Origin of the sequence: Enterobacter sp. C6 (assembly GCF_008122455.1) — a bacterium.
GTDB lineage: Bacteria > Pseudomonadota > Gammaproteobacteria > Enterobacterales > Enterobacteriaceae > Enterobacter > Enterobacter pseudoroggenkampii.
In genome coordinates this window covers 1-56733 of record NZ_QPFW01000247.1, presented here as the reverse complement: position 1 = coordinate 56733, position 56733 = coordinate 1, and the positions used below count along the sequence as shown (strand labels likewise).

The following is a 56733-nucleotide window of genomic DNA, read 5'->3' as shown; positions in this document are numbered from 1 at the left end:
CAACAACATTCCGGTGATTGCCCAGCATACCGGCGCGGATTCCGCGTCCGTGATCTTCGACGCCATTCAGGCGGCGAAGGCGCGCAACGTGGACGTGCTGATTGCCGATACCGCAGGGCGTTTGCAGAACAAATCGCACCTGATGGAAGAGTTGAAGAAAATCGTTCGCGTCATGAAGAAGCTGGACGAAGACGCACCGCATGAAATTATGCTGACCATTGACGCCAGCACCGGACAGAACGCCATCAGTCAGGCGAAGCTGTTCACTGAAGCGGTAGGACTGACGGGGATCGCGCTGACCAAGCTGGACGGCACCGCGAAAGGCGGGGTGATCTTCTCCGTGGCCGACCAGTTCGGCATTCCTATCCGTTACATCGGTGTGGGCGAGCGTATTGAGGATTTGCGTCCGTTTAAGGCGGACGACTTTATTGAGGCATTATTTGCCCGAGAGGACTAACAATGATTCGCTTTGAACACGTCAGCAAGGCCTATCTCGGTGGGAGACAAGCGCTGCAGGGGGTGACATTCCACCTGCAGCCGGGCGAGATGGCATTCCTGACCGGCCATTCCGGCGCGGGGAAAAGTACCCTGCTCAAGCTTATCTGTGGGATCGAGCGGCCAAGCGCCGGGAAAATCTTTTTCGGCGGGCATGAGATCAGCCGCCTGAAAAACCGCGAAGTGCCGTTCCTGCGTCGTCAGATCGGCATGATTTTCCAGGATCACCACCTGCTGATGGATCGCACCGTTTTCGATAACGTGGCCATTCCGCTGATTATTGCCGGCGCCAGCTATGACGATATCCGCCGTCGCGTCTCTGCGGCGCTGGATAAGGTCGGGCTGCTGGACAAAGCGAAGAACTTCCCGATCCAGCTCTCCGGCGGTGAACAGCAGCGCGTGGGCATCGCCCGCGCGGTGGTGAACAAGCCTGCCGTGCTGCTGGCGGATGAACCGACCGGTAACCTGGACGATGCCCTGTCAGAAGGGATTTTGCGTCTGTTTGAGGAATTCAACCGCGTAGGGGTCACCGTATTGATGGCGACGCACGATATCGGGCTCATTTCCCGTCGTTCGTACCGCATGCTGACCCTGAGCGACGGGCATTTGCACGGAGGCCACGGTGAACAAGCGTGATGCAATAAACCAGATTCGGCAGTTCGGGAACCGGTTTGACCGTTTCCGTAAGCCGCAGGGCGGTGGTGACGGCAATCGTAATGCGCCGAAGCGCCAGAAGGCCGCGACAAAACCGGCCTCCCGTAAAACCAACGTGTTTAACGAACAGGTACGCTACGCTTTCCACGGCGCGCTGCAGGACCTGAAAAGCAAACCGCTGGCGACGTTCCTGACGGTGATGGTGATTGCCATCTCCCTGACGCTGCCAAGCGTCTGCTATATGGTCTATAAAAACGTCAACCAGGCGGCTTCACAGTATTATCCGTCCCCGCAGATCACGGTCTATCTGGATAAAGCGCTCGACGATAACGCCGCTGCGCAGGTGGTTGGGCAAATCCAGGCCGAGCAGGGCGTGGAGAAGGTCAACTATCTCTCACGTGAAGACGCGCTGGGCGAGTTCCGTAACTGGTCTGGCTTTGGCGGCGCGCTGGATATGCTCGAAGAGAACCCGCTGCCCGCCGTGGCGGTGGTGATCCCGAAGCTGGATTTCCAGGGGACCGATTCGCTTAACACCCTGCGCGATCGCATCACGCGCATTAAGGGCATTGATGAAGTGCGCATGGATGACAGCTGGTTTGCGCGCCTCTCAGCCCTGACCGGGCTGGTAGGACGCGTCGCGGCGATGATTGGCGTGCTGATGGTGGCGGCGGTCTTCCTCGTCATTGGTAACAGCGTTCGCCTGAGCATCTTTGCTCGTCGCGATACCATCAACGTGCAGAAACTGATTGGTGCGACGGATGGCTTCATCCTCCGACCGTTCCTTTACGGTGGTGCACTGCTCGGTTTTTCCGGCGCATTTCTTTCACTGATATTGTCAGAAATTTTGGTGATGCGGCTTTCGTCGGCCGTGACTGAAGTGGCGCAGGTTTTCGGAACGAAGTTTAATATCAGCGGCTTAGGTTTCGATGAGTGCCTGTTACTGCTGCTGGTGTGCTCGATGATTGGGTGGGTGGCAGCCTGGTTGGCAACCGTTCAACATTTACGTCACTTTACTCCCGACTAATAAAAGCGTGATATAATCTTTCCCTGCACCGAGATGTTCGCTCTGCAGGGAAAGCGTCCCTGTTGTCTCTTCCCCTGTTATCATCTCCATGTCACATTTTGTGCGTAATTTATTCACCGTTGCACCTGGAACTTGTGGATAAAATCACTGTCTGATAAAAGAGTGAATGCTAATCTCGTTGCTCAAACGCTTTGGCATGGTTGTTGCCTGACGGGGACGACCTGGACCAGAAGAAACATTGAGAGGAATGAATGACCAAAGAAATGCAAACTTTAGCTTTAGCCCCTGTTGGTAACCTGGAATCTTATATCCGGGCTGCGAACACCTGGCCGATGTTAACGGCCGAGGAAGAAAAGGAGCTTGCTGAAAAGCTGCATTACCAGGGCGATCTGGAAGCAGCTAAGACGCTGATCCTGTCTCACCTGCGCTTTGTTGTTCACGTTGCTCGTAATTATGCGGGCTACGGCCTGCCGCAGGCGGACTTGATTCAGGAAGGTAACATCGGTCTGATGAAGGCTGTACGTCGCTTTAACCCGGAAGTGGGTGTGCGACTGGTCTCCTTCGCCGTGCACTGGATCAAAGCAGAAATTCACGAATACGTGCTGCGCAACTGGCGTATCGTGAAAGTCGCCACGACAAAAGCGCAGCGCAAACTGTTCTTTAACCTGCGTAAAACCAAGCAGCGTCTGGGCTGGTTCAATCAGGATGAAGTGGAAATGGTGGCGCGCGAGCTGGGCGTAACCAGCAAAGACGTGCGTGAGATGGAATCCCGTATGGCCGCGCAGGACATGACCTTTGATATGTCCTCAGACGACGACGCATCTGACAGCCAGCCGATGGCACCGGTTCTGTATCTGCAGGATAAAACCTCTAACTTTGCTGATGGCATCGAAGAGGATAACTGGGAAGATCAGGCCGCGAACAAGCTGACCCATGCGATGGAAGGCCTCGACGAACGTAGCCAGGATATTATCCGCGCCCGCTGGCTGGACGAAGACAACAAGTCCACGCTGCAGGAGCTGGCCGACCGCTACGGCGTCTCTGCGGAACGTGTCCGTCAGCTTGAAAAGAACGCCATGAAAAAACTTCGCGCCGCTATCGAAGCGTAATTTCCGCGAAGTACACCGAGAACCCTCGAATGCAAATTCGGGGGTTTTGTTTTTTTAGCGCCCGCTCTGGCGAATTCCCTCCCCCTGGCAAACACTTACTGATGCGCTAAGCAGGCGACTTTCTCAGGGGGACAGGGTGAAAAACAACGAACTGAACGACCGGCGTTTACAGGCGACGCCGCGCGGCATCGGCGTGATGTGTAACTTCTATGCCGATAAAGCTGAAAACGCCACGGTGTGGGACGTGGAAGGCAACGAGTACATCGACTTCGCCGCCGGTATCGCGGTGCTGAATACCGGCCATCGCCATCCCAAAGTCATTTCCGCCATCGAAAAACAACTCCACGCCTTTACCCATACGGCGTATCAGATCGTGCCGTATGAAGGCTATGTGGCGCTTGCCGAACGTATCAACGAACGCGTGCCCGTTGAAGGCCCTGCCAAAACGGCGTTCTTTTCAACGGGAGCAGAGGCGGTCGAAAACGCGGTCAAAATTGCCCGGGCGTACACCAAACGTCCCGGCCTTATTACTTTCGGCGGCGCGTTCCACGGCCGCACCTTTATGACCATGGCGCTGACCGGCAAGGTTGCGCCGTACAAGCTCGGCTTTGGGCCCTTCCCCGGCTCGGTGTATCACGCGCAGTATCCGAATGAACTGCACGGCGTCAGCACCGCTGAGGCGTTGAAAAGCCTGGAACGTATCTTTAAAGCGGATATTGCTCCTGACCAGGTCGCGGCGATCATTCTCGAACCGGTTCAGGGGGAGGGCGGTTTCAACATCGCTCCTGCTGATTTTATGCAGGCGCTGCGCGCCCTGTGCGATACCCACGGCATTCTGCTGATTGCCGACGAGGTGCAAAGCGGCTTCGCCCGCACCGGCAAGCTGTTCTCGATGGAACACCACTGCGTGAAGCCCGATCTGATCACCATGGCGAAAAGCCTGGCGGGCGGGATGCCGCTCTCGGCGGTGTCGGGACGTGCTGAGGTGATGGATGCGCCCGCGCCGGGCGGGCTGGGTGGCACCTACGCAGGTAACCCGCTGGCGATTGCGGCGGCGCATGCCGTACTGGACGTGATTGATGAGGAAGATCTCTGCACGCGCTCGGCGCATCTGGGCCATCACCTGGTGGAAGTGCTGAACAAGGCGAAGGAACACTGCCCGTATATCGCGGATATTCGCGCCCAGGGCTCAATGGTGGCGGTTGAGTTTAACGACCCGCAAACGGGCCATCCTTCGCCGGAATTTACCCGCCAGGTGCAGGAGCGGGCGTTGCAGGAAGGGCTGCTTCTTCTGAGCTGCGGCGTCTACGGCAACGTCATTCGTTTCCTGTATCCGCTGACGATCCCCGAAGTGCAGTTCCGTAAAGCGCTGGACATTATCTCCGCCTCGCTGACACGTTAAAGCCATATGCCCGGCGAAAATCCCTGCCGGGCCTGGCATATATTCATTTCAAATTAGCTATTCCAAAATCATAAAAATCGGGTATGTTTTAGCAGAGTATGCTGAAAAAGCGCGAACAGCACACCTATAACTGACATAAAGCGCTGCACAACAACATCACAACAATCGTAATAACCATAATAATGGGGAATCTCAGGATGAACATGAAGGGTAAAGCGTTACTGGCAGGATGTATCGCGTTGGCATTCAGCACCATGGCGCAGGCAGACATTAAAGTGGCTGTGGTTGGCGCCATGTCCGGACCGGTAGCGCAGTACGGCGACCAGGAGTTTACTGGCGCAGAACAGGCGGTTGCAGACATTAATGCCAAAGGTGGTATTAAGGGCGAAAAACTGCAGATCGTAAAATATGATGATGCCTGCGACCCGAAACAAGCGGTCGCGGTCGCGAACAAAGTGGTGAACGACGGGATCAAATACGTTATCGGTCACCTGTGCTCTTCCTCTACTCAACCCGCGTCTGATATCTACGAAGACGAAGGTATCCTGATGATCACTCCGGCGGCGACCGCACCGGAGCTGACCGCGCGTGGCTACAAGCTGACCCTGCGCACCACCGGCCTGGACTCTGACCAGGGCCCAACCGCGGCGAAATACATCGTTGAAAAAGTGAAGCCGAAGCGTATTGCCATCGTTCATGACAAGCAGCAGTACGGTGAAGGTCTGGCGCGTTCAGTGCAGGACAACCTGAAGAAAGCCAATGCCGACGTGGTGTTCTTCGACGGGATCACCGCCGGTGAGAAAGACTTCTCCACCCTGGTGGCGCGTCTGAAGAAAGAGAATATTGATTTCGTTTACTACGGTGGCTACCACCCGGAAATGGGGCAGATCCTGCGCCAGGCGCGCGCTGCGGGCCTGAAAACCCAGTTTATGGGTCCGGAAGGCGTGGCGAACGTTTCCCTGTCCAACATTGCAGGTGAATCAGCCGAAGGCCTGCTGGTGACCAAACCGAAGAACTACGACCAGGTGCCAGCGAACAAACCTATCGTAGATGCCATCAAGGCGAAGAAACAGGATCCAAGCGGCGCGTTCGTCTGGACCACCTATGCGGCGCTGCAGTCTCTGCAGGCGGGCCTGAACCAGTCAGCCGAACCGGCTGAGATTGCCACCTGGCTGAAAGCGAACACGGTCCAGACCGTCATGGGGCCACTCTCCTGGGACGCGAAGGGCGACCTGAAGGGCTTCGAGTTCGGCGTGTTTGACTGGCATGCTAACGGGACTGCTACTGACGCCAAATAATTTTCCCGTCGCCTTTCGTGCCGCAGGTGCGTTGGCTGCGTTATTCAACCCCGGTCACTTACTTATGTAAGCTCCCGGGGATTTCATAACTTGCCGCCTTCCTGCAACACGAAATGCTTGGGAAAATGCGGTAGAAATTGTAGGCCGGGTAAGGCGCAGCCGCCACCCGGCTTTCTTTTAGCGCTTCTCCCAGCCGCTCTCCTGCGCCGTAAACCCTAACGCCTGCATAAACGCCGCCATCACGCCGCGGTCTTCCACGCCGACGTCAGCCATCCACCATGAGGTCACGCTCGGGTTTTCGCGGATCACTTCTTCAATTAAATACTGTCCCACACCGCGACGACGGGTGACGTCACGTACGCGCAGCGAGTCCAGCGCCCCTTCTGTACCGCTCAGGGTGACGCGAACCGCGGCCAGCAGGCGCTCGTTAAAACGCGCGGCATAAATGCGGTGGGTCTCATCCACGCGTAGCGACGAAGGGGAATATTCCGGCCAGATCTTGCCCAGGTCGATATGATCCTGGTCGCTAAAGGTCACCAGACGCACGATAGTCAGTTTCATTAGCTACTTGTCCAAATCAGATTCAGTAGGGGCAGTGTACTCAATTTATTCACTCAGCGGCTTCCTCTTTTTATTCTCATTAACCAGGTGATTAGTTTTTTGGCAACGCGATGGGCAGTTTGAAAACACATGGATCGAAAAATAAGCAGAATTTTAACCTGAAGGGTAGTGATTTATTCGGCGCTTTGTACCGTTATTTTATGCTGCAAACTGCACTTTTATTTGTTTATCTCTGCCTGATTTCAGAATATTATCTTTGCTTAATCGCCTGAAAAATAGAGATTTTAGTCTGGTTTTTGACAAAAACCTGCGCTAAACCATTAAAGGCACTGGTAAAAATAGCGTTGTTCATTAAAAGTACAGAATGCTTTTTAACCATAATAAAACAAAATATAAACACGACATCACGAATGGGGATTCAGAGATGAAAAGGAACGCGAAGACGTTAATCGCGGGGATGGTCGCACTGTCGATCTCGCATGCCGCTATGGCGGAGGACATTAAAGTTGCGGTAGTGGGTGCGATGTCCGGCCCTGTTGCCCAGTGGGGTGACATGGAGTTCAACGGTGCGCGCCAGGCCATCAAAGACATCAACGCTAAGGGCGGCATCAAAGGCGACAAGCTGGTGGGCGTGGAATATGACGACGCCTGCGATCCGAAACAGGCCGTCGCGGTCGCCAACAAAATCGTCAACGACGGTATCCAGTATGTGATCGGCCACCTGTGTTCATCCTCCACCCAGCCCGCGTCTGATATCTACGAAGACGAAGGCATCCTGATGATCACCCCCGGTGCGACCAACCCGGAACTGACCCAGCGCGGCTATCAGCACATTATGCGCACCGCGGGGCTGGACTCCTCTCAGGGGCCCACCGCCGCCAAATACATCCTTGAAACCGTTAAGCCGCAGCGTATCGCCATTATTCATGACAAGCAGCAGTACGGCGAAGGCCTGGCGCGCTCCGTTCAGGACGGCCTGAAAAAAGGCGGCGCGAACATCGTCTTCTTCGACGGCATTACCGCCGGTGAGAAAGACTTCTCCGCGCTGATCGCCCGTCTGCAAAAAGAGAATATCGACTTCGTTTACTACGGCGGCTACTACCCGGAGATGGGGCAGATGCTGCGTCAGGCGCGCGCCACCGGTCTGAAAACCCAGTTTATGGGGCCAGAGGGCGTGGGCAATGCCTCCCTGTCAAACATCGCCGGGGATTCTGCCGAAGGCATGCTGGTGACGATGCCAAAACGCTATGACCAGGATCCGGCCAACAAGGCTATCGTGGATGCGCTCAAGGCGCAGAAGAAAGATCCGAGTGGTCCGTACGTCTGGATCACCTATGCGGCCGTACAGTCTCTGGCCACCGCGCTGGATCGCTCCGGCAGCAAAGAACCGCTGGATCTGGTGAAAGATTTAAAAGCACACGGGGCTAACACCGTGATTGGGCCGCTGAACTGGGATGAGAAAGGCGATCTGAAGGGATTTGAGTTTGGTGTCTTTAAGTGGCACGCCGACGGTTCGTCCTCGGCCGCCAAATAATTATCCCACCGCCCGGACCGCCGGGCGGGTATAAAAAGGTTTGCATATGTCCGAGCAGTTTCTCTATTTCCTGCAGCAGATGTTTAACGGCGTTACGCTGGGAAGCACCTACGCGCTGATCGCCATCGGCTATACGATGGTTTACGGCATTATCGGCATGATCAACTTCGCCCACGGCGAGGTCTACATGATCGGTAGCTACGTCTCCTTTATGATTATTGCCGCCCTGATGATGATGGGCATCGACAGCAGTTGGCTGCTGGTCGCCGCCGGGTTTGTCGGCGCGATTGTGATTGCCAGCGCCTACGGCTGGAGCATTGAGCGCGTGGCCTATCGGCCGGTGCGCAGCTCCAAGCGTCTGATTGCGCTGATTTCCGCCATCGGGATGTCGATCTTCCTGCAAAACTACGTCAGCCTGACCGAAGGCTCGCGCGACGTGGCGCTGCCAAGCCTGTTTAACGGCCAGTGGATTGTGGGGGCCAGCGAAAACTTCGCGGCCTCTATCACCACCATGCAGCTTGTTATCTGGGTCGTGACCTTTATTGCGATGCTCGCCCTGACGCTGTTCATCCGCTACTCGCGTATGGGACGCGCCTGCCGCGCGTGTGCAGAAGATCTGAAGATGGCGAGCCTGCTCGGCATCAACACCGACCGCGTGATTGCCCTGACCTTCGTGATTGGCGCCGCGATGGCGGCGGTGGCGGGTGTCCTGCTCGGCCAGTTCTACGGCGTGATCAACCCGTACATCGGCTTTATGGCTGGGATGAAAGCCTTCACCGCGGCGGTGCTGGGCGGTATCGGCAGTATTCCGGGCGCGATGATTGGCGGCCTGATCCTGGGCGTGGCGGAGGCGCTCTCCTCGGCGTATCTGAGCACGGAATATAAAGACGTGGTGTCGTTTGCCCTGCTGATTCTGGTTCTGCTGGTGATGCCTACCGGTATTCTGGGCCGTCCGGAGGTAGAGAAAGTATGAAACCGATGCATTTTGCAATGGCGCTGCTCTCTGCCGCCATGTTCTTCGTGCTGGCGGGCGTCTTTATGGGCGTCCAGTTAGGTCTGGACGGGACGAAGCTGGTGGTGGATACCGCCCCCGACATCCGCTGGCAGTGGGTGTTTATCGGTACCGCCGTGGTGTTCCTGTTCCAGCTGCTGCGTCCGCTGTTCCAGAAGTCGCTGAAAAACGTCTCCGGGCCGAAATTCGTTCTGCCGGCCATCGACGGGTCTACCGTTAAGCAGAAGCTGTTCCTCGTAGCGCTGCTGGTGGCCGCCGTGGCGTGGCCGTTTGTGGTGTCTCGCGGCACCGTGGATATCGCCACTCTGACCATGATCTACGTGATTCTCGGTCTCGGTCTGAACGTGGTGGTGGGGCTCTCCGGCCTGCTGGTGCTGGGCTACGGCGGCTTCTACGCCATCGGCGCCTACACCTTCGCGCTGCTGAACCACTATTACGGCCTCGGCTTCTGGACCTGCCTGCCGCTGGCGGGGCTGGTCTCTGCCGCTGCCGGCTTCCTGCTTGGCTTCCCGGTATTGCGCCTGCGCGGTGACTACCTGGCGATTGTGACCTTAGGCTTCGGCGAAATCGTCCGTATCCTGCTGCTTAACAACACCGAAGTGACCGGCGGCCCGAACGGCATCAGCCAGATCCCGAAACCAACCTTCTTCGGCCTGGAGTTCAGCCGTACCGCCCGCGAAGGCGGCTGGGACACCTTCAGTAACTTCTTCGGCGTGAAGTATGACCCGTCCGACCGTGTAATCTGGCTCTATCTGGTGGCGCTGCTGCTGGTGGTGATTACCCTGTTCGTGATTAACCGTCTGCTGCGCATGCCGCTGGGCCGCGCGTGGGAAGCGCTGCGTGAAGATGAGATCGCCTGCCGTTCCCTGGGCCTGAACCCGACCCGCATCAAGCTGACCGCGTTCACCATCAGCGCCGCGTTTGCCGGTTTCGCCGGGACGCTGTTTGCCGCCCGTCAGGGCTTTGTAAGCCCGGAATCGTTCACCTTTGCCGAATCCGCCTTTGTGCTGGCGATTGTGGTGCTGGGCGGTATGGGCTCGCAGTTCGCCGTTATCCTCGCGGCCATCCTGCTGGTGGTCTCGCGCGAGCTGATGCGCGACTTTAACGAATACAGCATGCTGATGCTGGGTGGTTTGATGGTGCTGATGATGATCTGGCGTCCGCAGGGCTTGCTGCCGATGACTCGTCCACAGCTGAAGCTGAAACGCACTCAGGCGAAAGGAGAGCAGGCATGAGTCAGCCATTATTATCCGTTAACGGTCTGATGATGCGTTTTGGCGGCCTGCTGGCGGTCAACAATGTGTCACTGGATCTGCACAAGAAAGAGATTGTCTCCCTGATTGGCCCGAACGGCGCGGGGAAAACCACGGTCTTTAACTGCCTGACCGGCTTCTACAAGCCGACGGGCGGCACCATCATGCTGCGCGACAAGCATCTTGAAGGGCTGCCAGGCCAGCAGATTGCCCGCATGGGCGTGGTGCGTACCTTCCAGCACGTGCGTCTGTTCCGCGAGATGACGGTGATTGAGAACCTGCTGGTCGCGCAGCATCAGCAGCTGAAAACCGGGCTGTTCTCCGGCCTGCTGAAAACCCCGGCCTTCCGCCGCGCGCAGGATGAAGCGCTTGACCGCGCGGCGACCTGGCTCGACCGAATTGGCCTGCTGCAGCACGCCAACCGTCAGGCGAGCAACCTGGCCTACGGCGACCAGCGTCGTCTGGAGATTGTGCGCTGCATGGTGACCCAGCCGGAGATCCTGATGCTCGACGAACCGGCGGCAGGGCTCAACCCGAAAGAGACCAAAGAGCTGGACGAGCTGATTGCCGAACTGCGCGATCACCACGACACCACCATTCTGCTGATTGAGCACGACATGAAGCTGGTAATGGGCATTTCCGACCGTATCTACGTGGTCAACCAGGGCACGCCGCTGGCAAACGGCACGCCGGAAGAGATCCGCAACAACCCGGACGTGATCCGCGCATACCTGGGTGAGGCATAAGATGGAAAAAGCGATGTTAACGTTCGACAAGGTCAACGCGCACTACGGCAAGATCCAGGCGCTGCACGACGTCAGCCTGCACATCAATCAGGGTGAAATCGTGACCTTGATTGGCGCCAACGGCGCGGGTAAAACTACGCTGCTCGGCACCCTGTGCGGCGACCCGCGCGCCACCAGCGGGCGGATCGTGTTTGATGGTAAAGACATTACCGACTGGCAGACCGCCAGAATCATGCGTGAAGCGGTGGCGATTGTTCCGGAAGGGCGCCGGGTCTTCTCCCGCATGACGGTGGAAGAGAACCTGGCAATGGGCGGGTTCTTCGCCCACCGCGATGAATACCAGACCCGCATCAAGTGGGTCTATGAGCTCTTCCCGCGCCTGTGGGAGCGCCGCATTCAGCGTGCGGGCACCATGTCCGGCGGCGAGCAGCAGATGCTGGCGATAGGCCGCGCGCTGATGAGCCAGCCGCGTCTCCTGCTGCTGGACGAACCGTCGCTCGGTCTGGCGCCGATCATCATCCAGCAGATTTTCGACACCATTGAGCAACTGCGCAAAGAGGGGATGACCATCTTCCTCGTCGAGCAGAACGCCAACCAGGCGCTGAAGCTGGCTGACCGTGGCTACGTGCTGGAGAACGGCCGCGTGGTGCTGGAGGACACCGGCGACGCGCTGCTGGCGAACGAAGCGGTGCGGAGCGCGTATCTGGGCGGATAGGTAAAAGCAAAAAGGCAACGCAAGTTGCCTTTTTTAGTGTTTTCTCCCTCTCCCTGTGGGAGAGGGCCGGGGTGAGGGCACCAGACCGCACCCAACCATCCAACCCCCTTCACACAACCATCATCCCCCTGACGCCTGGCTGTCACTTATCTGTAAACAAACAGTTATTTTTCTGTAATTCGAGCATGTCATGTTACCTCGCGAGCATAAAACGCGTGATATCGCGCATCCGGCACAATAAGAGAGATGACAATGACATCGTTACGACACACAGCTTTGGGTCTGGCACTGGGTCTGGCTTTTGCGACGAACGCAATGGCTGTCACCACCATTCCGTTCTGGCATTCAATGGAAGGGGAGTTGGGTAAAGAAGTTGACTCCCTGGCGCAACGTTTCAACGACACCCACCCGGATTACAAAATTGTGCCGGTGTACAAAGGCAACTATGAGCAGAGCCTGAGCGCGGGCATCGCCGCCTTCCGTACCGGCAACGCGCCGGCCCTGTTACAGGTTTATGAAGTGGGTACCGCCACTATGATGGCCTCCAAAGCCATCAAGCCGGTGTATGAAGTGTTCAAAGAGGCGGGTATCAACTTCGATGAATCCCAGTTTGTGCCGACCGTAGCGGGTTACTACACCGATTCCAAAACCGGCCATCTGCTGTCCCAGCCGTTTAACAGCTCTACGCCGGTGCTCTACTACAACAAAGACGCCTTCAAAAAAGCCGGTTTAGACCCGGAGCAGCCGCCAAAAACCTGGCAGGACCTGGCGGAGTACACCACGAAGCTGAAAGCGGCGGGGATGAAGTGCGGCTACGCCAGCGGCTGGCAGGGCTGGATCCAGATTGAAAACTTCAGCGCCTGGCACGGCCTGCCGGTGGCGACCAAAAACAACGGCTTCGACGGCACCGATGCGGTACTGGAGTTCAACAAGCCGGAGCAGGTGAAGCACATCGCGCTGCTTGCCGACCTGAACAAGAAGGGCGACTTCAGCTACTTCGGGCGTAAAGACGAATCCACCGAGAAGTTCTACAACGGCGACTGCGCCATTACCACCGCCTCGTCCGGCTCGCTGGCGGATATCCGTCACTACGCCAAATTCAACTATGGCGTGGGCATGATGCCGTATGACGCTGACGTGAAGGGCGCGCCGCAGAACGCCATCATCGGCGGGGCGAGCCTGTGGGTGATGCAGGGTAAAGACAAGGGCACCTATAAAGGCGTAGCCGAGTTCCTCGACTTCCTGGCCAAGCCTGAAAACGCCGCCGAGTGGCACCAGAAGACCGGCTACCTGCCGATCACCAAAGCCGCGTATGACCTGACCCGCGAGCAGGGCTTCTACAGCAAGAACCCAGGCGCGGACATCGCGACGCGCCAGATGCTGAACAAGCCGCCGTTGCCGTTCACTAAAGGCCTGCGCCTGGGCAACATGCCGCAGATCCGCACCATCGTGGATGAAGAGCTGGAAAGCGTGTGGACCGGGAAGAAAACGCCACAGCAGGCGCTGGACTCTGCGGTAGAGCGCGGAAATCAGCTGCTGCGCCGCTTTGAGCAGTCGACGAAATCGTAATTCAAACCTGCCCCTCACCCTAACCCTCTCCCCATAGGGGAGAGGGGATTGCACAGAGCCGTCTTTTCTCCCTCGCCCCTTTGGGGAGAGGGTCGGGGTGAGGGGTGAATACCTACAGAGCAAACCTATGTCATCATCCCGTCCGGTGTTCCGTTCCCGCTGGCTGCCGTACCTGTTGGTCGCGCCGCAGCTGGTTATCACCGTTATCTTCTTTATCTGGCCTGCGGGCGAAGCGCTGTGGTACTCGGTACAAAGCGTCGATCCGTTCGGGCTCTCCAGCCAGTTTGTTGGCCTGGACAACTTCACCGCGCTGTTCCATGACAGCTACTACCTGGACGCCTTCTGGACGACGATGAAGTTCAGCGCGCTGGTCACCGTCAGCGGTCTTGTCGCATCGCTGTTTTTCGCCGCGCTGGTGGATTACGTGGTGCGCGGCAGCCGCCTGTATCAGACCCTGATGCTGCTGCCTTATGCCGTGGCACCCGCCGTCGCCGCCGTACTGTGGATTTTCCTGTTTAACCCCGGCCGCGGGTTGATTACCCATTTCCTGGCAGAGTTCGGCTACGACTGGAACCACGCCCAGAACAGCGGTCAGGCGATGTTCCTGGTGGTGTTCGCCTCGGTGTGGAAGCAGATCAGCTATAACTTCCTGTTCTTCTTTGCCGCGCTGCAGTCCATCCCGCGCTCGCTGGTGGAAGCCGCGGCAATTGACGGAGCAGGGCCTATTCGTCGCTTCTTCAGGCTGTCGCTGCCGCTGATCGCCCCGGTGAGTTTCTTCCTGCTGGTGGTTAACCTCGTGTACGCCTTCTTCGACACCTTCCCGGTGATCGACGCGGCGACCGCGGGCGGCCCGGTGCAGGCGACAACGACGCTTATCTATAAGATCTACCGCGAAGGCTTCGCCGGGCTGGATCTCTCCGCTTCTGCCGCGCAGTCCGTCGTGCTGATGTTCCTCGTCATCATCCTCACGGTGGTGCAGTTCCGCTACGTCGAAAGTAAGGTGCGCTACCAATGATTGAGAACCGTCGCGGGCTGACGATTTTCAGCCATACCATGCTGATTTTAGGGATTATCGTCATCCTGTTTCCGCTGTACGTGGCCTTTGTCGCCGCCACGCTGGACACCAAAGCGGTGTTCGACACGCCGATGACGCTGATCCCAGGCACGCATCTTTTCGAGAATATGAAGACCATCTGGACCCAGGGCGTGGGCGCCAACAGCGCGCCGTTCTGGCTGATGATGCTCAACAGCTTCATCATGGCGTTCGGCATTACGGTGGGCAAAATCACGGTGTCGATGCTGTCGGCCTTCGCCATCGTCTGGTTCCGCTTTCCGCTGCGCAACCTGTTTTTCTGGATGATTTTTATTACCCTGATGCTGCCGGTAGAGGTGCGTATCTTCCCGACGGTGGAAGTGATCGCCAACCTGAAGATGCTCGACAGCTACGCGGGCTTGACCCTGCCGCTGATGGCCTCGGCGACCGCCACCTTCCTGTTCCGCCAGTTCTTTATGACCCTGCCGGACGAGCTGATTGAAGCGGCGCGCATCGACGGCGCGTCGCCGATGCGCTTCTTCCGCGATATCGTGCTGCCGCTGTCGAAAACTAACCTTGCGGCGCTGTTTGTGATCACCTTTATCTACGGCTGGAACCAGTACCTGTGGCCGCTGCTGATTATTCAGGACGTCAACCTCGGCACCGCCGTGGCGGGCATCAAAGGCATGATCGCCACCGGCGAAGGCACCACCCTCTGGAACCAGGTAATGGCGGCAATGCTGCTCACCCTTATCCCACCCGTAGTCATTGTTTTAGCCATGCAGCGTGCGTTTGTCCGCGGCCTGGTCGATAGCGAGAAATAAGATGGCAGGTTTAAAACTTCAGGCAGTAACCAAAAGCTGGGACGGCAAAACCCAGGTGATTCAGCCGCTGACGCTCGACGTGGCGGACGGGGAGTTTATCGTGATGGTCGGCCCGTCCGGCTGCGGCAAATCAACGCTGTTGCGCATGGTGGCGGGGCTGGAGCGCGTGACCTCCGGGGATATCTGGATTGACCGTCAGCGCGTCACCGAGATGGAGCCCAAAGACCGCGGCATCGCGATGGTCTTCCAGAACTACGCCCTCTATCCGCACATGAGCGTGGAAGAGAACATGGCCTGGGGGCTGAAAATCCGCGGCATGGGCAAAGGCCATATCGAGGAGCGCGTGAAAGAGGCCGCCCGCATTCTGGAACTCGACGGCCTGCTTAAGCGCCGCCCGCGAGAGCTCTCCGGCGGACAGCGCCAGCGCGTGGCGATGGGGCGCGCCATCGTGCGCGATCCGGCGGTATTCCTGTTCGACGAGCCGCTCTCTAACCTCGACGCCAAGCTGCGCGTGCAGATGCGTCTTGAGCTGCAGCAGCTGCACCGTCGTCTGAAAACCACCTCCCTGTACGTGACCCACGATCAGGTCGAAGCCATGACGCTCGCCCAGCGCGTGATGGTGATGAACAAAGGCATCGCCGAGCAGATTGGCACCCCGGTGGAGGTGTACGAGAAACCGGCCACCCGCTTTGTGGCGAGCTTTATCGGTAGCCCGGCAATGAACCTGCTGGAAGGGCGTATCAGCAGCGCGGGCTCGCACTTTGAGCTGGAAAGCGGGATGGCATTGCCGATCAACTGGTACTATCGTGGCTACGCCGGGCGTAAGATGACGCTCGGTATCCGCCCGGAACATATCGGTTTAACCTCTCAGGCGGAAGGCGGCGTGCCGCTGGTCATGGACACGCTGGAGATGTTGGGGGCAGATAACCTGGCGCACGGGCGCTGGGGCGAGCAAAAAATGGTGGTGCGTCTGGCACATCAGGAGCGCCCTAAAGCCGGCAGCACGCTGTGGCTCCACCTGCCGGAAAATCACCTGCACTTATTTGACGGTGAAACAGGACAACGAGTATGAGCAACTGGCCTTATCCCCACGTCGTCGCCCACCGGGGCGGCGGTAAGCTGGCGCCGGAAAACACGCTGGCGGCGATTGACGTTGGCGCGCGCTACGGTCACACGATGATCGAGTTCGACGCCAAGCTGTCGAAAGACGGCGAGATTTTCCTGCTGCATGACGATAACCTCGAGCGCACCAGCAACGGCTGGGGCATCGCGGGCGAACTGCCGTGGCGCGACCTGCTGAAGGTAGACGCCGGAAGCTGGTACAGCGGTGAATTCAAAGGCGAACCGCTGCCGCTGCTGGCGGAAGTGGCGGATCGCTGTCGCCAGCACGGCATGATGGCCAATATCGAAATCAAACCGACCACCGGCACCGGGCCGCTGACGGGCAAAGTGATTGCTCTGGCCGCGCGCGAGCTGTGGGAAGGGATGACCGCGCCGCTGCTGTCATCATTTGAAATTGACGCACTGGAAGCGGCACAGGCGGCCGTACCGGAGCTGCCTCGCGGGCTGCTGCTCGACGAGTGGCGCGAGGACTGGCGCGAGCTGACGACGCGCTTAGCCTGTGTCTCTATCCATCTTAATCACAGGCTGCTGGATGAGACGCGGGTGAAGATGCTGAAAGACGCGGGTCTGCATATTCTGGTCTACACGGTTAACAAACCCCAGCGTGCAGCCGAACTGCTGCGCTGGGGCGTGGACAGCATCTGTACCGATGCAATCGACCTGATAGGCCCGGACTTTAGTTCTGCGGATTAAGCATACTGCCATTCGACTGCGGCGGCAGCATATGCTGCTGTCCGCTGCCTGACGACGTCATTCCCCCTAACATCCCGCCGTTTTTATTCGGCAGCGGCTGCTCGCGCACCTGCCCCTGCTGCACGCGCTGGGTGTTGGCGTTCATCTGATTTTGCAGGCTTTGCTGCTGCATCTGGGTCTGCGTTCTCAGTTGCTGATTAAGCATCCCTTTCTGCTGCTGTTGCTGGCTCATCATCTCGGTCTGCATACGCTGCTGGCTCGGGATGACATAGCCCTGCTGGTTCGGGTTGTTCATGGTGTTGAGTGGCTGTGCGAGCGCGGCAAACGGGATCAGCGCCGTAAGAATCATCAAGCGTTTCATTGTCATTTCCTCCTCTTGAGGTCTCTCTTAAGTTTACCCTGATTTCACCATGACGATGATTTTTTAGGAGTTGTGAACCAGGCTTAAGCGGGGAATATGGATCCCTTCACCTGGAGAACAACAATCATGAAACCAACGTTTTTGCGCTGGGTCGCCATCGCCGCGCTGATGGCAGGCGGTACATTTAGCGTGGCGGCCAACCCGCCCGCGGCGCCTCCGGTCTCTTACGGCGTGGAGGAAGATGTTTTTCATCCCGTGCGGGCAACCCATGGCATGGTAGCGTCCGTGGATGCGCTGGCAACAAAAGTGGGCGTCGATATTCTCAGGCAGGGCGGTAACGCGGTGGATGCCGCGGTCGCCGTCGGCTATGCGCTGGCGGTAACGCATCCGCAGGCGGGGAACCTGGGTGGCGGCGGCTTTATGATGCTGCGCACCAAAGACGGCAAAACGACGGCCATCGACTTCCGCGAGATGGCGCCTGCTCAGGCGTCTCGCGATATGTTCCTCGACGATCAGGGCAACCCTGACAGCAAAAAATCCCTGACCTCGCATCTCGCGACCGGCACGCCGGGCACCGTCGCGGGCTTCTCGCTGGCGCTGGAAAAATACGGCACCCTGCCGCTGAACAAGGTAGTGCAGCCTGCCATCAAGCTGGCGCGGGACGGCTTTGTGGTAAACGATGCGCTGGCGGACGATCTCAAAACCTACGGCAGCGAAGTCATTCCGAATCATGAAAACAGCAAAGCGATCTTCTGGAAAGACGGCGAGCCGCTGAAGAAGGGCGATAAGCTGGTGCAGAAGAACCTCGCTAAAAGCCTGGAGCTGATTGCAGAGCACGGTCCGGACGCCTTCTACAAAGGGGCGATTGCCGACCAGATTGCACAAGAGATGCAGAAGAACGGCGGGCTCATCACCAAAGCGGATCTGGCGGACTACAAGGCGGTGGAGCGCGAGCCGATTAGCGGCACCTACCGCGGTTACGAGGTCTTCTCCATGCCGCCGCCGTCTTCCGGTGGGATCCACATCGTGCAGATCCTCAATATTCTCGAAAACTTCGATATGCACAAGTTCGGCTTCGGCAGTGCGGATGCCATGCAGGTGATGGCGGAAGCGGAAAAACGCGCCTACGCCGACCGCTCGGAATATCTCGGCGATCCGGACTTCGTGAAGGTGCCGTGGCAGGCGCTGACCAACAAAGCCTATGCCAAATCCATTGCCGATCAGATCGATATCAACAAGGCTAAGCCGTCGAGCGAGATCCGCCCCGGCAAGCTGGCGCCGTATGAAAGCAACCAGACCACTCACTTCTCGGTGGTGGATAAAGACGGTAACGCGGTGGCGGTGACCTATACGCTCAACACCACCTTCGGCACCGGGATTGTGGCGGGCAACAGCGGCATTCTGCTGAACAACGAGATGGATGACTTCTCTGCCAAACCGGGCGTGCCGAACGTCTACGGGCTGGTTGGCGGCGATGCGAATGCGGTAGGGCCGAAGAAACGTCCGCTGTCGTCCATGTCGCCCACCATCGTGGTGAAAGACGGGAAAACCTGGCTGGTGACCGGCAGCCCTGGCGGCAGCCGGATTATCACCACCGTGCTGCAAATGGTGGTGAACAGCATCGACTTTGGGATGAACGTCGCCGAAGCGACCAACGCCCCGCGTTTCCACCATCAGTGGCTGCCGGACGAGCTGCGCGTGGAGAAGGGTTTTAGCCCGGATACCATCAAGCTGCTGGAGCAGCGCGGTCAAAAGGTGGCGGTGAAAGAGGCGATGGGCAGTACGCAGAGCATTATGGTGGGACCGGACGGGGCGCTGTTTGGCGCATCGGACCCGCGTTCAGTGGATGATTTGTCGGCGGGGTATTGATTATTCCCCTCACCCTAACCCTCTCCCCATAGGGGAGAGGGGATCGCACGGTGCGGTCTTTTCTCCCTCGCCCTATGGGGAGAGGAGAAAGTGTCACTTCATTCTCGCCATATAATACGCATCCACATACTCGCCGTTGCGCAGGGCAAATTTCTTGCCGGTGCCTTCGATTTCGAAACCAAACTTCCGGTACAGCGCCAGAGCGGCAGGATTATCGGCAAACACCGTTAATTCAATCCGTTCAATACGCATCCAGTTATCGCAAAGGTTTATCATCTCGCGCATTAACGCACTGCCCACGCCGCGCCCCTGTGCATGCGCCGCAACGCTGATACCGAATGTGGCCACATGGCTGCGTCGCGGGCTGGCTTCCACCTGAAGCATCAGATCGCCAACAAGTTGTTCATCAATGCAGGCGACAAGGCGTTTTTGGCCGGGTTTTGCGATAAGACGTTCTTGCCAGTGCTCAAGGGAAGGATGAGGTAGCTGTAGCGTGTCGTGATACACCCCCGGATGCATATAGTTCTGGCGTAAGGCTTCAGCATCTTTCGGTTCCGCGTGGCGTATCACTATCTCACTCATTCCTTGTTCCTCAGTCAGTTAAACGTCCCTTCCAACATCAATGACTTTAAAATTTGAGTCAACCGCTAATTTTTGCAAAAAGTATTGGACAAGTGCGAATGAGAATGATTATTATTGCTTTGCGTTCAGGAAGACCTCTACGGGAACCTGAAAGCACGACATTGCTCACATTGCTTCCAGTATTACTTTAGCCAGCTTTTAGCTGGCTTTTTTTTTGTTATGGTTAGACTCAGTAACCTTCCAAAAGGACTGAGCTATGACACTACATTGCGCATTTATTGGATTTGGTAAAAGTACGACTCGCTATCACCTGCCGTATGTTCTCACCCGTAAAGACAGCTGGCATGTGGCCCATATCTACCGCCGCCGCGCGAAGCCGGAAGAGCAATCCCCGCAGTATTCCCACATCCACTTCACCAGCGATCTCGATGAGGTACTGGGCGACCCGCAGGTTAAACTTGTTATCGTCTGCACCCATGCGGACAGCCATTTTGAGTATGCGAAACGCGCGCTCGAAGCGGGTAAAAACGTGCTGGTGGAAAAGCCGTTCACCCCGACTATCGCCGAAGCGAAAGAGCTGTTCGCGCTGGCGAAAAGCAAAGGTCTGACCGTTACGCCGTATCAGAACCGTCGCTTTGACAGCTGCTTCCTGACGGCGAAAAAAGCGATTGAAAGCGGCAAGCTCGGCAACATCGTGGAAATAGAAAGCCACTTCGATTACTACCGTCCGGTAGCGGAAACGCAACCCGGCCTGCCGCAGGACGGCTCGTTCTATGGTCTGGGCGTGCACACCATGGACCAGATCATCTCCCTGTTTGGCCGACCGGACCACGTGGCGTATGACATCCGCAGCCTGCGTAATAAAGCCAACCCGGACGATACTTTTGAAGCGCAGCTGTTCTACGGCGACCTGAAAGCCATCGTCAAAACCAGCCATCTGGTGAAGATCGACTACCCGAAATTTATCGTTCAAGGCACCCGAGGCTCGTTCATTAAGTACGGTATTGACCAGCAGGAGACCAGCCTGAAGGCTAACATCATGCCGGGTGAACCGGGTTTTGCGGCGGATGATTCCGTGGGCGTCCTGGAGTACGTGAACGATGAGGGCGTAACGGTCAGGGAGGAGCTGAAACCGGAAACTGGCGACTATGGCCGCGTCTACGATGCGCTCTATGAAACCCTTACATCCGGCGCGCCGAATTACGTCAAGGAATCTGACGTTCTGACCAACCTCGAAATCCTTGAACGGGCCTTCGAACAGGCTTCTCCTGCCACGGTAACCCTCGCAAAATAAGCAAAAACGGCTCCTCTGCACTTGTTCACAATTTTTGAACAGAGGAGTCAATTTTCACCCTCTATGATCCCAGGCCGTTTGCGTCCACACTTACTCCATCGAAACGAACTGAGGGTGAAAACAATGATCTACTTACGCAAAGCAAACGAACGTGGTCACGCGAATCATGGCTGGCTGGACTCATGGCATTCATTCTCGTTTGCCGACTACTACGACCCGAACTTCATGGGCTTCTCCGCACTGCGCGTGATTAACGATGACGTGATTGATGCGGGCCAGGGCTTCGGTACCCACCCGCACAAAGACATGGAAATCCTGACCTATGTGCTGGAAGGCGCGGTTGAGCACCAGGACAGCATGGGCAACAAAGAGCAGGTTCCGGCGGGCGAGTTCCAGATTATGAGCGCGGGTACCGGGGTGCGTCACTCTGAGTACAACCCAAGCAAAACGGAAAAACTGCACCTGTATCAAATCTGGATCATTCCAGAAGAGACCGGCATCACGCCGCGCTACGAGCAGCGCCGCTTCGACGCGAAACAGGGTAAACAGCTGGTGCTCTCCCCGGATGCGCGTGAAGGCTCCCTGAAAGTGCATCAGGATATGGAGCTGTACCGCTGGGCGCTGGCGAAAGATGAACAGTCCGTGCATCAGATTGCCGCTAACCGCCGCGTCTGGATCCAGGTGGTGAAAGGTGAAGTGTCCATCAACGGCACTAAAGCAACCACCGCCGATGGTCTGGCCATCTGGGATGAGCAGGCGCTCTCCGTGCATGCCGACAGCGAAAGCGAAATTCTGCTGTTTGACCTGCCGCCGGTGTAATAAAACATAAATAAATACCCATCCTTCCCTTTGACAGGGGAAGGATGGGCTTTGTCCGTGATAAACTGAGCAAATCTCTCACTTCAAGATTTCTCAGGACGATGAAAAAGAAACGCCCCGTACTTCAGGATGTCGCCGATCGCGTCGGTGTGACCAAAATGACGGTCAGCCGTTTTTTACGTAACCCGGAACAGGTTTCCGTGGCGTTACGTGGCAAGATTGCCGCTGCCCTTGATGAACTGGGTTATATCCCCAACCGCGCACCCGATATTCTCTCCAATGCGACCAGTCGTGCGGTGGGTGTCCTGCTTCCATCCCTGACCAACCAGGTTTTCGCCGAAGTATTGCGGGGAATCGAAAGCGTCACCGATGCTTTTGGCTACCAGACCATGCTCGCCCACTATGGGTACAAGCCGGAACTGGAAGAGGAACGTCTTGAGTCGATGCTTTCCTGGAACATTGACGGCCTGATTTTAACCGAACGTACCCACACTGCCCGCACGCTCAAAATGATCGAAGTGGCGGGTATCCCTGTGGTGGAGCTGATGGACAGCCAGTCGCCGTGTCTCGATATTGCCGTTGGGTTCGATAACTTTGAAGCGGCGCGCCAGATGACGGCGGCCATTATCGCCCGCGGGCATCGTCATATCGCCTATCTGGGTGCGCGTCTTGATGAACGTACTATCATCAAACAGAAGGGATACGAGCAGGCGATGCTCGACGCAAACTTAACCCCGTACAGCGTGATGGTGGAGCAGTCCTCCTCCTATACGTCGGGTATTGAGCTGATGCGTCAGGCGCGGCGCGAGTATCCGCAACTGGACGGTATTTTCTGTACCAACGATGACCTGGCGGTTGGCGCGGCGTTTGAGTGTCAGCGTCTGGGGCTAAAGATCCCTGATGATATGGCGATCGCCGGTTTCCACGGCCACGACATTGGCCAGGTGATGGAGCCGCGTCTGGCGAGCGTCCTGACCCCGCGTGAACGTATGGGCCGTATTGGCGCAGAACGCCTGCTGGCGCGCATTCGTGGTGAGGCAGTTACCCCGAAAATGTTAGATTTAGGTTTCACCTTGTCACCGGGTGGATCTATTTGAACTGACAAATTTGAAGTAGCTCACACTTATTCACTTCGCGCACGTTTGGATATTGCTTCTCTTTTGCCCCGGCAGGACAATGTTACCGATAACTGTTACCCGTAACAATTGACTGAGGGACACCCTTTGAGCACGACTAATCACGATCACCACGTCTACGTCCTGATGGGCGTTTCCGGTAGCGGGAAATCAGCCGTAGCCAGCGAAGTGGCGCATCAACTCCAGGCTGCGTTCCTTGATGGCGACTTCCTCCATCCGCGCAGCAACATCATGAAAATGGCCTCCGGCGAGCCGCTGAACGACGACGACCGCAAACCGTGGTTGCAGGCGCTGAATGACGCCGCGTTCGCTATGCAGCGTACCAATAAAGTCTCCCTGATCGTCTGCTCTGCGCTGAAAAAAACCTACCGCGACCTGCTGCGCGACGGTAACCCGAACCTCTCTTTCATCTACCTGAAAGGGGATTTCGAGGTGATTGAAAGCCGTCTGAAGGCGCGTAAAGGTCACTTCTTCAAAACCCAGATGCTGGTGACGCAGTTCGAAGCGCTGCAGGAGCCGGGTGAAGACGAGAAAGACGTCTTAGTGGTTGATATCGATCAGCCACTGGAGGGTGTTGTTGCCAGCACCATCGAGGTCATTAATAAAAGGCAGTAAGTTTTGAGTACATTGACGCTAGTTTTGACAGCAGTGGGTTCCGTGTTGCTGCTGCTGTTTTTAGTGATGAAGGCGCGTATGCACGCTTTTGTTGCTTTGATGGTGGTTTCTATAGGTGCAGGTCTCTTTTCCGGTATGCCGCTCGACAAGATCGCCGCGACGATGGAAAAAGGGATGGGCGGTACGCTGGGCTTCCTGGCGATTGTGGTGGCCCTTGGCGCGATGTTTGGCAAGATTTTGCACGAGACGGGCGTGGTCGACCAGATTGCCGTCAAAATGCTGAAATCCTTCGGCCACAGCCGCGCGCACTACGCGATTGGCCTGGCGGGCCTGATTTGCGCGCTGCCGCTGTTCTTTGAAGTGGCCGTTGTGCTGCTGATAAGCGTCGCGTTCTCCATGGCGCGCCATACCGGCACAAACCTTGTGAAGCTGGTTATTCCACTGTTTGCGGGCGTGGCGGCGGCCGCGGCGTTTCTGCTGCCTGGGCCTGCGCCGATGCTGCTGGCGTCCCAGATGCACGCTGACTTTGGCTGGATGATCCTGATTGGCCTGTGCGCGGCAATCCCGGGGATGATTATTGCCGGTCCGCTGTGGGGCAACTTCATCAGCCGTTACGTTGAGCTGCATATCCCGGATGACATTACCGAGCCGCACCTGGGCGAGGGCAAAATGCCGTCCTTCGGCTTCAGCCTGTCGCTGATCCTGCTCCCGCTAGTTCTCGTGGGTCTGAAAACCATCGCCGCGCGCTTTGTGCCGGTGGGTTCCAGCGCCTATGAATGGTTTGAGTTCATCGGGCACCCGTTCACGGCGATCCTGGTGGCCTGTCTGGTGGCGATTTACGGCCTGGCGATGCGTCAGGGGATGCCAAAAGACCGGGTGATGGAGATCTGCGGTGCCGCGCTGCAGCCTGCGGGGATTATCCTGCTGGTGATCGGTGCCGGCGGCGTGTTCAAGCAGGTACTGGTGGATTCCGGCGTGGGCCCGGCTCTGGGCGAAGCGCTGACCGGGATGGGCCTGCCGATTGCGGTAACCTGTTTCGTATTGGCTGCGGCGGTACGTATCATCCAGGGTTCCGCAACCGTGGCGTGTTTAACCGCCGTGGGTCTGGTGATGCCGGTGATTGAACAGCTGAACTATTCCGGTGCGCAGATGGCCGCGCTGTCTATCTGTATTGCGGGCGGTTCGATTGTGGTCTCTCACGTTAACGACGCGGGCTTCTGGCTGTTCGGTAAATTTACCGGTGCCACCGAAGCGCAAACCCTGAAAACCTGGACGCTGATGGAGACCATCCTCGGTACGACGGGTGCGATTGTCGGGATGATTGCCTTTACGCTGCTCAGCTGAGGGCAGTGATTTAACAAGTCTAAAAATAAGGCCCGGTAGCGTCAGCGCTTACCGGGCCTTTTTATTATCCAGGGCGTCAGGCCGGGCCATAACCCGGCATTGCGTTACTCGCCCTGCGTGGCGCTCTCAATCGTCAAACGCACGTCCGAGGTAATCAGCTCTGCCAGCATCTGGTATACCTTCAGCGTCTCTTCCGGCTCGGCATCACCCGTATCGCTGATGAAGCCTTCATCGCGCAGCGTCAGGACCAGGGAACTGAAGACCGCTTTGTCGAAGAATTCAGGAGCGTTAATGCCGTGCAGAACGGACAGGCGCTGGGCCAGCGTCCGGCTCTCTTTCTCCAGCGTACCGCGGTTGATAGACGGGTTCGCACTCAGCAGCCAGAACGTAATGGCGTAGCGCTGCAGCGTTTCGCGCGCACCGGCCGCCAGCAGCTGCAGGGTGCGGGAGCGTGACGGGTTGATGTGCAGCTCGTCGTTCGTGACGGTGATCAGCCCCTGACGACGCAGCTCTTCCGTCAGTTTATCCAGCTCGCCCGCCAGCTCATCCTTGCTCCAGCGCAGGAACAGCTCCGCTTTCAGCATCGGATAGAGCGTCTCAACGTGACGCAAGAGTTCCTGACGCGAAATACGGCGATGCTGGGTGATGATAGCCGCCATGAGCGACGGCAGCATCAGCATATGGGTGATGTTGTTGCGGTAGTAGGTCATCAGCACTGCCTGCTCGCGCGGCAGAATGATGATGTCGCCGATCGTGTCCTTTTCGACTTCAAACTTGTTCATCTGCAGCGCGTGATCGATAAGCTCACTAGCGGTCGCAGAAGGCACGGTTGAATCAACGGAATACGGCACGTTGCGCATCATGTCCAGGTAGCAATCCAGCTGCTCCGTGAGCTGTTCACGGGTCAGCGAGCGCTGACGCGAAGCCAGAAGTGCCGTACAGCACAGGTTCATGGCGTTAGCCGCACCGGCGTTGTTAATGCGCACCATCAGCTCGGACGCGATGCCGTTGACCGTTGGCGTCAGCCAGGCCGGACGAATCGCTTCGATAGGATCGATGGATTCGCGCCACTCGGGAACGTGATGGTTCAGGTACGTCATCAACGGCATTGGTTCGCCAAAGTTCACGTAGCCCTGACCGAGATTGCGTAGCTTGCTCAGGCCGCGCAGCATCTGCGGCAGGCTCTCTTTCTCTTTGGTCGCACCGCGCAGCTCTTTGGCGTACGTGCCCACTTCCATCACGTGCTCGTAGCCAATGTAGATTGGCACCAGCGTGATGGGACGGGTTCCTCCGCGCAGCATCGCCTGAATGGTCATCGACAGCGTGCCGGTCTTAGGATCGAGAAGACGTCCGGTACGGGAACGACCGCCCTCCACGAAGTACTCCACGGAATAGCCGCGGCTGAACAGCTCGCCCAGATACTCGCGGAACACGGTGGAGTAGAGCTTGTTGCCCTTGAAGGTACGACGGATAAAGAACGCGCCCAGGCGGCGGAAAATTGGACCCGCTGGCCAGAAGTTCAGGTTGATACCGGCAGCAATGTGCGGTGGTACCAGCCCCTGATGATAGAGCACGTAGGAAAGAAGCAGGTAGTCCATGTGGCTGCGGTGGCAGGGAACATAGACAATCTCATGGCCATCATGCGCCAGCTGACGTACACGCTCGGCGTTATGAACGTTGATGCCCTGGTAGAGACGGTTCCAGGTAAAGCCGAGAATACGATCGGACAGGCGAATCATCTCATAAGAGAAGTTCGCTGCAATCTCTTCCATCAGCGCAATGGCGTTCTGCTGGGCTTTCTCATGCGAAATTTTCTTGCTGCGCGCTTCGTCTTCAACGGCGCGGGCAATCGCTTTGGAGGCCAACAGCTTGTTGAACAGATCCTGACGCGCCGGGAGACGCGGCCCAACGGCAGCCAGGCGCTGACGGGCGAAGTGCATACGCGCCACGCGCGCCAGTTTTTGCGCGATGATCTTGTCGGTGCCGTGTTCGTCCGCCATGCGACGCAGCGAAACGGAAGGGGAGAAACGCACAAAGCTGTCGCGTCCCAGCCAGGAGACCGCGAAGAACTTCTGGATGCCGTTAAGCATGCGCAGCGGCGGGTTCTCTTCACCTTTTTCACGGCCCGGACGACGACCAAACATCACCGATACCGGCACCATCTGCACATCCAGATCGGGGTTGCTGCGGTGCAGGTCGAGATAGTCATGGAACAGCTTGATGGACTCTTCTTTTGGCGTGTAGTAGGTAAACACGCGCGGTCCACCGTGAATGAACACGTAGCGCGGCAGCAGCGTACCGTCAACTTCAAGCGGTTCAAGCGGGTCAGGTAAGTCATGCGCCAGACACTGGGCGCGAAGCGTCAGTAAGTCTGCCTTCGAGTTATAAGGCAAAACGTACATAATAGGACGTGACGTATCGAGCCCCAATTCCAGCGCGGGTTCTGCTGGGATAGACTTGCTTTTTACCAGGATGCTTAATGGTAAATTAAGTAATTTGTAGTAAATTCGTGGCCAGCCGGACATAAACGATGTAAAGCCTCTGGTTAATAATGCAATTGCGGCGCAAGGATAACAGAAAGCGCGCAAAATTTCTGTTGTTACCCGTCATACTTCAGGCTGTAGCGAAACGCGCTACAGTTCCTGTTACTGACGCTTTTTTTCATAAAAGGTTCTTTTAATGGCCAATAATACCACTGGGTTAACGCGTATCATCAAAGCCGCCGGCTATTCATGGAAAGGTTTCCGTGCCGCGTGGATCAACGAAGCCGCCTTTCGCCAGGAGGGCGTCGCCGCTATCATCGCGGTGATCGTCGCCTGTTTCCTTGATGTTGATGCGATTACCCGCGTACTTCTTATCGGTTCCGTGCTTCTGGTGATGATAGTGGAAATTCTTAATAGCGCTATTGAGGCCGTGGTTGATCGCATTGGTTCAGATTTCCATGAACTTTCTGGCCGCGCAAAAGACATGGGCTCTGCTGCCGTGTTGCTGGCGATTATCACTGCCGTTATCACCTGGGTCACGCTGCTTTGGTCACATTTCCGATGAGCCTCGAGGAATAATTAAGTCCCTGGTTTTTTGTGCAGTTTTTGGTTCCAAAATCGCCTTTGACTGTATATACTCACAGCATAACTGTATATACACCCAGGGGGCGGAATGAAAGCGTTAACGACCAGGCAGCAAGAGGTGTTTGATCTCATCCGGGATCATATCGGCCAGACGGGTATGCCACCCACGCGTGCGGAAATCGCGCAGCGTCTGGGCTTCCGTTCTCCGAATGCTGCCGAAGAACACCTGAAAGCGCTGGCGCGTAAGGGCGTGATTGAGATTGTTTCGGGCGCGTCACGTGGTATCCGCCTGCTGGTGGAAGAAGAGACGGGCATTCCGCTGGTGGGACGGGTTGCCGCCGGTGAGCCTTTACTGGCACAGCAGCATATTGAAGGCCACTACCAGGTCGATCCAGCCATGTTCAAACCGAGCGCTGATTTCCTGCTGCGCGTCAGCGGCATGTCGATGAAAGACATCGGCATTCTTGACGGCGATCTGCTTGCGGTGCACAAAACGCAGGATGTTCGTAACGGCCAGGTGGTGGTCGCGCGCATTGACGACGAAGTGACCGTCAAGCGTCTGAAAAAACAGGGGAACACCGTTCAGCTACTGCCTGAAAACAACGAGTTCTCCCCGATTGTGGTCGATCTGCGCGAACACAACTTCTCTATCGAAGGACTGGCGGTTGGGGTCATTCGCAACGGCGAATGGCTGTAACCTCTTCCTGACAGGCTATGGCGCCGCTGTAGCCTGCTTCATTCTCGACTCCCGGTATTTTTCATGTCACTGCTGACGGCATCCGATAAGGCATTGTGGCGTCTTGCTCTGCCGATGATCTTCTCCAATATTACCGTTCCCCTGCTGGGTCTGGTCGATACTGCCGTGATTGGCCATCTTGATTCGCCTGTTTATCTTGGCGGCGTGGCGATTGGCGCGACGGCAACCAGCTTCCTGTTTATGCTGCTGCTCTTTTTGCGTATGAGCACCACCGGGCTCACAGCACAGGCTTATGGTGCAAAAGATCCGCTGCGTCTGGCGCGCGCGCTGGTCCAGCCGCTGATCCTCGCGCTTGGCGCGGGGGCGTTAATCGTTTTATTGCGTGCGCCCCTGATCGACCTTGCGCTCCATGTTGTTGGCGGCAGCGAGGCGGTATTAGAGCAGGCGCGACGTTTCCTTGAAATCCGCTGGCTCAGCGCGCCCGCGTCGCTGGCTAACCTGGTTCTGCTGGGGTGGCTACTGGGCGTTCAGTATGCCCGTGCGCCAGTGATTTTGCTGGTGGTGGGTAATCTGCTCAATATCGTTTTGGATGTCTGGCTGGTCATGGGGCTGCATATGAACGTGCAGGGCGCGGCGCTGGCGACGGCGATTGCCGAGTACGGAACCTTTATTATTGGCCTGTGGATGGTCTGGCGCGTGCTGGCGATGCGCGGCATCTCCCTGGCGCTGCTCAAAACCGCATGGCGCGGCAATATCCGTAAGCTGCTGGCACTTAACCGAGACATCATGCTGCGCTCGCTGCTGCTTCAGCTCTGCTTCGGAGCGCTGACGGTCTTCGGGGCTCGACTGGGGCCAGAAATCGTTGCGGTCAACGCGGTATTGATGACGCTACTGACCTTTACCGCCTACGCGCTGGACGGTTTTGCCTATGCGGTAGAAGCGCATTCCGGGCAGGCGTACGGTGCGCGCGAAAGCGGGCAGCTTCGGGACGTCTGGCGGGCAGCCTGCCGCCAGTCGGGACTGGTGGCGCTGGCGTTCGGTATGGTTTACGCCTGCTTTGGTGAGCAGATCGTTGCATTGCTGACGTCTATCCCTGCGCTGCGCGAGCTGGCGAGTCACTATCTCATCTGGCAAGTCGTCTTACCGGTGGTCGGCGTCTGGTGTTATCTGCTGGACGGCATGTTTATTGGTGCGACGCGCGGAGCGGAAATGCGTAACAGTATGGCGGTTGCAGCGACCGGGTTTGGTCTGACGCTGCTGACGCTCCCCTGGCTGGGTAATCACGGTTTGTGGCTGGCCCTGGCCGTTTTCCTCTCGCTGCGAGGGTTGTCGCTGGCGTTTATCTGGCACCGCCACTGGCAAAACAATACCTGGTTCTCTTCACGTCACGATATATCGTGACGGTTAAAGATTCCGAATATGAAACCAACTGCCGAATCCTTAACTACAATAATTATCACGTCCAGCAGAAAAGAACGTAACGGACGTTACGACCCGACGCTTAACTTAAGAGGACACGATGATGAATAAAGACGAAATCGGCGGCAACTGGAAGCAGTTCAAAGGTAAAGCGAAAGAAAAGTGGGGTAAGCTGACGGATGACGATATGACCGTCATTGAAGGTAAACGCGATCAGCTTGTCGGTAAAATTCAGGAACGTTACGGCTACGCGAAAGATCAGGCGGAAAACGAAGTCAAAGACTGGGAAACCCGTAACGACTACCGCTGGTAACGTTGAATAACCCACAGGGCGGCTCTAAGCCGCCTTTTCTTTTGCCGTTAACGCGGCTTTTTCTTCACAAGAATTGAGTGGTCGTGCTGGCACGCGTCCTGATGACGACAGGCTTCCACCTCCACGCACGCGGAACAGAGCCCGTGCGCCTCAATCACGTTATGACGCAGGGCAAACCCCATTTTCGCTGCCAGCGTATGCATAATGTCTTCCACGCCTTCCGCAGCCTCTTCTTTCACCACGCCGCAGCGGTCACAGATAAACATCGCCGATGTGTGGGTGGGCTGATCGAACAGATGGCACAGCACATAGCTGTTGGTGGATTCCACCTTGTGCACGAACCCTTGTTCAAGCAGGAAATCCAGGGCGCGATAAACCGTTGGCGGCTTTGCCTGCGGCTCGCTTTCGCGGAGAAGATCGAGCAGATCGTAGGCGCTGATGGCACCCTGCTGCAGGCTCATCAGACGTAATACTTCAAGGCGCTGCGGAGTCAGGCGCACATTGCGTTGCGCGCACAGCTTTTCGGCCTGCGCTAACAGCTCTTTTGTGGACTTATCCATGTAGCACCCCGGATGTTATAGGACGGAAAACCCCCACTTTATCATGTTCTGGTAAAAACACCGAGATCCGCCAGTCTGTGCTATACCTGACCCATTACAAACCGGGAAATAAACAATGAAAAAACCTGACTGTATTCGGCACTGGCGCGACGTAGAAGGTGCGGATGATTCGACCTATCCAGATAGCGATGAGCTTTTTTCTATCGGCGCCCCGTTGGCTCGTAAGCTTGGGCTCAGGCGCATTGGTATCCATCATGAGCGTTTGCCGCCCGGGCGCAGAACGTCCTATCCGCATGCTGAAAGCAATGAAGAAGAGTTCATTTATGTGCTCGAAGGTTATCCAGAAGCGTGGATAAATGGCTATCTATGGAAACTTGAACCTGGCGACAGCGTGGGATTTCCTGCCGGAACCGGTATCTGCCACACATTTATCAACAACACGGAGGAAGAGGTGCGGTTGCTGGTCGTAGGCGAGGCCAACAAGAAGCACAATCGCATCTACTATCCACTCAACCCCGTGTATGCCGCTACCCGTGAGGATCGCTGGGTAGACCACCCACCCCAGTTTTTTGGACCGCATGATGGAAAACCTGGGAAAAAATAATTTCCTCATCTATAAATATTGAGGGCCGTCACAAAATATAACAGGCCGTAAGGGAGTTTTACTTAGGGACAGAAATAGCGGGTCTTTTACTACTTATTCACAGCAATAGTTCGTTCCTGTTTGGGTGATAACAGACAGGGGTTATTTCATAACAGACTATAACGGGCATACTGTGAAAAAAAATTTTAAATTTTCGGTGGTTAGCATTGCTGTCTCCTTGTTTATGGCAAATCAGGCGGGAGCAGCCAATACCTGGACAGAATCACGGAGTGACGCCATGGGCGGGACGGGCGTTGCCTCCGGGAGCTATGGCAGTGGGGCGTTAATTAACCCGGCGCTGCTGGCAAAGGCAAAACCAGACGATGATGTGACGGTCATCTTGCCAGCCGTTGGGGTGCAGGTGACGGATGAAGACAATCTTCAGGACGAGATTGATACCATCAACGACAAAATTAATCACTACAAGGATGTGGTTGATGACCTCACGCCAAGGGAGATTATCACTAATCCGTTAGGTTCCATTAATCAATTCCAGGGCGCGGCCAAAGATCTCGCCGATGAGCTGGACTATCTCAAAGGCAAAACCGCACGCGCGACGGCAGGAGCAGGGCTTGCGGTGAGTATCCCTAACGATGTGCTTTCCGTGGCCTTTATGGCGAAAGGCTATGCTCATGGCCGGGTTAGCTCGTCTATCGATCAGCAAGATATTGATTATCTGCGCGGTATTCAAAGAAGCAAAGTGGTGGCTGCCGGTGTTGCCCTGGACGCTGCGCTGAACGGCACGGATCAGATCACTAAAAACCTCAACTCAACAGCGTCTGGCCGGGCGGCGATTGTGTCTGACTACGGCGTTGCCGTTGCCCGTCAGTTTGACCTCGGCGGCGTCCCGGTTTCCGTAGGCGTGACGCCAAAACTGCAAAAAACCTGGGTCTATAACTACACCACCTCAATCTACGATTACGACAGTAACAAGTGGAACGACAGCCGCTACCGCACAGACGATACGGGCTTTAACGTCGATGCCGGTATTGCGGCTGATTTCGGCGAGAACTGGACGGTCGGCGTGAGTGGCCAAAACCTGATGTCGCGCGATATCGACACCAAAGATATCCGTATCCGCAACGGGCGGACGGGAGAAGTGGTGAGCTATAAAGATACCTACCAGATCCGTCCGCTGGTGACCGCCGGAGCCGCCTGGCACAACGATCTGGTGACGCTGACCGCCGATGGCGATCTGACGGAAACCAAAGGATTTAAGAGCGAAGATACGTCGCAGTATGTTGGCGTGGGTGCCGAGGTGACGCCGCTCAGCTGGCTGGCGGTGCGTGCGGGTTATCGCGCGGACGTGAAGGGTAACGACAGCAATGTCTTTACCGGCGGTGTCGGTTTCGCGCCGTTCAGTACCGTTCATGTCGACCTGATGGGCCTGTACGGTGAAGACGAAACCTGGGGCGCAGGGGCTCAACTGAGCATGACGTTCTAAAGTCCACCGGAGGCGCTGCGCCTCCGGCTTTTCTTTGTGCTATAGTAGCGCCCCTTTTCCACCAGATGCTTAAAACTTCGCCATGTCGTCAGAATCACAGACCGCTTTCCCTGCACACCGTTTCTCCATTGCGCCGATGCTCGACTGGACGGACAGACACTGCCGCTATTTCCTGCGCCAGCTCTCCCGCCATACGCTGCTGTACACCGAAATGGTGACTACGGGCGCAATCATCCACGGGAAGGGCGATTATCTGGCCTATAGCGAAGAAGAGCATCCGGTTGCCCTGCAGCTGGGCGGCAGCGATCCGGCCGCGCTGGCGCAGTGCGCGAAGCTGGCGGAAGCGCGCGGCTACGACGAGATCAACCTGAACGTTGGCTGCCCGTCCGACCGCGTGCAAAACGGCATGTTCGGTGCCTGCCTGATGGGGAATGCCCAGCTGGTGGCGGACTGTATCAAGGCGATGCGCGATGTGGTTTCCATTCCGGTGACGGTCAAAACCCGTATCGGCATTGACGACCAGGACAGCTACGAATTCCTGTGCGACTTCATCAATACGGTCTCCGGAAAGGGCGAGTGCGAGACGTTCATCATCCACGCGCGAAAAGCCTGGCTCTCCGGCCTGAGCCCCAAAGAGAACCGTGAGATCCCGCCGCTGGACTATCCGCGCGTTTATCAGCTGAAGCGTGACTTCCCGCACCTGACCATGTCCATTAACGGCGGCATCAAGTCGCTGGAAGAGGCCAAAGCGCACCTTGAACATATGGATGGGGTGATGGTTGGGCGCGAGGCGTATCAGAACCCGGGCATTCTGGCGACGGTCGATCGCGAAATCTTTGGCATCGAAGGCGCAGACACCGATCCGGTTGCCGTCGTGCGTGCGATGTATCCTTACATTGAGCGCGAGCTGAGCAACGGTACGTATCTCGGCCATATCACCCGCCATATGCTTGGGCTGTTCCAGGGCATTCCGGGCGCGCGTCAGTGGCGTCGCTACCTGAGCGAAAACGCACATAAAGCCGGCGCCGATATTGAGGTGCTGGAACATGCGCTGCGCCTGGTGGCAGACAAGCGATAACTTTCGCTAAAAGTTCGTCAAATTCACCACGCTCTGCGAATTCTCGCGGGGCGTTTTGCTTTAATAACAACAGGTTAATACTGGCATGATTCTTGTAATGTTTACTGCATTACTCGGGAACTCGTGGGAGAGCACCATGCTGGAACTACTTTTTGTGATTGGCTTTTTTGTCATGCTGTTAGCGACAGGCGTTTCGCTGCTCGGCATTCTGGCGGCTATCGTGGTGGCGACGGTGGTCATGTTTATTGGCGGACTGTTTGCCCTGACGATCAAATTGCTGCCGTGGCTACTGCTGGCCATCGCGGTCGTGTGGGTGATTCGGGCGATTAAAGCTCCAAAAGTGCCCAGTTATCAGCGCAATAACCGCTTCCGTTACTAAGGTATTGAGGGGTTCGTCACATACTTGTAACTTTTCCGGCAGTATGGCTTAGAACAGAATAGGATTTACTTATCGAATCTGTCACTATGACTGCCGATAACGAATTCATCGAGCTGTACCCTACATACAGCCGAACTAAAAAAAGAAAGGGCTTCCCACGGGAAGCCCAATTTCTTTTTGGGGCTTAGGGAATCAACAAACTCGACCCCTGCGTCGCCCGGCTCTCCAGCACCTCATGTGCGCGCTGCGCATCGGTTAGCGGGTATTTCTGCGCCTCTGCCACATCCACCTTAATGACGCCGCTGGCGATCAGCGAGAACAGCTCGTTGCTGGCTTCCTCAAGTTCTTCCCGGTTGGTGATGTATCCTTGCAGGGAAGGGCGAGTCACATACAGAGAACCTTTCTGGTTCAGGATGCCCAGGTTAACGCCGGTCACCGCGCCTGACGCATTCCCGAAGCTTACCATCAGACCACGGCGCTGCAGGCAGTCCAGCGAGGCTTCCCAGGTGTCTTTCCCTACCGAGTCATACACCACGCGCACTTTTTTGCCGCTGGTGATCTCCTTCAGCCGCTCAACAATACTCTCTTCACGGTAGTTAATCACCTGCCAGGCGCCCGCCTGCAGCGCGCGCTGCGCTTTTTGTGCATTCCCAACGGTGCCGATCAGCTTCGCGCCCAGTGCTTTTGCCCACTGACAGGCGATGAGCCCGACGCCACCCGCTGCGGCATGAAACAGGAACTGCTCGTCGGGTTTAATTTCATAGGTTTTGCGCAGCAGGTAGTAAACGGTTAAACCTTTCAGGAACGAGGCTGCTGCCTGCTCAAAGGAGATGGCGTTAGGCAGCAGGGCGGCTTTATCCGCCGGAACGTTGTGGACGGAGCTGTAAGCGCCCAGCGCAGACTGCGCGTACACCACGCGGTCGCCTTCTTTAATATGTTTGACCGCGCTGCCCACTTTGACGACGACACCGGCGGCCTCGGTGCCCAGGCCGCTCGGCATCGACGGAGGCGGGTAGAGCCCGCCGCGAATATAGGTGTCGATGTAGTTTATGCCGATGGCTTTGTTTTCAACCTGCACTTCGTTTTCGCCAGGCGCGGCTGGGGTGAACTCCACCGCTTTCAGTACGTCTGGCCCACCGTGTTTCTGGAATTCAATGCGCGTTGCCATGCTCCCTCCGTAAGAAAAATATGGTAATCTTTCGACCCACTCTTTATCTCGGTAACTCCATTCACTATGGCAGGAAACAAACCCTTCAACAAACAGACTGAACCTCGCGAGCGTGATTTCCAGGTCGCAGGGTTAAAAGTCCCGCCGCACTCGATTGAAGCGGAACAGTCGGTGTTGGGCGGTTTAATGCTGGATAACGAACGCTGGGACGACGTCGCCGAGCGCGTCGTGGCGGAAGATTTCTACACCCGTCCGCACCGCCACATCTTTACCGAAATGGCGCGTCTGCAGGAGTCGGGCAGCCCGATCGACCTGATTACGCTCGCGGAATCGCTGGAGCGTCTTGGGCAGCTCGACAGCTGCGGCGGATTTGCCTATCTGGCGGAACTGTCAAAAAACACGCCTAGTGCGGCGAACATCAGTGCTTATGCCGATATCGTGCGCGAACGTGCCGTCGTCCGCGAGATGATATCGGTGGCGAACGAGATCGCCGAAGCCGGTTTTGATCCGCAGGGTCGCACCAGCGAAGACCTGCTCGACCTTGCTGAGTCCCGCGTCTTTAAAATCGCCGAAAGCCGCGCCAATAAAGATGAAGGCCCAAAAAACATCGCCGATGTTCTCGATGCCACCGTTGCCCGTATCGAACAGCTGTTCCAGCAGCCGCACGATGGCGTCACCGGCGTGAACACCGGCTATGACGATTTGAACAAGAAAACCGCCGGCCTGCAGCCGTCGGATTTGATTATCGTCGCCGCGCGTCCGTCGATGGGTAAAACCACTTTTGCGATGAACCTCGTCGAAAATGCGGCGATGTTGCAGGATAAACCGGTACTGATCTTCAGTCTTGAGATGCCCTCCGAGCAAATCATGATGCGCTCACTGGCATCGCTGTCGCGCGTGGATCAGACCCGCATCCGTACCGGTCAGCTCGACGATGAGGACTGGGCGCGCATCTCCGGCACCATGGGCATTCTGCTGGAAAAACGTAACATCTATATCGATGACTCCTCCGGCCTGACGCCGACGGAAGTTCGCTCCCGCGCGCGCCGTATCGCCCGTGAACACGGCGGTATCGGCCTTATCATGATCGACTACCTTCAGCTGATGCGCGTCCCGTCGCTCTCCGACAACCGTACGCTGGAAATTGCCGAAATTTCCCGCTCTCTCAAGGCGTTAGCCAAAGAGCTGCATGTACCGGTCGTTGCGCTGTCGCAGCTGAACCGCTCCCTGGAACAACGTGCCGACAAGCGCCCGGTCAACTCCGACCTGCGTGAATCAGGCTCCATCGAGCAGGATGCCGACTTAATCATGTTCATCTACCGTGATGAGGTTTATCACGAGAACAGCGACCTGAAAGGGATCGCCGAAATTATTATTGGTAAACAACGTAACGGCCCGATCGGGACGGTGCGTCTGACCTTTAACGGACAGTGGTCGCGTTTCGACAACTATGCCGGTCCTCAATATGATGATGAGTAATTTCTAAGGAATTCAAATGCAAGCGGCAACTGTTGTCATTAACCGCCGCGCTCTGCGACACAACCTGCAACGTCTGCGTGAACTGGCACCCGCCAGCAAGCTCGTTGCAGTCGTGAAAGCGAACGCTTACGGACACGGTCTTCTTGAGACCGCGCGAACGCTCCCCGATGCCGACGCCTTTGGCGTCGCCCGTCTTGAAGAAGCCCTTCGCCTGCGCGCGGGGGGGATTACCCAACCGATTCTGCTCCTCGAAGGCTTTTTCGAAGCCACAGATTTGCCGACCATTGCTGACCAGCATCTGCATACGGCAGTGCACAACGAAGAACAGCTGGCCGCACTTGAAACCGCCGAGCTGAGCGAGCCGGTGACCGTGTGGATGAAGCTCGACACGGGCATGCACCGTCTGGGCGTGCGGCCGGAGAGCGCGGAAGCGTTCTATCAGCGTTTATGCCGGTGCAAAAACGTGCGCCAGCCGGTGAATATCGTCAGCCACTTCGCCCGTGCCGATGAGCCCGAGTGCGGTGCGACCGAGCGGCAGCTGGATATCTTTAATACCTTCTGCGAAGGCAAGCCGGGGATGCGCTCGATTGCGGCATCCGGCGGTATTCTGCTGTGGCCGCAGTCGCATTTCGACTGGGCGCGACCGGGCATCATTCTCTACGGCGTGTCGCCACTGGAGAACAAACCCTGGGGGCCGGACTTTGGCTTCCAGCCTGTCATGTCGCTGGTCTCTAACCTGATTGCTGTGCGTGACCATAAAGCGGGTGAGCCGGTGGGCTACGGCGGTACCTGGACCAGCGAGCGTGATACCCGTCTTGGCGTGGTGGCGATGGGCTATGGTGACGGCTATCCCCGCGCTGCGCCAACGGGTACGCCGGTTCTGGTCAACGGTCGTGAAGTGAAGATTGTCGGCCGCGTGGCGATGGATATGATTTGTGTTGATCTGGGGCCTGAAGCCCAGGATAAGCCTGGTGATGATGTTGTGATGTGGGGGGAAGGGCTGCCTGTTGAACGCATTGCTGAAATCACGAAAGTAAGTGCTTACGAACTTATCACGCGTCTGACCTCGCGGGTAGCGATGAAGTACATTGATTGAACCGCCAATGGAGTGAGGTTTTTATCCTCGCTCCAACTTTATTAACATCCTCTCGACCTTCTCCCACTTCCGGTTTATTGTTGAAATCCCTGCCTCATCGAATTCCGGAGAATCATCGCGTGTTTCAGAAAGTTGACGCCTATGCCGGCGACCCAATTCTCTCCTTAATGGAGCGTTTCAAAGAAGATCCTCGCAGCGACAAGGTGAACCTTAGCATCGGTTTGTATTACAACCACGAGGGTTTTATTCCTCAGCTGCAGGCCGTTGCCGAAGCCGAAGCGCGTCTGAACGCGGTTCCACACGGCGCGTCGCTCTATCTGCCGATGGAAGGGTTAAATACCTACCGCAGCACCATTGCGCCGCTGCTTTTTGGTGCCGATCACGCGGTGCTCGCGCAAAAACGCGTGGCGACCATCCAGACGCTGGGCGGCTCGGGTGCGCTGAAAGTGGGTGCAGACTTCCTGAAAAAATACTTCCCGGATTCAGGCGTGTGGGTCAGTGACCCGACGTGGGAAAACCACGTTGCGATCTTCGAGGGCGCAGGCTTCAAAGTGGCGACCTATCCGTGGTTTGACAGCGAAACTAACGGCGTGCGCGTTGAAGCGCTGCTGGAAAAACTGAACACCCTGCCGGAGCGCAGCATTGTGCTGCTGCATCCGTGCTGCCATAACCCGACCGGTGCGGATCTCACCAATGCCCAGTGGGATGCGGTGATCGAGGTACTGAAGGCTCGCAACCTGATCCCGTTCCTCGATATTGCCTACCAGGGCTTTGGCGCGGGTATGGAAGAAGACGCCTATGCCATCCGCGCCGCTGCCAGCGCCGGGCTGCCTGTTCTGGTGAGTAACTCCTTCTCTAAAATCTTCTCCCTGTACGGTGAACGCGTTGGCGGTCTGTCCGTGGTGTGTGAAGACGCCGAAGCGGCAGGTCGCGTGCTCGGCCAGCTTAAGGCGACAGTGCGCCGCATTTACTCCAGCCCGCCGAACTTTGGTGCGCAGGTGGTGGCGACGGTTCTCGGTGACGAAAAGCTAAAAGCGTCCTGGCTTGCGGAAGTGGAAGCGATGCGCCAGCGCATTCAGACGATGCGTCAGGAGCTGGTTAACGTCCTGAAAGAGTCCGTGCCGGGACATAACTTCGACTATCTGCTCAAGCAGCGCGGGATGTTCAGCTATACCGGACTGAGTGCGGCCCAGGTCGATCGTCTGCGCGAAGAGTTCGGCGTCTACCTGATTGCCAGCGGCCGTATGTGCGTGGCGGGCCTGAATGCCAGCAACGTTCATCGCGTGGCGCAGGCGTTTGCTGCTGTAATGTAAGTACTTACCAACTCACCCTCTCCCCGTGGGAGAGGGTCGGGGTGAGGGCATCAGGCCGCACAAAAACGTTGCCCGGCTTTTGTGATCGTCTTCTTTTTATTCCCCTTCATAAGCAAAAACTCCTTCCCTTCACCTCCCGCTGGGGTTATGGTCGGATAGTTTTTTGACCATCCGCTCAAATTAAAACGATAACAAACTGAATATTCAGGGGAAAATATGCGCAAGATCACACTGGCGCTCAGCGCCGCCTGCTTATTGTTCTCGCTTAATAACGCCGTCGTCGCGCGAGCTTCTGCCCCGACGCCGCTTTACACCGGCACCACCGCCGCCATTCTTGCCGAGCAGGCACCCATTCACTGGGTTTCCGTGGCCCAAATCGAAAACAGCCTGATGGGCCGTGCGCCAATGGCCGTGGGTTTTGACATTGACGATACCGTGCTGTTCTCAAGCCCCGGCTTCTGGCGCGGTAAGAAAACGTATTCACCCGACAGCGAAGCGTATCTGAAGAACCCGGAATTCTGGGAAAAAATGAACAACGGCTGGGACGAATTCAGCATCCCGAAAGAGGTTGCCCGTGCGCTTATTGCCATGCACGTGAAGCGCGGTGACAGCATTTATTTTGTAACCGGCCGCAGTCAGACCAAAACGGAAACCGTCTCTAAAACGCTGCAGGATGATTTCCAGATCCCGGCGACCAGCATGAACCCGGTCATTTTTGCGGGTGACAAAGAGGGGCAAAACACCAAAACCCAGTGGCTGGAAAAGAAAAACATCAAAGTGTTTTATGGCGATTCGGATAACGACATCACCGCCGCACAGGATGTGGGTGCCAGAGGGATCAGGGTGTTACGCGCGTCTAACTCAACCTATCGCCCGCTGCCGATGGCCGGAAAGTTTGGCGAAGAGGTGATCGTCAACTCGGAGTATTGAGCCCCTGGCAGCGAGTTTGACTCTTTTTTAATCAAATCTCGCTGCTGCGGGTTTTACCTTTCGTCTTCTTGCTGCACACTTAGAAAGATTCATCTTTCATCACGGAGCAGCCTATGTGGTACCAACAGACCCTGACCTTAAGCGCGAAGCCACGCGGATTTCACCTGGTGACGGATGAAGTCATCGGGCAACTCCGCGACCTGTCGCGCGTCAGAACGGGTTTGCTGCATCTGCTGCTTCAGCACACGTCCGCCTCTCTGACGCTGAATGAAAATTGCGATCCCACCGTCCGGTCCGACATGGAGCACCATTTTCTGAAGAGCGTCCCGGACAACGCGCCTTACGAGCATGACTATGAGGGGGCGGACGATATGCCTTCGCATATTAAATCCTCTTTGCTGGGCGTATCGTTGATGCTGCCGGTCCACAACGGGCGGCTGCTGTTGGGAACGTGGCAGGGGATCTGGCTGGGTGAGCATCGTATTCACGGTGGTTCGCGTAAAATTATCGCCACGCTACAAGGGGAATAAAGATGACAATTTCGGAGATACTTCAGTACTGCATGAGCAAGCCCGGCGCGGAGCAGAGCGTCCACAGCGACTGGAAAGCCACGCAGATTAAGGTAGGTGATGTGCTGTTTGCGATGGTGAAAGAGGTAGAAGGCCGTCCGGCGGCGTCGCTGAAAACCAGCCCTGAACTGGCGGATTTGCTACGTCAGCAGCATGATGACGTGAGGCCGAGCAAGCACCTCAATAAGGCGCACTGGAGCACCGTCTATCTGGATGGATCGATTCCAGGATCACAGATTTACTACCTGGTGGATGCGTCCTATCAGCAGGCGGTTGAGCTGCTGCCGGAAACCACCCGACAGCAACTCTCCGTGTGACAACTACAGCAACGGCTTAAGGAAGCGCGCGGTGTGCGAGGCTTCGCACTCTGCAACGGTCTCTGGCGTACCGGAGACAAGAATTTCACCGCCGCCGCTGCCGCCTTCCGGGCCGAGATCGACAATCCAGTCCGCGGTTTTAATCACGTCCAGGTTATGTTCGATGACCACGATGGTGTTGCCCTGATCGCGCAGCTGATGCAGAACCTCGAGCAGCTGCTGGATGTCAGCAAAGTGCAGGCCGGTGGTTGGCTCATCCAGAATGTAGAGCGTCTGACCGGTACCGCGTTTTGACAGCTCGCGCGCCAGCTTCACGCGCTGCGCTTCACCGCCGGACAGCGTAGTGGCGGACTGTCCCAGACGAATGTAGGTCAGGCCGACGTCCATCAGCGTCTGCAGCTTACGCGCCAGCGCAGGGACGGCGTCAAAGAATTCGCGCGCCTCTTCGATGGTCATATCCAGCACTTCGTGGATGGTCTTGCCCTTGTACTTAATCTCCAGCGTTTCGCGGTTATAGCGTTTACCTTTGCACTGGTCGCACGGCACGTAGATATCCGGCAGGAAGTGCATCTCAACCTTGATCACGCCATCGCCCTGGCACGCTTCGCAGCGGCCGCCGCGCACGTTAAAGCTGAAACGTCCTGGCGTATAGCCGCGGGAGCGCGCTTCAGGCACACCGGCAAACAGTTCACGTACGGGCGTGAAGACGCCGGTATAGGTCGCCGGGTTAGAGCGCGGGGTACGGCCAATCGGGCTCTGGTCAATGTCGATAACTTTATCGAAATGCTCCAGCCCCTGGATGTCGCGGTACGGTGCAGGCTCGGCCAGCGTCGCGCCGTTCAGCGCCGTCTGCGCAATCGGGAACAGCGTATCGTTGATCAGCGTCGATTTACCGGAACCGGACACGCCGGTGATGCAGGTAAACAGGCCAACCGGCAGCGTCAGGGTGACGTCTTTCAGGTTGTTGCCGCGCGCGCCGGTCAGCTTCAGCACTTTTTCCGGATCTGCCGCTACGCGCTGTTTTGGCACTTCAATCTTGCGCTTGCCGCTCATGTACTGACCGGTCAGTGACTCGGGTACCGCCATAATGTCCTTCAGCGTCCCTTCTGCAACGACCTGACCGCCGTGCACGCCTGCGCCCGGACCAATATCGATCACGTGGTCTGCGGCGCGGATGGCATCTTCGTCGTGCTCCACAACGATCACCGTGTTGCCGAGATTGCGCAGGTGGATCAGGGTGCCGAGCAGGCGCTCGTTGTCGCGCTGGTGCAGGCCGATGGACGGCTCGTCCAGTACGTACATCACGCCGACTAAGCCCGCGCCAATCTGGCTGGCCAGACGGATACGCTGAGCCTCACCGCCGGAGAGCGTTTCCGCCGAGCGGGAAAGCGTCAGGTAGTTCAGGCCGACGTTCACCAGGAACTTCAGGCGATCGCCGATCTCTTTCAGCACTTTTTCGGCGATTTTCGCACGCTGGCCGGAGAGCTTCAGGTTATTGAAGAAGTCCATCGCGTGGCCGATGCTCATGTCTGAGATGGTCGGCAGCGCCGTGTTTTCCACAAACACGTGGCGCGCTTCACGACGCAGGCGCGTGCCCTCGCAGGTGGCGCAGGAGCGGTTGCTGATGAACTTCGCCAGCTCTTCGCGCACCGCGCTGGATTCGGTCTCTTTGTAGCGTCGCTCCATATTGTGCAGCACCCCTTCGAACGGGTGACGACGCACGGAGGTATCGCCGCGATCGTTCATGTACTTGAACTCAATGTTCTCTTTGCCGGAACCGAACAGAATCACTTTGTGAACGTTCGGGCTCAGGCTGGCCCACGGCGCTTCGACGTCGAACTTGTAGTGCTCTGCCAGCGATTTCAGCATCTGGAAGTAGTAGAAGTTACGCTTGTCCCAGCCGCGAATGGCCCCGCCCGCCAGCGACAGCTCCGGGTTCTGGATCACGCGGTCCGGGTCGAAATATTGCTGGACGCCCAGGCCGTCACACGTCGGGCACGCGCCCGCCGGGTTGTTAAAGGAGAACAGGCGCGGTTCAAGCTCGCGCATGCTGTAACCGCAAATCGGGCAGGCAAAGTTGGCGGAGAAGAGCAGCTCTTCCGCTTTCGGGTCGTCCATGTCGGAGACCACGGCCGTGCCGCCAGAGAGTTCCAGCGCCGTTTCAAAGGATTCCGCCAGACGCGTGGCGAGATCGTCACGCACCTTGAAGCGGTCAATCACCACTTCGATGGTGTGCTTCTTCTGCAGCTCCAGCTTGGGCGGATCGGACAGGTCGCACACTTCACCGTCGATACGGGCGCGGATATAGCCCTGGCTTGCCAGGTTTTCCAGCGTCTTGGTGTGTTCGCCCTTACGCTCTTTGATGATTGGAGCCAGCAGCATCAGGCGTTTGCCTTCCGGCTGCGACAGCACGTTATCCACCATCTGGCTGACGGTCTGGGCCGCCAGCGGGACGTCGTGGTCCGGGCAGCGCGGCTCACCCACGCGGGCATACAGCAGACGCAGGTAGTCATGAATTTCGGTAATGGTACCGACCGTTGAACGCGGGTTATGCGAGGTGGACTTCTGCTCAATAGAGATAGCAGGGGACAACCCTTCAATATGGTCAACATCCGGTTTTTCCATCAGCGACAGGAACTGACGCGCGTACGCAGAGAGTGATTCAACGTAACGACGCTGTCCTTCGGCATACAGGGTGTCGAAAGCCAGTGAGGATTTGCCAGACCCCGAAAGCCCGGTCACGACAATGAGTTTGTCGCGAGGGATTATGAGGTTGATATTCTTGAGATTGTGGGTGCGGGCGCCCCGAACTTCGATCTTATCCATTCACCTTTCCCGGTTGGAACACGGATTGCCTGATTTGTTTGAAGGACAAACGGCTGTCAGAAACGGCTAATTATGACACAATTTAACCTGTTTGAATATACAGTATTGGAATGCATTTTCTGATTCGCTGTGTAACAATGTCGAGTTGCGGGAGAACTCTGGAACATGCTACGCAACTATCAAAGTGCAGCATGGAAATGGTACACTCGCGCGTTTACACTATTAAGAAACGTATTCAGGAGACACGAACATGGCCAGCAGAGGCGTAAACAAGGTGATTCTCGTCGGTAATCTGGGCCAGGACCCGGAAGTACGCTACATGCCGAGTGGTGGCGCAGTTGCCAACATTACGCTGGCTACTTCCGAATCCTGGCGTGATAAAGCGACCGGAGAGATGAAAGAGCAGACCGAATGGCACCGCGTTGTGCTGTTTGGCAAACTGGCCGAAGTGGCCGGTGAGTATCTGCGTAAAGGTTCTCAGGTCTATATCGAAGGCCAACTGCGTACCCGCAAATGGACCGATCAGTCCGGTGCTGAGAAGTACACCACTGAAGTCGTGGTTAACGTGGGCGGTACCATGCAGATGCTCGGTGGCCGTCAGGGCGGCGGTGCACCGGCAGGTGGCGGTCAGAGCCAGCAGCAGGGCGGTTGGGGTCAGCCTCAGCAGCCGCAGGGCGGCAACCAGTTCAGCGGTGGCGCGCAGTCTCGCCCGCAGCAGCAGTCTGCTCCGGCACCGTCTAACGAACCGCCAATGGATTTCGACGACGACATTCCGTTCTGATCAATGGATGAGAAAACAAAAAACCCAGACATCGTCTGGGTTTTTTTATTGATGAAGGGATCAGGTAATGACCATCGGCCAGTCTGGCGGCGTGTGGCTCATTGCTTCCACCATCACCACTTTAATGTTTTCCCAGACGGCGGCGATATCCAGCAGGGTAATGCCAAGCAGACCCGTTGCAAACCAGCAGGCTGCACCCAGCCCCAGCAGGGTGCTGATGACAGCGAGACCCGCGTAGTCAGATTTACGAAACTGAATGTTCAGCGTGCTGGCCAAAAACATCAGTACCGCACTCAACAAAGGCCAGCGCAGGAGAACCATGCTGGTAGTAATGGTTGCCATAAAACCCATCCTCAACAAAACAGACGAACTGAATGAAACAGATTTTTTCGTTACACTATATGTGTGAACTATATCACATTTGCTGTTTTATTCGCCAGTCCCGGGGTGATGAAAAACGGGTGATTCATAGTTGCCGAGAATCAATGGGCGCCTGAGTGAAAATATATCTTTGCTGGCTAAGTTCTCCAGTTCCCGCACTCTTTATAATGAATTCATTAAGATAGCAAAACTGATGCAAAAGGATGCTCACTGTACAATGTTTACAGCAATAACCCTATGGCTTATGCTTGAGTGGACAATTAATTTTACTCGCAGCTAACCTTTCAGGTTCTTGAATTTAATTATTTTTCTATTTCTTTGTACGTTTTTAATTACACACAACGTTGTTTTTTAATTCGCTACGCTGAGATTCAGCCTGTGCGTTGGTTTGTCGATTTTTCGAATCTGAAGAAAGTTGCGTCCGGTTTATCGCCTGATAATCAGCGAAAAAAATGAAAGAAAACCGACGTGAGATTGTTAATGACAGCATGCAAGCGTTGCATGCGCTGGCTAAGCTGATGCCTCAGCTTCATGCTCAATGTTCTCTGACCGACATGCTGACGACCATCAGTCGCGCGCTGGGCGCAAGTCTAGCCTGGGTAAGCGTTAATGGTGATGACGGGCTACAGCGCGTGGTATGCGCCGGGGAGATGACCTGCCATCCCTTCGAAGTGGCCGATTTCCTGGCGGACACCCTGCTCCAGCGGCATCATCGTTCATGGCGGGTGGTCTACTGGAAAGAGAATATTGGCCGTGCGTTATTTCCTCCTCAGCACCCGGGCTATGCGCAGTTGCATAGCGGTGTCCTGTGCAAACTTTCAACCCATAACTGGCACTGCAGTGGTTATTTCTTTTTAGCGTTTGATGAACGACTCTCTTCTCTGCCAATTCTGAAAAATATCGTCGTGGTGCTGGTCGAAAAATTAAAAGACTATTTCGCAGAAATTATTGCCCGGGAGAAAACTGCCCAGGAAATGCAGCGTGTCGTGACGCAATATAAGACGCTCTTTGAACGCGCCCCGGTTTTAATGAACTCTTTCGACAAATTTAACCGCTGCGTGCTGTGGAATGCCGAATGTGAAAAAGTATTCGGCTGGACGATGGCGGAGATCGCGGAACATGCCGATCCGCTTTCGCTGTTTTATCCTGACCCTGAAGAGCGGCGGCGGGTAAGAGAGTCGGTCAATGTCTCGCCGCTGAAGGATATGTATGAGTGGCATCCGCTACGCAAAGACGGGACCCCGCTGACGGTGCTGTGGTCCAACATTCTGTTGCCGGACAACTCTATCCTCAATATTGGGCTGGATATCACCGAGCGGAAAAAAGCCGAGCAGCAGCTGCAGGTAAAAGCCACTACTGACGATCTCACCGGCTGCTTTAACCGTTCGGCGATTTTGCAGCAGCTTGAGCTTGCGCTGGCGGCCAGTGCCCGGCATGAGGTTAACAGCCATTTTTGCGTCCTGATGTTTGACCTGGATTTCTTCAAACAGATCAACGATGAGTGGGGGCACCCGGTGGGTGATGCGGCGCTCCTTCACTTTTGTAACGCGATCCGTGAGTTATCACCTTCAGATTCGGCATTAGGCCGCGTGGGAGGAGAAGAGTTTTTGCTCTTGCTGGCGCAAACAAACGGCAATGGCGCTGCGCAGTTATCCGCCAGGTTGCGCACCTTTCTGCAAACCAACCCGCTGGCCGTGGGGGAGAGAAAACTGTCGCTGTCATTTAGTGCCGGGGTTGTGGAAGTAAGCGGAGGACAGCGGGATACTTCAGTCCTGCTGAGGCGTGCCGATAAAGCATTATATGAGGCCAAGCATTCGGGGCGAGGAAAAACGGTGGTGGCAGCTGATTATTTATAAATCAACGAACAAAATACGCCCGAACAAATAGCATGAAATGCCATGTCGAGGTTATGATTTTTCGCGCTGTTACAAGTTTGGCTTAATCAACAATCGTCTGTTGTGTTATCTTCCCACCGCCCTTGCGGGCTGGATAATTATTTTCCTTAATTGAAACGGAACGAATACTTACAGTTTAGCTTACGGGAAAATATTATCGTCATAACGAAATTTAAGATTTTTAATACGAAAAGTCAGTTGCTAACTTCGCATGATTCATGCAACGTAATCACCTGTTTAACAAAGCATCCGGCCTTCATTACTACAGGCGTACAACATGCAGGGATATAGGGCGGGAAATGAATCGTAGCGCGCGGCGCAAAATGCTCAGGGTGGTAGGGATCATCATGGTAGTTATGCTGCCTGTGATGCTTGCGCTATGGTTTGCCCAGCTACGCGCCGTATCTGAAACAAGCGCCCAGCTACGGACATTTGCTGAACTGGCTTTAGACAAAACAGAACTGGTTATTCAACAGGTTGATCTGGCCCGGGACGAGGCTGAAAAATATCAGGGTGAGCTTTGCACGCCGGGACATCGTCAATATATGCTGAACGTTGTTCGTGGCCGGCTGTTTGTCGCCGATTTAATTTACGCTCAAGGTCAGAATTTTCTTTGTTCGACCGTTTTTACACCGGATCATCCCTACGCTATTCCTGTCGCTAATTACACGCGTAAACCTGACGTCGCTATCTATTATTATCGCGATACCCCATTTTATACTGGTTATAAAATGACATATATGCAGCGCGGAAATTATGTGGTGGTTGTCAATCCACTTTCATACAGCGAAGTCATGTCCGCGGATCATTCTCTCTCATGGGGAGTGTACGACACGGTAACCAATGCTTTCTTTTCCGTCAGCCAGAAAGCCAATGTTTCTTTATTAAATTCGATGATTCGGGATAAGGAATCGGTATTTCAAAAAGATAACCGCTTTTATACGATCGTAAGTTCCCCCAAAAGACCGATTGCGGCCATTGTATCGACATCGAATAAACGCTTTTATGAAACGCTTTATCACCAGGCGACGTTGACGCTGCCGCTGGGCATGATCTGCAGCATTATTATTTTGCTGGTATGGTCCCGTACACATCGTGAGCTCAATTCGCCGGGGCGCTTACTGCACCGGGCACTGACCAAACGACAGCTTTGCGTACACTATCAGCCGATTATTGATATCAAGAACAACCGGTGCGTGGGCGCGGAGGCGTTATTACGCTGGCCTGGTTTTAACGGGCAGGTGATGAGTCCGGCGGAGTTTATTCCGCTGGCGGAAAATGAGGGGATGAGCGAGCGGATCACAGACTATGTCGTTGAAGAGGTGTTCAGCGATCTGGGTCATTTCCTGGCCGAGCATCCCCATCTCTATATTTCGATTAACCTGTCGGCCACGGATTTCCACTCCTCGCGGCTGATCGCCATGATTTCCGAGAAGGCTCGCCACTACGCCGTCCGTGCGCAGCAAATCAAAATAGAAGTGACGGAACGCGGTTTTATCGATGTGCCAAAAACCACGCCGGTGATACAGGCTTTCCGTCAGGCGGGTTATGAAGTCGCGATTGATGATTTTGGTACCGGTTACTCGAACCTGCACAACCTCTACTCGCTGAACGTGGATATCCTGAAAATCGATAAATCGTTTATCGATACCTTAACGACCAACAGTACCAGCCACCTGATCGCCGAGCATATTATCGAGATGGCGCAAAGCCTGCGGCTGAAAACCATTGCGGAAGGGGTAGAGACGGCAGAGCAGGTCAGCTGGTTGTTGAAGCGCGGCGTCCAGTTTTGTCAGGGATGGCACTTCGCGAAAGCGATGCCGCCCCAGGAATTTATGACCTGGCAGCAGCAACCTTTGCACTGATATTCATTAATTCAACTGGTGGCGATAGTCGCTCGGCGTGCGGTCAAACTCGCGGCGAAACACGCGGGAAAAGGTTTGTTGCGACACATAGCCAAGATCCATCGCGATATCAAAAATTGGCCGCTGCGTTGAGCGTAGCGCCTGCGCCGCCAGCAGCAATCTGCGCTGGCGAATGTACTCACCCAGGGTCTGATGCATGACCGTGCGGAACATTCTCTGTAAATACCATTTCGAATAGCCCGACTTTTTAGCGACCACATCGATGTTCAACGGTTGGTCGATATGGTCATCAATCCATTCAATAAGCGTCTGAATAATCTGCTGATGCGACATAAGGTTGCCCCTCTGTAGATACAACTATCTCGGTTAATTCGTCGTTTTCTCTGCGGGGGAGTATAATTCCTCAAGTTAACTTGAGGTAAAGAGGTTTTATGGAAAAGAGATTGCCGCGAATTAAAGCGCTTTTAACCCCCGGCGAAGTGGCAAAGCGAAGCGGTGTTGCGGTATCGGCGCTCCACTTCTATGAAAGCAAAGGGTTAATCAAGAGTATCCGTAACGGAGGAAACCAGCGCCGCTATACCCGCGACGTGCTTCGCTACGTGGCGATTATCAAAATTGCGCAACGAATCGGAATTCCCCTGGCCACGATCGGCGAGGCCTTTGGCGTGCTGCCGGAAGGGCACACGCTGAGCCCGAAAGAGTGGAAAGAGCTGTCATCCCAGTGGCGCGAAGAGCTGGACAGGCGTATCCATACGCTGGTCGCGCTGCGTGACGAACTGGATGGCTGCATTGGCTGCGGCTGCCTGTCGCGGAGCGATTGTCCGTTGCGTAACCCTGGGGACAAACTGGGCGAGCAGGGGACGGGGGCACGGTTGCTGGAAGAGGACTGAGATTGCGCGGCAAAAAGCATATAAAGAACTAAAGCGCCACATAAGGGCGCTTTAGTTTTTCCCGGTCTTTGTCTTTCACTCTATCCCGCTGGTTCACGGGAGGGTTTCCCCCGACGTCAGCACCCCTCGTGTCGAGCTGGTTGGGGAGGTTCCGGATTGTGCTGACACTTTAATTCTATGCAAGACCCGTTTTTTCGCCAGCCTCGCTGACCGGTTTTTAGCCGAATTTTTTTCGCGGTGTTGTTCAATTTTCTATAGTTAAAAAGTATGAATAACCAGGAGAAAACCATGCTCACGGTACATCACCTAAACCAGTCGCGCTCGCATCGCGTGATCTGGGCGCTGGAAGAACTCGGCCTGCCTTATGAGATCGTTCACTATCAGCGTGAAAAGAACATGCTGGCACCTGAGGCTCTCAAAAAAGTGCATCCGTTGGGCAAATCACCGGTCATCGAAGATAACGGACTGATCCTCGCAGAGTCAGGCGCCATTCTGGAGTATCTGCAGGAAACGTACGATGCCGAGTCGCGGCTTAAGCCTTTAGATCCGGCGCATAAGGTGCAGTACCGCTTCTGGCTGCACTACGCGGAAGGATCCCTGATGCCGCTGCTGTTAATGAAGCTGGTCTTCAACAGCCTCGGCAAGCCGCCGGTGCCGTTTGGTATCAGAACCCTGGGCAAAGCGCTGGGGCAGGGGGTGCAGAAAGCGTATCTCAACCGCCAGCTGGAAACCCATGCGCGCTTTATTGAGTCGCACCTTGCCAAAAACAGCTGGTTTGCCGGGGATGCGCTCAGCATGGCCGACATCCAGATGAGCTTCCCGATCTTTGCCCTGCTGGCGCGCGGTGGTATTAACAACCTGCCGCGTAGCCAGGCATGGAAAACGAAGGTTGAAAACAGCCCTGGCTGGCAAAGAACGCTGGAACAAGGGGGGCCGTTATCTATCCCGGGCGAGGACTGAAATGTAAACAAATTGCGCATAGACGATAACGTTTGCGCATCCTCTGTTTATTTCTTCAGCATCATAAGTGAATTTTAGCGAAAAACGATAAAGTTCAGTTGAAAAGGGCGGGGATTACGCTAGATAATCGTTTGCCTTAATTTGACCACCCGTTTGTAAGCGCGGAGCTAAACGTTTGCTTTTTTTGTGACGCCCTTTCGTCGCAAACGCAACACAAGGATTTGACGTTTAGCTGGCAGCGGCGTCTCCACCTCGCTTACGGACTTCCTAAAAAACTCTCAGGGGATGTTTTCTATGTCTACGCCATCTGCGCGTACTGGCGGTTCACTTGACGCCATGTTTAAAATTTCGGCCCGCGGCAGCACCGTGCGCCAGGAGATCGTTGCCGGTTTGACAACGTTTCTGGCGATGGTTTACTCCGTCATCGTTGTGCCGGGCATGCTGGGCAAAGCAGGCTTCCCGCCAGCGGCTGTCTTTGTGGCAACCTGCCTTGTGGCCGGCGTAGGCTCCATCGTGATGGGCCTGTGGGCGAACCTGCCGCTGGCGATTGGTTGCGCCATCTCTCTGACCGCGTTTACCGCGTTCAGCCTGGTGCTGGGTCAGCACATCAGCGTACCGGTTGCGCTGGGTGCCGTGTTCCTGATGGGTGTCCTATTTACCGTGATTTCAGCGACCGGCATCCGTAGCTGGATTTTGCGCAACCTGCCGCAGGGCGTGGCGCACGGTACCGGTATCGGCATCGGTCTGTTCCTGCTGCTGATCGCCGCCAACGGCGTCGGTCTGGTCATCAAGAACCCGCTGGACGGTCTGCCGGTGGCGCTGGGCCACTTCGCCAGCTTCCCGGTGATTATGTCGCTGATCGGCCTGGCGGTGATTATCGGTCTGGAAAAACTGAAAGTGCCGGGCGGCATTCTGCTGACCATTATCGGCGTTTCCATTGTCGGCCTGATTTTCGATCCGAACGTCCATTTCTCCGGCATTTTCGCCATGCCGTCGCTGAGCGATGACAAAGGCAACTCCCTGATTGGCAGCCTGGATATTGTCGGCGCGCTGAACCCGGTGATCCTGCCAAGCGTGCTGGCGCTGGTGATGACCGCAGTGTTTGACGCGACCGGTACCATCCGCGCGGTGGCCGGTCAGGCGAACCTGCTGGATAAAGACGGTCAGATTATTGATGGCGGCAAAGCGCTGACCACTGACTCCCTGAGCAGCGTCTTCTCTGGCCTGGTGGGTGCGGCACCTGCGGCGGTGTACATCGAATCCGCAGCGGGGACGGCGGCAGGCGGTAAAACCGGCCTGACGGCGATCACCGTCGGCGTGCTGTTCATGCTGATCCTGTTCCTCTCTCCGCTCTCCTATCTGGTTCCGGCGTATGCGACTGCGCCAGCGCTGATGTACGTTGGCCTGCTGATGCTGAGCAACGTGGCGAAAATCGACTTTGCAGATTTCGTGGACGCCATGTCTGGCCTGATTACCGCGGTCTTCATCGTGCTGACCTGTAACATCGTGACCGGCATTATGATCGGCTTCGCGTCGCTGGTGATTGGTCGTCTGGTCTCCGGTGAGTGGCGCAAGCTGAATATCGGCACCGTGATTATCGCCGTTGCGCTGGTGGCGTTCTACGCGGGCGGCTGGGCAATCTAAGTTGTCCTTTGATGCGAAAACGGGTGGCTCAGGCCGCCCGTTTTTATTTTCAGGACTCATCCTGTTGCCTTTTGCGTTACTCTGGGGAAGATAGAATAAAAGGCACGACGCCTTCCGGAGTACATAAGCAACACAGCAAACAGGGAACGCATGGAAATCTTCTTCACAATACTCATCATGACCCTTGTGGTCTCGCTATCCGGGGTGGTTACACGCGTACTGCCCTTTCAGGTCCCCCTGCCATTAATGCAAATTGCCATCGGCGCGCTGCTGGCGTGGCCGACGTTTGGCCTGCACGTGGAATTTGACCCCGAACTGTTCCTCGTGCTGTTTATTCCGCCACTGCTGTTTGCCGATGGCTGGAAAACGCCCACGCGCGAATTCCTTGAGCACGGGCGAGAGATCTTCGGCCTGGCGCTGGCGCTGGTGGTGGTCACCGTCGTCGGGATTGGTTTTCTGATCTACTGGGCGGTACCGGGCATTCCGTTGATACCGGCTTTTGCGTTGGCCGCCGTGCTGTCGCCAACCGATGCCGTGGCGCTGTCCGGCATTGTGGGTGAAGGCCGTATTCCGAAGAAAATTATGGGAATTTTACAGGGGGAGGCGCTGATGAACGACGCCTCCGGCCTGGTTGCCCTGAAGTTTGCCGTGGCCGTTGCGATGGGCACGATGGTCTTTACCGTCGGCGGCGCGACGCTGGAGTTCTTCAAGGTGGCGATTGGCGGTATTCTCGCGGGCTTCGTGGTGAGCTGGCTGTACGGCCGCTCGCTGCGCTTCCTCAGCCGCTGGGGCGGCGATGAACCCGCTACGCAGATCGTACTGCTGTTCCTGCTGCCGTTTGCCTCTTATCTGATTGCCGAACATATCGGCGTGTCGGGCATTCTGGCGGCAGTGGCGGCAGGGATGACCATTACCCGCTCCGGTGTGATGCGCCGCGCGCCGCTGGCCATGCGTCTGCGTGCCAACAGCACCTGGGCCATGCTGGAGTTTGTCTTTAACGGCATGGTGTTCCTGCTGTTGGGTCTGCAGCTGCCGGGCATTATGGAATCCTCGCTGGTGGCGGCCGAAGCCGACCCGAACGTTGAGGTCTGGATGCTGTTTACCGACATCGTGCTGATCTACCTGGCGCTGATGCTGGTGCGTTTCGGCTGGCTGTGGACGATGAAAAACTTCAGCGTCCGTTTCCTGAAGAAAAAGCCGATGGAGTTCGGCTCGTGGACAACGCGTGAACTGCTGATTGCCTCTTTTGCGGGCGTACGCGGGGCGATCACCCTTGCCGGTGTCCTCTCCATTCCGCTGCTGCTGCCGACGGGCGACGTCTTCCCGGCGCGCTACGAGCTGGTCTTCCTGGCGGCGGGCGTGATTCTGTTCTCACTGTTTGTCGGCGTGATTATGCTGCCGATTTTACTCCAGCATATTGATGCCGGTGATTCGACCCAGCAGCATAAAGAGGAGCGTATTGCGCGGGCGGCTACCGCCGAAGTGGCGATTGTCGCTATCCAGAAAATGGAAGAACGTCTGGCCGCGGATGCGGAAGAGAACATCGACAATCAGCTGCTGACGGAAGTGAGTTCCCGCGTGATTGGTAACTTGCGCCGTCGCGCGGACGGGCGTAACGACGTGGAAAGCTCGCTGCAGGAGGAGAACCTTGAGCGTCGGTTCCGTCTGGCGGCGCTGCGCTCCGAGCGTGCCGAGCTGTATCACCTGCGCGCCACGCGCCAGATCAGCAACGAGACGCTGCAAAAGCTGCTGCACGATCTGGATCTGCTGGAAGCGCTGTTGATAGAGAATCAGTAGCGCTGTTTTGCCGGGTGGCGGCTTCGCCTTACCGGGCCTACGGTTCGAACGTAGGCCCGGTAAGCGCAGCGCCACCGGGCACTATTCAGACCGCACCCAAAAACCCTCACAACACTGCAGCCACGCCTGCGCGCTCTGCGACAAATAGACCCCTTCACGCCAGATCATCCCCAGCTGCCAGTGCAGGTCGCTCTCCAGCGGGATCCAGCGCAGCGTGTTTTTATCCAGACGCTCGCAAATCGGCTGCGGCAGAATGGCAATCCCCACGCCGGCCTGCACCATCGCCGCCAGGAAATCCCACTGCCCGCTGCGTACCGCAATGCGTGGCTTGACGTTATGCTGGTTAAACAGCGTCATCAGCTGGCGGCTGAGGGCGAAGTCTTCGTTGTAGATCAGCAGAGGGTGCTCGCCGAGCAGTTCAGGCTTCACCGACTCCCTCTTCAGCCAGTCGCCGGAGCGGGGCACCAGCACGCACAGCGGGTGGCTAAAGAGCGGAAGCGTCGCCAGGCCGCTCTCTTCCTCAACGGGGAGGGCGGTCATTGCTACGTCGAGCTCGCCGTTGGTGACGGCCTGCTGGACGGTTAACCCACCAAACTCCGAAATCTTCAGCTCTACGCCGGGATAACGCTGGCGAAACAGGCTGATCGGCCCGGCCATCATCATGCCGACCATCGGGGGAATGCCGAGGCGAAGCACCCCTTTGGTCAAATGGTTTATATCGTCCAGCTCCGCTTCCAGCTGGCGGAACTCCGCCAGAATCGCCAGCCCGCGTTCGAACACCACGCGTCCGGTGTCGGTCAGCAGCAGCTTGCGCCCGTCGCGGATCAGCAGGGTACAGTTCAGTTCATCTTCGAGGTTTTTCAGCATTTTGCTGATAGTGGGTTGGGTGACAAACAACTTCTCCGCTGCGCGGGTAAAACTTTGCTGACGAACCACTTCGACAAAATAGCGCAGCGTTCTTATGTCCATGATTATTCCTCGAAACTATACCTTTGATGATTTTAATTCATTTCAGTCCATACCGTGCGCTCACTATACTGGCGCCTCGTCTCATTTTTGAGGAAAACCCCCATGGCCGTGGCGTTAAGCCGTGTTACGCCTGCCGTTGTACAACGACTCCAGGTCCCGGTTCAGGTACTGCTCTACGCGGGACTGTTTGTTTTTGCCGAATATCTTGTCGGCTGGCTCCACCTGCCGCTGCCTGCCAACCTGGTGGGGATGCTGCTGATGCTGACGCTTATTCTGTGTCGCGTGATCCCCCTCAACTGGGTGCGCGCCGGGGCGCGCTGGCTGCTTGCGGAGATGCTGCTGTTCTTTGTCCCCGCCGTGGTGGCGGTGGTGAACTATGCGCAGCTGCTGATGGTGGACGGCTGGCGAATCTTTGCGGTGATCGCGCTGAGTACGTTGATGGTGCTGGGGGCGACCGCCTGGGTGGTGGATAAAGTCTACCGCTTTGAAATCAGCAGGCACAAACATGACTAACTTTCAGATCAGCGTCTTGTGCCTGATTGCGACGCTCGGGATCTACTTCGCCAACAAGCGACTGTATCGTCGTTTCCATGCCCTGCCGCTGATGCCGCTGGTCTTCACGCCGATCCTGCTGGTGCTGATGCTGGTCTTTGGCCACATTTCCTGGCAGAACTACATTGGCGAATCCCACTGGCTGCTGTGGCTGCTCGGCCCGGCAACCATCGCCTTTGCCGTGCCCGTTTACGACAACCTGGCGATTATCAAACGCCACTGGATGTCGCTCAGCGCTGGGGTGATCACCGCCACGGTGGTCGCGGTCTGTAGCTCCGTCTGGCTGGCGAGACTGTTTACGCTGCCCGATGAAATTCAGCGCAGTCTGGCCGTGCGCTCGGTGACCACGCCGTTTGCGCTGGCGGCGGCTAAACCTCTCGGCGGGCAGCCGGACCTGGTGGCGCTGTTTGTGGTGGTGACGGGCGTCTTTGGGATGGCAGTGGGCGATATGCTGTTCCTGCGGCTTTCCATTCGCGAAGGCATGGCGAAAGGGGCAGGGTTCGGCGCGGCGTCGCACGGCGCGGGCACGGCACGGTCCTATGAGCTGGGGCAGCAGGAGGGCGTTGTCGCGAGCCTGGTGATGATGCTGTCGGGCGTGGTGATGGTGCTGGTTGCACCGCTGGTGGCGTGGGTGAT

General features: G+C 56.5%; 55 protein-coding genes (1 of these 55 only partly in view). 45 read left to right on the top strand and 10 right to left on the bottom strand.

Annotated features, from left to right (window positions below):
• The 6 genes from ftsY to livJ form a co-directional block, all read left to right on the top strand.
• Positions 1-457, top strand: partial view of a signal recognition particle-docking protein FtsY gene (gene ftsY / locus DOU50_RS20330; protein ID WP_148770054.1) — the end only. 1004 nt of this gene lie to the left of the window's left edge; only the last 457 of its 1461 coding nucleotides appear in the window; its start codon lies beyond the left edge, outside the window; its stop codon occupies positions 455-457.
• A gap of 2 nt (positions 458-459) precedes the next feature.
• Positions 460-1131 (top strand): cell division ATP-binding protein FtsE, encoded by a 672-nt coding sequence (gene ftsE, locus DOU50_RS20325; RefSeq protein ID WP_023310016.1) that lies wholly within the window; start codon positions 460-462, stop codon positions 1129-1131.
• The gene (gene ftsX / locus DOU50_RS20320; protein ID WP_024906691.1) at positions 1118-2173 is read left to right on the top strand and encodes a permease-like cell division protein FtsX; all 1056 of its coding nucleotides are present in this window, start codon (positions 1118-1120) and stop codon (positions 2171-2173) included. The genes ftsE and ftsX overlap by 14 nt, the downstream gene beginning before the upstream one ends.
• Before the next feature lie 251 nt (positions 2174-2424).
• Entirely contained in the window at positions 2425-3282 is an 858-nt protein-coding gene (rpoH, locus tag DOU50_RS20315; RefSeq protein WP_024906692.1) for an RNA polymerase sigma factor RpoH, read from the top strand.
• Between the two features lie 136 nt (positions 3283-3418).
• Positions 3419-4684, top strand: a complete 1266-nt coding sequence (locus DOU50_RS20310) for a 4-aminobutyrate--2-oxoglutarate transaminase (RefSeq protein WP_148770052.1) — start codon at positions 3419-3421, stop codon at positions 4682-4684.
• A 197-nt stretch (positions 4685-4881) separates the two neighbouring features.
• A complete protein-coding gene (gene livJ / locus DOU50_RS20305) occupies positions 4882-5982 on the top strand; it encodes a branched chain amino acid ABC transporter substrate-binding protein LivJ (protein ID WP_024906694.1) in 1101 nt (366 codons plus the stop codon).
• Positions 5983-6159: 177 nt separating this feature from the next.
• Here the strand turns inward: livJ and panM are convergent, their stop codons facing one another.
• On the bottom strand, positions 6160-6543 hold the full coding sequence (gene panM, locus DOU50_RS20300) for an aspartate 1-decarboxylase autocleavage activator PanM (protein WP_023334145.1): 384 nt from the start codon (positions 6541-6543) through the stop codon (positions 6160-6162).
• Positions 6544-6967: 424 nt separating this feature from the next.
• Here panM and livK point away from each other — a divergent pair, with 424 nt between their 5' ends.
• The 10 genes from livK (at position 6968) to ugpQ (ending at position 17044) form a co-directional block, all read left to right on the top strand.
• Positions 6968-8077, top strand: coding sequence for a high-affinity branched-chain amino acid ABC transporter substrate-binding protein LivK (livK, locus tag DOU50_RS20290; RefSeq protein WP_024906696.1), 1110 nt, complete (start codon positions 6968-6970; stop codon positions 8075-8077).
• A gap of 46 nt (positions 8078-8123) precedes the next feature.
• The gene (gene livH, locus DOU50_RS20285) at positions 8124-9050 is read left to right on the top strand and encodes a high-affinity branched-chain amino acid ABC transporter permease LivH (RefSeq protein ID WP_008500099.1); all 927 of its coding nucleotides are present in this window, start codon (positions 8124-8126) and stop codon (positions 9048-9050) included.
• Positions 9047-10324, top strand: a complete 1278-nt coding sequence (locus DOU50_RS20280; RefSeq protein WP_024906697.1) for a high-affinity branched-chain amino acid ABC transporter permease LivM — start codon at positions 9047-9049, stop codon at positions 10322-10324. Before livH ends, DOU50_RS20280 begins: the two co-directional genes overlap by 4 nt.
• The gene (gene livG / locus DOU50_RS20275; RefSeq protein ID WP_024906698.1) at positions 10321-11088 is read left to right on the top strand and encodes a high-affinity branched-chain amino acid ABC transporter ATP-binding protein LivG; all 768 of its coding nucleotides are present in this window, start codon (positions 10321-10323) and stop codon (positions 11086-11088) included. Before DOU50_RS20280 ends, livG begins: the two co-directional genes overlap by 4 nt.
• Before the next feature lies 1 nt (position 11089).
• Positions 11090-11803, top strand: coding sequence for a high-affinity branched-chain amino acid ABC transporter ATP-binding protein LivF (livF, locus tag DOU50_RS20270; protein ID WP_008500102.1), 714 nt, complete (start codon positions 11090-11092; stop codon positions 11801-11803).
• A 252-nt stretch (positions 11804-12055) separates the two neighbouring features.
• On the top strand, positions 12056-13372 hold the full coding sequence (gene ugpB / locus DOU50_RS20265; protein WP_148770050.1) for a sn-glycerol-3-phosphate ABC transporter substrate-binding protein UgpB: 1317 nt from the start codon (positions 12056-12058) through the stop codon (positions 13370-13372).
• 127 nt (positions 13373-13499) lie between these two features.
• Positions 13500-14387 carry a sn-glycerol-3-phosphate ABC transporter permease UgpA gene (gene ugpA / locus DOU50_RS20260; RefSeq protein ID WP_045328892.1) on the top strand — a complete coding sequence of 296 codons (888 nt, stop codon included), beginning with the start codon at positions 13500-13502 and terminating at the stop codon, positions 14385-14387.
• Positions 14384-15229 (top strand): sn-glycerol-3-phosphate ABC transporter permease UgpE, encoded by an 846-nt coding sequence (gene ugpE / locus DOU50_RS20255; protein ID WP_013099125.1) that lies wholly within the window; start codon positions 14384-14386, stop codon positions 15227-15229. Before ugpA ends, ugpE begins: the two co-directional genes overlap by 4 nt.
• 1 nt (position 15230) lies before the next feature.
• Entirely contained in the window at positions 15231-16301 is a 1071-nt protein-coding gene (locus tag DOU50_RS20250; protein ID WP_024906701.1) for a sn-glycerol-3-phosphate import ATP-binding protein UgpC, read from the top strand.
• Positions 16298-17044, top strand: coding sequence for a glycerophosphodiester phosphodiesterase (gene ugpQ / locus DOU50_RS20245; protein ID WP_148770048.1), 747 nt, complete (start codon positions 16298-16300; stop codon positions 17042-17044). Before DOU50_RS20250 ends, ugpQ begins: the two co-directional genes overlap by 4 nt.
• On the opposite strand, the gene DOU50_RS20240 is transcribed toward ugpQ, so the two are convergent.
• A complete protein-coding gene (locus DOU50_RS20240; protein ID WP_023326493.1) occupies positions 17028-17405 on the bottom strand; it encodes a DUF2756 family protein in 378 nt (125 codons plus the stop codon). The two genes, ugpQ and DOU50_RS20240, sit on opposite strands and share 17 nt — an antisense overlap.
• A gap of 126 nt (positions 17406-17531) precedes the next feature.
• Between DOU50_RS20240 and ggt the strand changes: the two genes are divergently transcribed.
• Positions 17532-19274 (top strand): gamma-glutamyltransferase, encoded by a 1743-nt coding sequence (ggt, locus tag DOU50_RS20235; RefSeq protein ID WP_148770046.1) that lies wholly within the window; start codon positions 17532-17534, stop codon positions 19272-19274.
• A 93-nt stretch (positions 19275-19367) separates the two neighbouring features.
• Here ggt and yhhY read toward each other — a convergent pair whose 3' ends face one another.
• Positions 19368-19856 (bottom strand): N-acetyltransferase, encoded by a 489-nt coding sequence (gene yhhY, locus DOU50_RS20230; protein WP_061716141.1) that lies wholly within the window; start codon positions 19854-19856, stop codon positions 19368-19370.
• 256 nt (positions 19857-20112) lie between these two features.
• Between yhhY and DOU50_RS20225 the strand changes: the two genes are divergently transcribed.
• The 5 genes from DOU50_RS20225 (at position 20113) to gntU (ending at position 25064) form a co-directional block, all read left to right on the top strand.
• On the top strand, positions 20113-21150 hold the full coding sequence (locus DOU50_RS20225) for an oxidoreductase (protein ID WP_148770044.1): 1038 nt from the start codon (positions 20113-20115) through the stop codon (positions 21148-21150).
• A gap of 123 nt (positions 21151-21273) precedes the next feature.
• Positions 21274-21969, top strand: a complete 696-nt coding sequence (locus tag DOU50_RS20220) for a pirin family protein (protein ID WP_000639796.1) — start codon at positions 21274-21276, stop codon at positions 21967-21969.
• Between the two features lie 101 nt (positions 21970-22070).
• On the top strand, positions 22071-23066 hold the full coding sequence (gntR, locus tag DOU50_RS20215; RefSeq protein ID WP_024906706.1) for a gluconate operon transcriptional repressor GntR: 996 nt from the start codon (positions 22071-22073) through the stop codon (positions 23064-23066).
• A 126-nt stretch (positions 23067-23192) separates the two neighbouring features.
• On the top strand, positions 23193-23720 hold the full coding sequence (gene gntK / locus DOU50_RS20210; RefSeq protein ID WP_024906707.1) for a gluconokinase: 528 nt from the start codon (positions 23193-23195) through the stop codon (positions 23718-23720).
• 3 nt (positions 23721-23723) lie between these two features.
• Positions 23724-25064, top strand: a complete 1341-nt coding sequence (gntU, locus tag DOU50_RS20205; RefSeq protein WP_148770042.1) for a gluconate transporter — start codon at positions 23724-23726, stop codon at positions 25062-25064.
• A gap of 104 nt (positions 25065-25168) precedes the next feature.
• Here the strand turns inward: gntU and plsB are convergent, their stop codons facing one another.
• Positions 25169-27589, bottom strand: a complete 2421-nt coding sequence (gene plsB / locus DOU50_RS20200) for a glycerol-3-phosphate 1-O-acyltransferase PlsB (protein ID WP_024906708.1) — start codon at positions 27587-27589, stop codon at positions 25169-25171.
• A gap of 154 nt (positions 27590-27743) precedes the next feature.
• Between plsB and DOU50_RS20195 the strand changes: the two genes are divergently transcribed.
• From DOU50_RS20195 to DOU50_RS20180, 4 genes are all read left to right on the top strand, one after another.
• Positions 27744-28112 (top strand): diacylglycerol kinase, encoded by a 369-nt coding sequence (locus DOU50_RS20195; RefSeq protein WP_047653110.1) that lies wholly within the window; start codon positions 27744-27746, stop codon positions 28110-28112.
• Between the two features lie 108 nt (positions 28113-28220).
• A complete protein-coding gene (gene lexA / locus DOU50_RS20190) occupies positions 28221-28829 on the top strand; it encodes a transcriptional repressor LexA (protein ID WP_024906710.1) in 609 nt (202 codons plus the stop codon).
• A gap of 63 nt (positions 28830-28892) precedes the next feature.
• Positions 28893-30230, top strand: a complete 1338-nt coding sequence (gene dinF, locus DOU50_RS20185; protein WP_148770041.1) for an MATE family efflux transporter DinF — start codon at positions 28893-28895, stop codon at positions 30228-30230.
• A 121-nt stretch (positions 30231-30351) separates the two neighbouring features.
• Positions 30352-30561 (top strand): CsbD family protein, encoded by a 210-nt coding sequence (locus DOU50_RS20180; protein WP_024906712.1) that lies wholly within the window; start codon positions 30352-30354, stop codon positions 30559-30561.
• Positions 30562-30608: 47 nt separating this feature from the next.
• On the opposite strand, the gene zur is transcribed toward DOU50_RS20180, so the two are convergent.
• Positions 30609-31121, bottom strand: coding sequence for a zinc uptake transcriptional repressor Zur (gene zur / locus DOU50_RS20175; RefSeq protein ID WP_008503369.1), 513 nt, complete (start codon positions 31119-31121; stop codon positions 30609-30611).
• A gap of 115 nt (positions 31122-31236) precedes the next feature.
• Here zur and DOU50_RS20170 point away from each other — a divergent pair, with 115 nt between their 5' ends.
• The 4 genes from DOU50_RS20170 to pspG all read left to right on the top strand — a co-directional run bounded on the left by DOU50_RS20170 (position 31237) and on the right by pspG (position 34665).
• Positions 31237-31725 (top strand): cupin domain-containing protein, encoded by a 489-nt coding sequence (locus DOU50_RS20170; RefSeq protein WP_148770039.1) that lies wholly within the window; start codon positions 31237-31239, stop codon positions 31723-31725.
• A gap of 172 nt (positions 31726-31897) precedes the next feature.
• Positions 31898-33208 (top strand): conjugal transfer protein TraF, encoded by a 1311-nt coding sequence (locus tag DOU50_RS20165; protein ID WP_024906714.1) that lies wholly within the window; start codon positions 31898-31900, stop codon positions 33206-33208.
• 82 nt (positions 33209-33290) lie between these two features.
• Entirely contained in the window at positions 33291-34286 is a 996-nt protein-coding gene (gene dusA / locus DOU50_RS20160; RefSeq protein ID WP_048989822.1) for a tRNA dihydrouridine(20/20a) synthase DusA, read from the top strand.
• Positions 34287-34422: 136 nt separating this feature from the next.
• Positions 34423-34665 (top strand): envelope stress response protein PspG, encoded by a 243-nt coding sequence (gene pspG / locus DOU50_RS20155; protein WP_023310044.1) that lies wholly within the window; start codon positions 34423-34425, stop codon positions 34663-34665.
• Between the two features lie 184 nt (positions 34666-34849).
• Here pspG and DOU50_RS20150 read toward each other — a convergent pair whose 3' ends face one another.
• Complete coding sequence (locus DOU50_RS20150; RefSeq protein WP_148770037.1) at positions 34850-35833, bottom strand: quinone oxidoreductase; 984 nt, start codon at positions 35831-35833, stop codon at positions 34850-34852.
• Between the two features lie 66 nt (positions 35834-35899).
• On the opposite strand from DOU50_RS20150, the gene dnaB reads away from it, so the two are divergent.
• From dnaB to DOU50_RS20120, 6 genes are all read left to right on the top strand, one after another.
• Complete coding sequence (dnaB, locus tag DOU50_RS20145) at positions 35900-37312, top strand: replicative DNA helicase (RefSeq protein WP_023310046.1); 1413 nt, start codon at positions 35900-35902, stop codon at positions 37310-37312.
• Between the two features lie 16 nt (positions 37313-37328).
• Complete coding sequence (alr, locus tag DOU50_RS20140; protein ID WP_061716136.1) at positions 37329-38408, top strand: alanine racemase; 1080 nt, start codon at positions 37329-37331, stop codon at positions 38406-38408.
• Between the two features lie 119 nt (positions 38409-38527).
• Positions 38528-39721, top strand: a complete 1194-nt coding sequence (gene tyrB / locus DOU50_RS20135; RefSeq protein ID WP_148770035.1) for an aromatic amino acid transaminase — start codon at positions 38528-38530, stop codon at positions 39719-39721.
• Positions 39722-39937: 216 nt separating this feature from the next.
• The gene (aphA, locus tag DOU50_RS20130; protein WP_032650609.1) at positions 39938-40651 is read left to right on the top strand and encodes an acid phosphatase AphA; all 714 of its coding nucleotides are present in this window, start codon (positions 39938-39940) and stop codon (positions 40649-40651) included.
• Between the two features lie 113 nt (positions 40652-40764).
• Positions 40765-41181 carry a secondary thiamine-phosphate synthase enzyme YjbQ gene (locus DOU50_RS20125; protein ID WP_024906721.1) on the top strand — a complete coding sequence of 139 codons (417 nt, stop codon included), beginning with the start codon at positions 40765-40767 and terminating at the stop codon, positions 41179-41181.
• A gap of 2 nt (positions 41182-41183) precedes the next feature.
• A complete protein-coding gene (locus DOU50_RS20120) occupies positions 41184-41537 on the top strand; it encodes an MmcQ/YjbR family DNA-binding protein (protein WP_023310053.1) in 354 nt (117 codons plus the stop codon).
• Between the two features lie 3 nt (positions 41538-41540).
• Here DOU50_RS20120 and uvrA read toward each other — a convergent pair whose 3' ends face one another.
• Positions 41541-44363 (bottom strand): excinuclease ABC subunit UvrA, encoded by a 2823-nt coding sequence (gene uvrA / locus DOU50_RS20115; RefSeq protein WP_024906722.1) that lies wholly within the window; start codon positions 44361-44363, stop codon positions 41541-41543.
• Between the two features lie 250 nt (positions 44364-44613).
• Between uvrA and ssb1 the strand changes: the two genes are divergently transcribed.
• Entirely contained in the window at positions 44614-45144 is a 531-nt protein-coding gene (gene ssb1 / locus DOU50_RS20110) for a single-stranded DNA-binding protein SSB1 (RefSeq protein WP_023310055.1), read from the top strand.
• 60 nt (positions 45145-45204) lie between these two features.
• On the opposite strand, the gene DOU50_RS20105 is transcribed toward ssb1, so the two are convergent.
• Entirely contained in the window at positions 45205-45486 is a 282-nt protein-coding gene (locus DOU50_RS20105) for a YjcB family protein (RefSeq protein ID WP_008503385.1), read from the bottom strand.
• 491 nt (positions 45487-45977) lie between these two features.
• Between DOU50_RS20105 and DOU50_RS20100 the strand changes: the two genes are divergently transcribed.
• Together DOU50_RS20100 and DOU50_RS20095 are read left to right on the top strand one after the other, a co-directional pair.
• On the top strand, positions 45978-47381 hold the full coding sequence (locus tag DOU50_RS20100; RefSeq protein ID WP_024906724.1) for a sensor domain-containing diguanylate cyclase: 1404 nt from the start codon (positions 45978-45980) through the stop codon (positions 47379-47381).
• Between the two features lie 338 nt (positions 47382-47719).
• Positions 47720-49285: an EAL domain-containing protein gene (locus tag DOU50_RS20095; RefSeq protein WP_024906725.1), complete on the top strand. Its 1566-nt coding sequence runs from the start codon at positions 47720-47722 to the stop codon at positions 49283-49285.
• 6 nt (positions 49286-49291) lie between these two features.
• Here the strand turns inward: DOU50_RS20095 and soxS are convergent, their stop codons facing one another.
• A complete protein-coding gene (gene soxS, locus DOU50_RS20090) occupies positions 49292-49618 on the bottom strand; it encodes a superoxide response transcriptional regulator SoxS (RefSeq protein ID WP_008503387.1) in 327 nt (108 codons plus the stop codon).
• A gap of 98 nt (positions 49619-49716) precedes the next feature.
• Here soxS and soxR point away from each other — a divergent pair, with 98 nt between their 5' ends.
• The 4 genes from soxR (at position 49717) to DOU50_RS20070 (ending at position 54576) form a co-directional block, all read left to right on the top strand.
• Positions 49717-50175, top strand: a complete 459-nt coding sequence (gene soxR, locus DOU50_RS20085) for a redox-sensitive transcriptional activator SoxR (RefSeq protein WP_008503388.1) — start codon at positions 49717-49719, stop codon at positions 50173-50175.
• Positions 50176-50463: 288 nt separating this feature from the next.
• Positions 50464-51135 (top strand): glutathione S-transferase family protein, encoded by a 672-nt coding sequence (locus DOU50_RS20080; RefSeq protein WP_148770033.1) that lies wholly within the window; start codon positions 50464-50466, stop codon positions 51133-51135.
• 294 nt (positions 51136-51429) lie between these two features.
• On the top strand, positions 51430-52779 hold the full coding sequence (ghxP, locus tag DOU50_RS20075; RefSeq protein WP_032650612.1) for a guanine/hypoxanthine transporter GhxP: 1350 nt from the start codon (positions 51430-51432) through the stop codon (positions 52777-52779).
• Positions 52780-52929: 150 nt separating this feature from the next.
• Positions 52930-54576, top strand: a complete 1647-nt coding sequence (locus tag DOU50_RS20070; RefSeq protein WP_024906728.1) for a Na+/H+ antiporter — start codon at positions 52930-52932, stop codon at positions 54574-54576.
• A gap of 81 nt (positions 54577-54657) precedes the next feature.
• On the opposite strand, the gene DOU50_RS20065 is transcribed toward DOU50_RS20070, so the two are convergent.
• The gene (locus DOU50_RS20065) at positions 54658-55545 is read right to left on the bottom strand and encodes a LysR family transcriptional regulator (protein ID WP_024906729.1); all 888 of its coding nucleotides are present in this window, start codon (positions 55543-55545) and stop codon (positions 54658-54660) included.
• 102 nt (positions 55546-55647) lie between these two features.
• On the opposite strand from DOU50_RS20065, the gene DOU50_RS20060 reads away from it, so the two are divergent.
• Entirely contained in the window at positions 55648-56058 is a 411-nt protein-coding gene (locus DOU50_RS20060) for a CidA/LrgA family protein (protein ID WP_021242769.1), read from the top strand.
• On the top strand, positions 56051-56733 hold a 683-nt coding region (locus DOU50_RS20055; protein WP_148770031.1), incomplete at its 3' end, for an LrgB family protein. The genes DOU50_RS20060 and DOU50_RS20055, both read left to right, overlap by 8 nt.

What these genes read in the sequence shown, in the direction of transcription:
- soxR (WP_008503388.1), top strand. Translation starts at nt 49,717, where the DNA reads ATGGAAAAGAGATTGCCGCGAATTAAAGCGCTTTTAACCCCCGGCGAA.
- DOU50_RS20080 (WP_148770033.1), top strand. Translation starts at nt 50,464, where the DNA reads ATGCTCACGGTACATCACCTAAACCAGTCGCGCTCGCATCGCGTGATC.
- DOU50_RS20240 (WP_023326493.1), bottom strand. Translation starts at nt 17,405, where the DNA reads ATGAAACGCTTGATGATTCTTACGGCGCTGATCCCGTTTGCCGCGCTC.
- livG (WP_024906698.1), top strand. Translation starts at nt 10,321, where the DNA reads ATGAGTCAGCCATTATTATCCGTTAACGGTCTGATGATGCGTTTTGGC.
- ssb1 (WP_023310055.1), top strand. Translation starts at nt 44,614, where the DNA reads ATGGCCAGCAGAGGCGTAAACAAGGTGATTCTCGTCGGTAATCTGGGC.
- zur (WP_008503369.1), bottom strand. Translation starts at nt 31,121, where the DNA reads ATGGATAAGTCCACAAAAGAGCTGTTAGCGCAGGCCGAAAAGCTGTGC.
- ghxP (WP_032650612.1), top strand. Translation starts at nt 51,430, where the DNA reads ATGTCTACGCCATCTGCGCGTACTGGCGGTTCACTTGACGCCATGTTT.
- livF (WP_008500102.1), top strand. Translation starts at nt 11,090, where the DNA reads ATGGAAAAAGCGATGTTAACGTTCGACAAGGTCAACGCGCACTACGGC.
- panM (WP_023334145.1), bottom strand. Translation starts at nt 6,543, where the DNA reads ATGAAACTGACTATCGTGCGTCTGGTGACCTTTAGCGACCAGGATCAT.
- DOU50_RS20250 (WP_024906701.1), top strand. Translation starts at nt 15,231, where the DNA reads ATGGCAGGTTTAAAACTTCAGGCAGTAACCAAAAGCTGGGACGGCAAA.
- ugpA (WP_045328892.1), top strand. Translation starts at nt 13,500, where the DNA reads ATGTCATCATCCCGTCCGGTGTTCCGTTCCCGCTGGCTGCCGTACCTG.
- livJ (WP_024906694.1), top strand. Translation starts at nt 4,882, where the DNA reads ATGAACATGAAGGGTAAAGCGTTACTGGCAGGATGTATCGCGTTGGCA.
- alr (WP_061716136.1), top strand. Translation starts at nt 37,329, where the DNA reads ATGCAAGCGGCAACTGTTGTCATTAACCGCCGCGCTCTGCGACACAAC.
- DOU50_RS20070 (WP_024906728.1), top strand. Translation starts at nt 52,930, where the DNA reads ATGGAAATCTTCTTCACAATACTCATCATGACCCTTGTGGTCTCGCTA.
- rpoH (WP_024906692.1), top strand. Translation starts at nt 2,425, where the DNA reads ATGACCAAAGAAATGCAAACTTTAGCTTTAGCCCCTGTTGGTAACCTG.
- DOU50_RS20060 (WP_021242769.1), top strand. Translation starts at nt 55,648, where the DNA reads ATGGCCGTGGCGTTAAGCCGTGTTACGCCTGCCGTTGTACAACGACTC.
- DOU50_RS20180 (WP_024906712.1), top strand. Translation starts at nt 30,352, where the DNA reads ATGAATAAAGACGAAATCGGCGGCAACTGGAAGCAGTTCAAAGGTAAA.
- plsB (WP_024906708.1), bottom strand. Translation starts at nt 27,589, where the DNA reads ATGTCCGGCTGGCCACGAATTTACTACAAATTACTTAATTTACCATTA.
- aphA (WP_032650609.1), top strand. Translation starts at nt 39,938, where the DNA reads ATGCGCAAGATCACACTGGCGCTCAGCGCCGCCTGCTTATTGTTCTCG.
- yhhY (WP_061716141.1), bottom strand. Translation starts at nt 19,856, where the DNA reads ATGAGTGAGATAGTGATACGCCACGCGGAACCGAAAGATGCTGAAGCC.
- DOU50_RS20095 (WP_024906725.1), top strand. Translation starts at nt 47,720, where the DNA reads ATGAATCGTAGCGCGCGGCGCAAAATGCTCAGGGTGGTAGGGATCATC.
- livK (WP_024906696.1), top strand. Translation starts at nt 6,968, where the DNA reads ATGAAAAGGAACGCGAAGACGTTAATCGCGGGGATGGTCGCACTGTCG.
- ugpQ (WP_148770048.1), top strand. Translation starts at nt 16,298, where the DNA reads ATGAGCAACTGGCCTTATCCCCACGTCGTCGCCCACCGGGGCGGCGGT.
- dnaB (WP_023310046.1), top strand. Translation starts at nt 35,900, where the DNA reads ATGGCAGGAAACAAACCCTTCAACAAACAGACTGAACCTCGCGAGCGT.
- soxS (WP_008503387.1), bottom strand. Translation starts at nt 49,618, where the DNA reads ATGTCGCATCAGCAGATTATTCAGACGCTTATTGAATGGATTGATGAC.
- livH (WP_008500099.1), top strand. Translation starts at nt 8,124, where the DNA reads ATGTCCGAGCAGTTTCTCTATTTCCTGCAGCAGATGTTTAACGGCGTT.
- DOU50_RS20170 (WP_148770039.1), top strand. Translation starts at nt 31,237, where the DNA reads ATGAAAAAACCTGACTGTATTCGGCACTGGCGCGACGTAGAAGGTGCG.
- gntR (WP_024906706.1), top strand. Translation starts at nt 22,071, where the DNA reads ATGAAAAAGAAACGCCCCGTACTTCAGGATGTCGCCGATCGCGTCGGT.
- DOU50_RS20280 (WP_024906697.1), top strand. Translation starts at nt 9,047, where the DNA reads ATGAAACCGATGCATTTTGCAATGGCGCTGCTCTCTGCCGCCATGTTC.
- pspG (WP_023310044.1), top strand. Translation starts at nt 34,423, where the DNA reads ATGCTGGAACTACTTTTTGTGATTGGCTTTTTTGTCATGCTGTTAGCG.
- ugpE (WP_013099125.1), top strand. Translation starts at nt 14,384, where the DNA reads ATGATTGAGAACCGTCGCGGGCTGACGATTTTCAGCCATACCATGCTG.
- dusA (WP_048989822.1), top strand. Translation starts at nt 33,291, where the DNA reads ATGTCGTCAGAATCACAGACCGCTTTCCCTGCACACCGTTTCTCCATT.
- ftsE (WP_023310016.1), top strand. Translation starts at nt 460, where the DNA reads ATGATTCGCTTTGAACACGTCAGCAAGGCCTATCTCGGTGGGAGACAA.
- DOU50_RS20195 (WP_047653110.1), top strand. Translation starts at nt 27,744, where the DNA reads ATGGCCAATAATACCACTGGGTTAACGCGTATCATCAAAGCCGCCGGC.
- DOU50_RS20225 (WP_148770044.1), top strand. Translation starts at nt 20,113, where the DNA reads ATGACACTACATTGCGCATTTATTGGATTTGGTAAAAGTACGACTCGC.
- uvrA (WP_024906722.1), bottom strand. Translation starts at nt 44,363, where the DNA reads ATGGATAAGATCGAAGTTCGGGGCGCCCGCACCCACAATCTCAAGAAT.
- DOU50_RS20220 (WP_000639796.1), top strand. Translation starts at nt 21,274, where the DNA reads ATGATCTACTTACGCAAAGCAAACGAACGTGGTCACGCGAATCATGGC.
- dinF (WP_148770041.1), top strand. Translation starts at nt 28,893, where the DNA reads ATGTCACTGCTGACGGCATCCGATAAGGCATTGTGGCGTCTTGCTCTG.
- lexA (WP_024906710.1), top strand. Translation starts at nt 28,221, where the DNA reads ATGAAAGCGTTAACGACCAGGCAGCAAGAGGTGTTTGATCTCATCCGG.
- DOU50_RS20120 (WP_023310053.1), top strand. Translation starts at nt 41,184, where the DNA reads ATGACAATTTCGGAGATACTTCAGTACTGCATGAGCAAGCCCGGCGCG.
- DOU50_RS20100 (WP_024906724.1), top strand. Translation starts at nt 45,978, where the DNA reads ATGAAAGAAAACCGACGTGAGATTGTTAATGACAGCATGCAAGCGTTG.
- DOU50_RS20065 (WP_024906729.1), bottom strand. Translation starts at nt 55,545, where the DNA reads ATGGACATAAGAACGCTGCGCTATTTTGTCGAAGTGGTTCGTCAGCAA.
- DOU50_RS20150 (WP_148770037.1), bottom strand. Translation starts at nt 35,833, where the DNA reads ATGGCAACGCGCATTGAATTCCAGAAACACGGTGGGCCAGACGTACTG.
- DOU50_RS20105 (WP_008503385.1), bottom strand. Translation starts at nt 45,486, where the DNA reads ATGGCAACCATTACTACCAGCATGGTTCTCCTGCGCTGGCCTTTGTTG.
- DOU50_RS20125 (WP_024906721.1), top strand. Translation starts at nt 40,765, where the DNA reads ATGTGGTACCAACAGACCCTGACCTTAAGCGCGAAGCCACGCGGATTT.
- ugpB (WP_148770050.1), top strand. Translation starts at nt 12,056, where the DNA reads ATGACATCGTTACGACACACAGCTTTGGGTCTGGCACTGGGTCTGGCT.
- ggt (WP_148770046.1), top strand. Translation starts at nt 17,532, where the DNA reads ATGAAACCAACGTTTTTGCGCTGGGTCGCCATCGCCGCGCTGATGGCA.